Genomic DNA, 56,378 nt, shown 5'->3' on the forward strand with positions numbered 1-56,378 from the left:
TATTCTCCATTGTTTAGTTGCTAAACTTATTGGTCAAAAAAAGGGAGACTCAGCCTCGGTCTTGCTCTCCGGCATAATCGCGAACGAACCCTTCCAGAACCGCCTCCAGCTCCGCCAGAACGTCGATGGCCCGGTTTGCCTTCGCTGTCAGCTCGGCACCGTACTGGGTCCGGAAACAGTCGAGGAAAGCCCGGTGGAAGTCTTCATGCGCCTGGTATCCGCGCCATCCGGTTTCGGTCAGCGCGAGAACGATCTCCTTCTTGTTGGCCCCGGGGCGCCGCTCGACTAGCCCCTTGGCTTCCAGTTTCGCCGCCATCTGCGACACCGCGCCCCGTGTGACACCCAGCGCCTCGGCGACATCCTTCATGATCATGCCATCGCCCCGGCCGATCGCCTGTATCGTGTGGATTTCCGCACGATGCAGGACATGCCCGGTGCCGAATGTCCGAGGCTCGGCATCGATCGCGTGAGCGCGCATCATCAGCCGGTGAAAGACGTCGATCAGACGATCGACTGTCTCGGCATCCCCCGCACTCCCGCCGAACGGCTCCGCCTCGGTCATCCGCTCATCATTTAGCAACTAAACAATATTCATTCAAGCGTTAGCGGACAAGTTCGCCCGCCAGCGCCTTCTCGATCAGCGCGATGGTCTCGCCGACGCCGTAGATCGCCACGAAGGAGCCGAAGCGCGGGCCCTGGGACTGGCCGAGCAGGACTTCGTAGAGTGCCTTGAACCAGTCGCGCAGGTTCTCGAAGTCCTGGGTCTTTCCGCTCGCATAGACCTCGTCCTGGATCTTCGCCCCGTCGCGTTCGCCCGGGTCCATCGCCTTGAGCCGTGCCAGAAGGTCTTCCATGGCGGCGCGTTCCGGACCGGTGGGCGCGCGGAAGGCCTTCGTCGGTTCGACGAAGTCCGTGAAATACTGCACGGCGAAGCCGGCCAGATGGTCCAGCAGGGGATGGGTTTGCGGCGTCGCACCGTCGACATAGCGGCCGATGAAGCCCCACATCACATCGCTGGAATGAGCGCTGGCGGCCGAGGCCAGGTTCAGCAGCAGGGCGAAGGAGATCGGCGAGGTCTCCGCCGGCGGATGGCCGGTATGGATGTGCCAGGCCGGGTTTTCCAGCTGCTTGGCCGGGTCCTGGCCGGGATAGGCCGCCAGATGCTGGAGATATTCGTCCACCGCCCTGGGGATGACGTCGAAATAGAGGCGCTTGGCCGTCTTCGGCTTGACGAAATTATAATAGGCCAGGCTCTCCTGAGGGGCGTATTTCAGCCAGTCCTCCACCGACAGCCCGTTGCCCTTGGACTTGGAGATCTTCTCGCCCTTCTGGTCGAGGAAAAGCTCGTAGACAAATTGCGTCGGCGGTTCGGCGCCCAGGATGCGGCAGATCTTCGAATAGACCGGCGCATTGGTCTGATGGTCCTTGCCGAACATCTCGAAGTCGACGCCCAGCGCGGCCCAGCGCATGCCGAAATCCGGCTTCCACTGCAGTTTCACATGACCGCCGGTGACCGGCAGCGTGGTCTCGGTGCCGTCCTCGTCGTCGAAGGTGACAGTGCCGGCGGCGGCGTCGACCGCTTTCATGGGCACGTAGAGCACGCGCCCGGTCTTCGGCGAGATCGGCAGGAAGGGCGAATAGGTCGCCTGGCGCTCCGCCCCCAGTGTTGGCAGCATCACGTCCATGATGGCGTCATACTTCTCTGCCGCCCTGCGCAGCATGTCGTCATAGACGCCCGACTTGTAGAGCGTGGTCGCCGACTTGAACTCGTAGGTGAAGCCGAAACTGTCGAGGAAGCCGCGCAGGCGCGCATTCATGTGTGCGCCATAGCTCTCGTGCGTGCCGAAGGGATCGGGCACCTCGGTGAGCGGCTCCTGCAGATGCTGCGCCAGCATCTCCTGATCGGGCAAATTGTCCGGCACCTTGCGCATGCCGTCCATATCGTCGGACACGCAGATCAGTTTCGGCTCGTAGGCACCGCCGGTCAGCACGTCGAAGGCATGCAGCACCATGGTCGTGCGCACCACCTCGCCGAACGTGCCCATGTGCGGCAGACCGGAAGGACCGTAGCCGGTCTCGAACACGACCGGTCCCGATTTTCGCCCGAGCTTGTCCAGACGCTTCTTCAGCAGCCGCGCCTGTTCGAACGGCCAGGCTTTCGCGTTTCGGGCGAGATCGGACAGATCGGGGGCGGACATGGGCGTGCTTTCTGTTGCAGTGCAGGAAGACGAGCGAGGTAGAGGGGATGGGGGGGATGGTCAAGCGGGCCGGCCCGCCCGAGTGTAGCGCCAATGCCACACTCCACCCCAATCCCGTACCGGCGAGTCGTTTTCGCCTTGAACGCGAAAGCATGCGAGGCGATAAGCCGCCTCCCGATCAGCATCGATACCCCTTGCGGGTGCGCAACACGAGACGACGAGCGTACAGGATGAACCCAGTACAGCGTACATATCGCCTCACCGGTACGGCCAATTGGCCGGCCGCGATTGCGCGCGCGGAGGGTTTCGCAATCACCCGGTAGACTGTCCCCAACAGTCCCGGTGACCGGCCCTCCCGAGCGTAGCTCGCGGAGGGTTTTTTCGTTCCGGCAGCCTTGCCCCTCCCCCCGCCAGGCAAGCCGGAACGACACGCCCGGGAGGATGCGCGCACCCCCAACGCGCATCCTCCCAACCGGGCGGGCCGATGCTAGGCGGAGCCCCGCCCCGTCAGCCGGCTCCAGAGGCGTTTGCGATTGGCAAAGACGGTCCAGCCGCCGGCGATCGCCAGCACCCAGATCAGCACCTCAGTGGCCAGCGCGGCGATGGTGACCGCAACGGTGAAGGCGCCGATACCCTCGGTGCTGAGCCAGGTGATCGCCACGCCCATCCAGGCGCCTGCGAAGGCGGCAACGGCCAGTGAGATCATGAGTTTGCGAAGCGTGGTGCCCACGTCCCCTTCCTTTTGTAAAGCTTGCTGGCGATATTATACTTTGCGTACCCAGAGGGCTAAGCTATGAGGAATAATCTAGCCGAGCCCAAGCTCTTGGCATCGCGCTTCGAGAGTCTCTGCGGCCAAGCTGGCCTTTTCCGAAAAGCCTTTGAGCGCGGCAATAGCGTTCACAGGCTCAGGAAGCCGGGTATCGCGAAGGGCTACGTCGAAGCTAAACTCGTAATCGCCGTTCACTTCAACGTCCCCGCGCCACCTTATAAGTTCTGCTTCGTTTTTTTGCGGGTTCCACCGGGGCACAAGAACGTCCATGGACTGAACGACACGCCCATGGATCGACGGGTATCGTGTCGAAGTGATGTGGCCGATGACTGTCAGGCCAACGGTGTGTTTGTCGTTCGCCATCTTGGCAAGGGTGCGGATTACGTCGTCACCTCCGGGGTGGCTGTCGCCTCGCGGGTATGGCTCATGGTCGGCGAAAACATCCCAGAGCCGTTGATCAATTCCACGTGCCTTGAGGAGGCGGTTCAGGTCGGCGGGGCCTCGAGCCCACGGGTAGTAAATGCTTCTATTAGACCGCCCGGTGGCAAGGTTTCTTGCCGCAAAGGTTGCTTTATCGAAAGCGTACCGAGCCTGAGTCAGTGCCTCGGTAGCTTTTCGCCGGAACGCTTTAGGCAAGGGTTTTGTGAGGCGGACTTTTTGGACGTTCTCACTAGTTGCCGCATCGAACTCGGTAACAACTTCTGTCACGCCACTTTGGAAAAACCCCTTAAAAGCAGTGTGAAGCTCGTCGATTGCCTCATTTGCCCATTCGACAGACTCGTGCGCTGGCGCAAACTCTCGCTTGACCGCCTCACTCACCATCGGGACGCCGTCGAATCTTAGGGGGGCAGAATAACTTTTCCATACGCTCTTCAGCGTCGGTGGGGCTTAGTTCGCCAGCGTCGATTAGCTCTTGAACGGCCCTTTTGAACCGCTGGCTTTGCTGCTTCGGCGTGTCCGGCTTTTTCTTTTGCGGCATGGCGCTTAGGCCCTTGAACCAGTCGTTTCATAGGTGAGCGGCTTGCCGGTCGCGCCGGAAAGGATCGCGTCGGCGCGGCGCTCGTCATCAACGCCGTTAGCCTGACGGTTGCTGTAGCGGAAATCAAATTCCGCAAGGTAGCGGTGCAAGTGCTTCTTGGCGCAGTGCTGATACACGCCGCGCATCCCACGCTTGAAAATGCTGAAGCAGCCCTCGACGGTGTTAGTGTACACGTCGCCGCGCACGTACTCATCGCGAGCGTGGGCGACGATGCCGTGCTCTGCGAAGGCCTTACCCAGAGGCAAATAGAACCGCGCCTCATCGGTCATAAGGCGTGCTTCCTTGGAAATGTTTTCGGCAAGGATCGGACCAATTTCGGCGGCGCTTAGGCGATCAACAACCATGCTGCGGACTTGGCCAGTTCCGCGGTCCACTAGGCTGAGCACTTTGTTCATCTGGTTATAGTTCGCGCGCTTGCCGGGCGCGGGCGCGTCAGGATCCTGACCAATGAAGGTTTCATCGACTTCCACGGCGCCGCCTCCCGCGCCAAAGGGCGACAGGTCGCCAGTGCGCATTGCCTCACGGATGCGATGAGACATGAACCAAGCGGTTTTCAAGGTCACGCCAAGAATGCGATGCAGCTGGTTGGAGCTGATGCCCTTCTTGCTTCCTGCGATCAGGAAGATCGCCTGAAGCCAAAGATGCATTTTGACGTGGCTGTTTTCGAAGATGGTGCCGACCTTCACGGTGAAGGGCTTGCGGCACTTGTAGCACTTATAGGCGCCGATCCGGGTGGATTTGCCGCCCATTTTGGACACGCGCTCTTGCTCGCCGCACTTGGGGCAAGTCGGCCCATTCGGCCACACACGCGCCTCGATATAGTCGTAAGCGGCTTGCTCGTCGTGAAACTCGGGGCGGGCGAAAATCGACATGGCCTTATCTCCTTATGAGGCAAGGCATCTCAGCCGAATGGGTACGTCAAGTACAATATCACCAGCTTGCTTGTCAGTCATAATGTCAATGAACCTTGTCGTCAAGCATGCTTGACAAACAATCTCGTTGCAACTGACTGACCGGTCAGTTATAAAAGCCGGCATGAACACGCACTCCCGACGCCGGCGCCCCGAAGCCCGGCCCGACGAAATCCTGGATGCCGCGCTGGCCGTGTTTTCCGAACAGGGCTTTGCCGCCGCACGCGTGGAAGACATCGCCAGGCGGGCGGGCCTCTCCAAGGGCGCGGTCTATCTCTATTTCCCCTCCAAGGAGGCGATGCTGAACGCGCTGGTGGAACAATCCGCCGGGCAATTGGCCAAGGCCGCCGAACGGCTCGTGGCCATCGGCGCGCCGAAGGACCCCGAGGCCGCGCTGCGCAGCCTGGTCTTCATGCTGGTCACGGCGATGTCGGACGCCGATATCTCGGCCGCCCCCCGCCTGGTCCTTACCGAGGCACAACGCTTTCCCGACATCGCCCAATTCTATCGCAGCCAGGTGCTGGACGTGGCCCGCCGCGCGCTCGGCGCCCTGCTGGAGACCGGCGTGACGGCCGGCCGCTTCCGCCACGTGGATACCGACATCTTCATGCGCATGCTGGCCGGCCCGGCGCTGGCGCACATGGTGCTGGCCACGGTCTTCGAGCTGAAGCCCGCCGCGATCGAGGAGCCGGCGGATATCGCCGATGCGCTGTGCGACCTCCTGCTTCACGGACTGCTGCCCCGCACGGAGACGAGCTGATGCGCGCCCTGCCCCTTTCCGCACTGGCCCTCGCTGCACTGGCCCTTTTGCTGACCGCCTGCTCCGGCGGCGAAGAGGCCGGCCTGCACGGCTATGCCGAAGGCGATTTCATCGCCATCGCGCCGGACACTCCCGGCCCGATCGTCGAAACGCTGGCACGCGAGGGCGAGCGCGTGGAGGCCGGCGCGCCGCTCTTCCGTCTCCACGCTGCGCAGGAAACCGCCGCGCTGGCCGCGGCCGGAGCCCGGATCGAGGCTGCCCGGGCGCGGTTCGACGACGCCGCGGCCGGTGCGCGCACACCCGAGATTGAAGCCGTGCGCGACCAGCTGGACCAGGCCCGCGCCGCCGAGCGGGAGGCCCGCGATGCGCGGGCGCGTGCGCGCGAGCTGTTCGACAACGGGCATGTCAGCCGGGCCCGGCTCGACCAGGCCGAGGCCGCCGCCGAGACCGCCTCTGCCCGGGTTGCGGAAATGCGCCAGCGCCTGAGCGCGATCCAGCTGCCCGGCCGGGAGAACCGGTTGCGCGCGCTGGAAGCGGAAATTGCCGCGGCCATGGCCGAGCGCGACCGCGCCGCCGATGCGCTGGCCCGGCGTGAGGTGCGCGCGCCGACGGCGGGCCGCATCCACCGCCAGATCCGTTTCGGGGGCGAGCAGGCCGGTCCGGCCCGGCCGGTCTACGAGCTGTTGCCGCAAGGCGCTGTATACGCCCTCCTCTTCATCCCCGAACCCCGGCTGGCCGCCCATCCAGTAGGCACGCGGCTGGATGTCGCCTGCGACAGCTGTCCGGCCGGGCTGACGGCCCGGATCGTCACCATCGCCGAGGATGCCGAATTCACCCCGCCGGTGATCTACTCGGACAATGAGCGCGCCCGCCTGGTCTATCGTGCCGAGGCCCGGTTCGAGGGCACGCCGCCGCCGCCCGGCACGCCGCTGCGTTTCGAGCCGCGCTCATGAGCGGTGAGCTGGCCATCGATGTGACGGGTCTCACCAAGCGCTTCGGCGAGAAGACAGTCGTCGACGATTTCGCCATGCAGGTGCCCAAGGGCGCGATCTACGGCTTTCTGGGGCCGAACGGATCGGGCAAGACGACAACGATCCGGATGATGTGCGGCCTGCTGAAGCCCGATGGCGGCGGCGGTACGGCGCTGGGCTACGACATTGTCCGGGAAAGCCGCACGATCAAGTCGCGCGTGGGCTATATGACCCAGAAATTCTCGCTCTATGGCGATCTCACAGTGCGCGAGAACCTCACCTTCATGGCGCGCCTGCATGCGCTGGACAATCCCGGACAGCACGTCGCCGCAGCGCTGGAGGAATACGAGCTGGCCCCACGCGCCAACCAGCTCGCCGACACCTTGTCGGGCGGCTGGAAGCAGCGTCTTGCGCTGGCAGCGGCCTCGATGCATTCGCCCGGCCTCCTGCTTCTGGACGAACCCACGGCGGGCGTCGACCCCAAGGCCCGGCGGGACTTCTGGGACCGTATTCGCGGCCTGGCCCGCAAGGGCGTCACCGTCCTGGTCTCGACCCACTACATGGACGAGGCCGTCCAGTGCGATTTCATCGCCTTCATTGCCTATGGCAGAAAACTGATCGATGCGCCCTCCGGCGAGATTCCCGAACGCGTCGGCCTGATCACCTGGCGGATCGAGGGCCGTAATCTGCAGCCGGTCTATGACGCCCTCTACCATGCGCCCGGAGTCGATCAGATTGCGCGCTTCGGCTCGGCCCTGCACGTTTCCGGCCGCGATGCGGATGCGCTGGAGCGCGCCATCGCCCCCTATCGCGAGCGCGAAGGTCTGACCGTGGAACCGGCCAAGACCGGGCTGGAAGAGGCCTTTATCTGGCTGATGACCGGATCGGAGGACAATTTCCAATGACCGGTTTCAGCCGCATCCTCGCCATGATCGGCAAGGAATTCATCCAGATGCTGCGCGACCGGCTGACCTTCGGCATGATGGTCGGCATTCCGGTGATGCAGCTCCTCCTGTTCGGCTATGCCATCAACACCGATCCGCGCCACCTGCCCACACTGGTGGAGATGGGCGATAGCGGCCCGGCCAGCCGCGCCATCCTGCAGGCGATGGAAACTTCCAACTATTTCGACCTGGCCGGCATCACCACCTCCCGCGCGCAGACCGAAGCGGCCATGCAGCAGGGCGATATCCTGTTCGTGGTGACCATCCCGCCCGATTTCGAACGCGACCTCCTGCGCGGCGCCCGGCCGCAAATCCTGCTCGACACGGATGCCTCGGACCCGGTCGCCGCCGGGGCCGGCACCGGTGCGTTTCCCACACTCGTCCAGAGGGCGCTGGAACCCATGCTCGGCGAGATGACCCCGCCGGTCGAGACGGTGATCCAGCGCCGCTACAACCCCGCCGGCCGGACCGCACTCAATATCGTGCCGGGCCTGCTGGGCGTCATCCTGACCATGACCATGGCGATGATGACCTCGATGGCGCTGACCCGCGAAGCCGAACGCGGCACGCTGGAAACCCTGCTGGCAACGCCCACGCGGCCCTATGAAGTCATGATCGGCAAGATCACGCCCTATATCCTCGTCGGCTTCATCCAGGTGGTGATCATGCTGGCCGGGGCGCGCTACCTGTTCGGCGTGCCCTTTCTCGGCTCGCCCCTGGCCTTCCTCGTCAGCGTCTCGCTCTTCATCCTGGTAAACCTGTCGCTGGGCTTTCTGTTCTCCACCATCGCCCGCACGCAGATGCAGGCCATGCAGATGACCTTCTTCGTCTTTCTGCCCTCGATCCTGTTGTCCGGCTTCATGTTCCCCTTTGCGGGCATGCCCGCCTGGGCCCAGATGCTGGGCCAGGCCCTGCCGACCACGCATTTCATCCATGCCGTCCGCGCGATCATGCTGAAAGGGGCCCGGCTGGGCGATGTGGCCCCGGACATCTGGCCGCTCGCCGCGATCTTCGCCGCCATCGCGACGGTGGCGATGCTGCGCTACCGGCGCACGCTGGATTGAGGTGGCGGACGATATGGTGCGGCGGCGGAGCACCCGGCCATCCCCTTTGATGGGGACGGATGACGCGCCCCTAGCCCTCCGCCTCATCGTCGAAGATCGCCTCGATCGGCTGGCCGAACAGGCGGGCGAGCTTGAAGGCCAGCGGCAGGGACGGGTCGTACTTGCCGGTTTCCAGCGCGTTGACGGTCTGGCGCGAGACCTCGAGCCGGTCGGCCAGGGCCTGCTGGCTCCAGCCGTGCTCGCCGCGCAATTCCCGGAGACGGTTCTTCATCGCACCCGCACCTGCTGGACCATGGAGGCCACGGAATGGGCCACAGCGGCGACCGGCAGCATCATGGTCATGTTGATCGGCTCCATCGCGCCATAGATCTCCGCCACGCCCAGTATGGCGGCCGCCAGCAGCATGGCCAGCATCGCCACGGCCGCGGCACGAACCTGGAACCGGGCGAGCATTTCGTCGATCGAGCGCACATAGTGCACGACCTCCCAGCCATACAGCACAAGCGGCAGGCAGGTCAGCAGGACCAGCGGCCAGACTGTTACCGCATCCCAACCGTTGCGAGAGGGATCCCAGATCTTGTCGATGGCCACCAGGATGCCGGTGAAGGCCAGCATCAGGACCAGGGTGCGCCAGGAATAGCGTTTGAGGATACCGGCCTGTTTCGCGTCGTGGCTCATGACCGGCCTCCCCCGGTCCGGCCACCGGTCAGCAGCACGCCGATCCGCACCACGGCCATGACACCGAGGATGAAAACGGCCAGCGCGCCGGCCTTGATGCTGCGGGGCAGGTCGGCCAGGGCGGCCTTGACCGGCTCGATCAGGCCCGCCCCGAACTCGACCGCGGCAATGGCCGACACGAAGACGATGGCGAACAGCGCCAGCGAGACCAGCGACGGCACCGCCCCCTCCCCGTCTGTCCAATCGTGATCCTGCATGATGATCTCCTTGAAATTTGTAAAGCGTGCTTTACCAAATAATGTCAAGGACACTATACGTCAAGGTTGCTTGACTGCTTGTGCCGCAAAAAAGGGGCGCCTCGCAAGGAGCGCCCCTTTTAGAAAGCCCTGGAAAGCGCCCTATTCGGCCGGTTCGTCGACCTTGTTGGGCTGTTTGGTGATGCGCAGATAGGGCTTGATCTTGTTGTAGCCCGCCGGGAAGAGCTTGTCGGCTTCCTCGTCGGAGAGCGAGGGCACAACGATCACATCCTGGCCGTCTTCCCAGTTGACCGGGGTGGCGACCTTGTATCCGTCGGTCAGCTGCAGGCTGTCGATCAGACGCAGCACTTCATTGAAGTTCCGGCCGGCGCTGGGCGGATAGGTGAAGGTGGCGCGGATCTTCTTGTTCGGATCGATGACATAGACCGAGCGCACGGTGACCTTCGGATCGGCGTTCGGATGGATCATCGAGTAGAGTCCGGACACTTTCTTGTCGACGTCGGCGATGATCGGGAAATTCATCGTCACGCTCTGGGTTTCCTCGATATCCTTGATCCAGCCCTTGTGATCCTCGACGCTGTCCACGGACAGGGCGATCGCCTTGGCATTGCGCTTGGCAAACTCGTCCTTCAGCCTCGCGGTGAAGCCAAGCTCGGTGGTGCAGACCGGGGTATAGTCGGCCGGGTGCGAGAAGAAGACGACCCAGTTGTCGCCGATCCACTCGTGGAAATTGATCGGACCCGTGCTGGTCTCGGCATCGAAGTTCGGGGCGGTATCGCCTAGCAGAAGACCCATGGTTCTCTCCTCGGTTCAAATGGGGGATAAATCGCTCTAGGACTAGGTGCGCTCTAGGCGGCACGATTGCAAGACCCCGTTTCGCCGCAACCAGACTCCGAACCCGCCCGGAAACGACCTGCCGATATCCATGACCACAACCCTTATCCTCATGCGCCACGCCAAGGCCGTCGACCGGCTCGAAGCGGAAGACGATTTCCAGCGCGGCCTGACGCCGCGCGGCCGGGCCGACAGCGCGGCCGCTGCCGATGCGCTGGCCGACCACGGGCTGCGGGTCGATCTGGCCCTCGTCTCGCCCTCCTGGCGCACGCGGCAGACCTATGACCAGCTGGTGCCGCAACTGGGCGAGCCTGAGCTGGACGATCCCATGGCGCTCTATCACGCCTCCACGGACATGCTGGAACGCGCCACAAACAACGCCATCGACCGGGCCGGGACCATCCTTCTGGTCGGACACAATCCGGGGATTGGCGGGTTTGCGCACAAGCTGGCCCAGGCCTGCGGGGCGATGAGAGCGATGCCGCTGGGCTATCCCACGGCGACAGCGGCTGTCTTCACCCTGGAGGAAGGCGATCTGGCCCGCCCGCAATTCCTGACCATATTCAATCCCAAGGCGGCATAGCCCGGATATCCGCGTTCCAGCCGGCCCGCGCCGGGTTTCCCGCCGGGCCCGGTCCCGATTCTGAAAACGCTCACAGGCCGGCGGCGATCGGCGACGCCAGTCCTGCAGCGAACCGGTTCCGAGTGTGGATGGCGCGGGAGAGGTTGTCGAGGATCATGGGGACGCCTCGCAGGGTTGACCCGTTTCTCTGGCGATTTCGCGGCATACGCTTTGGAGCTGGTCCAAATATCTCACCAGATAAGACGAGAAAATTGCATGCATCCGCGTGGCTTCAACGACCGCGCTCGCGGCTTGCGGGTCACTTGCAAGCCCGTCCAGATCAACGCGCACCGCCGTTCGGACCGGGACAGATGTGGGGGTGTGAAACACGTAAGGCCGCCAATAGTCCGCCATTGACGACAGCCCGCTCCGGAAGCTGGCTTGCTGGCTTTGCACCCACAAGAGATCCGACCGCAGCTCGTTCAGCTGCGTCATCAGGCGATCACTGCGGATCAGCGCCAGATCGCCAGATTGTTCGAGTGCGTCATATGATGGCTGACTGAGCGGTGGGCGGCTGAAATACAGGATGCGGGCCATGCCATCCTCGAATGCCGCGCGGTCTTCATCACGCACCGACCCGGCGGTGACGGCGTCCGCGAGAATGCGGAAATTCTCGTCCTGCTCTGCGTTGCGATCGATTCGTTCGGACAGTTCGGCGATGTTTTGCTCGATATCCTGCTGAATTCGAGCGAGCGCCATCGATTCCGCCACGCGATCCTGCCGGTCCGCATTCCACGCCGTAATCTGGAAACCGATCACAACACCCGCGATGACGATGACGAATTCCAGCGCCACGGCGAACCAGTTCTGTTCGCGGATGGCGCGGCTGATGCGGGCGAGGATCATTCGGATGTATCCTCCGGCGGGTTGCAGGGGCGACCGGTCCGTTCCGCTATTGCTGTGCACATGTCCTGTGCCAATCCCAGTGTACGGCGAGTCCACTCCGTGACCGCGCGCTGACTGTTATTGCCGAGAAGAAGGCGCTGAAGAAACGCATCGTCCCGGCTCAGGACATCGAAGTCGAATTCCCAGCGCCGCTCTCGGACCGTATCCGGAGCATAAACCAGCCGGGCACCGGCCTGACCCACGAATAGCGGGTCCTCAATGCGCAGCCGGATATAATCGATCTGCGCCTGCAGGAACGTCAGCTGGGCATGATAGTCGCCGATAGCGGCGCGTAGTTCCGGAGACCCGATCTCCGAAAATTCTCCGGCATTGATCAACTCGTCATAGACCGAGCGCGGCGGAAAGGCGGCCGGCAGGATCCCGACGGAATTGAGCCCCTGGGCCATCTCGCGCGGGTTGGCGTCCGACCAGTCATTGGCCTGCAACCGCTCGATTGCCTCGGTCCGCAAGGCATTCATCCGTTCGTGGAGTTGGACGTGTCCCCGGTGATAGGCAACGATCTGTTCCGCCTCGTCATGCAGCCGCTCCAGCGCCGCATTCCGCCGCATCTCTGCCGCGCGCTCATCCGCCCAGGCCGAAATCTGGAAACCGATCACCACGCCGGCGATGACGATCACGAATTCCAAGACTACCGCGAACCAGTTCTGTGTCCGGATCGCCCTGGAGATGTTCTGCAGGATCATGGCCTGCCCCCCGAATACCGGCACTAACCATCGGGTGACTTTCAGGAGATCGCAAACGGAAATTGACCGGTGCTTCGCGGCGATGCCCGGAGCCACCGCCTTCGTGGACCCGGGGCCGGTCAGGCACCGACAGCCGGGCCCAACGATGCGCGCTCCCGGGTTCGGATGACTCGCGTTATGAGTGTATATATGCTTTTGTGCCCGTTATGAGAGCTTTCTAGGGGAATGGCTGTATGGACGGGACCAGTGTGATCGAGCGCCAGGCCGGGCGGCCGGCCGAGACCGGACACCCCGCGCCGGACCGCAACCCGCAACGCCGGGACGGAACGCCGCGCATCCTGGCCCGGCTCTGGGCCGACGAAGCCGCCAACGGCCTCGTGCGGCGATCGCCGGAGCACAGCGCCCGCGAGCGCGGCTTTTCCCACCTGATCGCCCTCGCCGGGTTTCTGGTCCCGGCCGCGCTCACCGGGCTCGCCCTGAAAGGACCCGGCATACTGGGGCTGCTCGCCTTGACGCTTTCACCGGTTTTCGCTGCGCAGACCCTGCTGCGTCTGGCCGCTGCCCTCCTGGCGCCGCGCTGGGCGCCGAAGCGCGACCTGCCCGTGCGCGCACTGCCGGCCGCCAGCCTCATCGTCGCGCTTTACAGGGAAGCGGCCGTTCTGGACCAGCTGATCGCCGCCCTCAAGGCGATCGATTATCCCCGCGACCGGCTGGAGATCAAACTCGCGCTGGAAACGGGCGACACCCGGACCCGCGAGGCGCTCGCCTCCATCGCCCTGGACGAGCGGTTCGAAGTGGTTCTCGTGCCGCCCGGCCGGCCGCAGACCAAGCCGCGCGCGCTCAATCACGCCCTGCGATTCTGCACCGGCGAGATCGTCGGTGTGCTGGATGCCGAAGACCGCCCGCATCCGCGTCAGCTGCGCTGTGCCGCCGAGAGCTTCTCCCTCGCCCCGGCCGAGCTTGTATGCCTGCAGGCGCCGCTGAACTGGTTCAATCGCGCCGAAAGCTGGCTGACCCGCCAGTTCGCGCTGGAGTATGCCGCGCATTTTCACGGCCTGCTGCCGCTCTACAACCGCCTGGGCTGGCCCCTGCCGCTGGGCGGAACCAGCAATTATTTCCGGACCGCCGCGCTTCGCCGCGCCGGCGCCTGGGATGCGTGGAACGTCACCGAAGATGCCGATCTCGGCGTTCGCCTTCACCGCATGGGTCTTCGCTGCGGCCTGATCGCACCGATGACGCTGGAGGAGGCACCGGTCGGGCTGGCAGCCTGGATCCCCCAGCGCACGCGCTGGCTGAAAGGGTATCTGCAGACCCTGGCGGTGCATGCCGCGGCCGGCCGAAAGCCGGGCCGGCGCCTGCTGTCGCTGGGTCTCACCCTGGGTGGCGCTATCCTGTCGGCGCTCGCCTGCGGGCCATCGGTCGTGATCGTCCTGGCGGCCATCCTGCTGACCGGCGGCACCGCGGGCCTGCCGGTTCTGGCGGGCCTGACGGGCACGGGATGGCTGGCCGCCGCGCTGTGCGCCTGGCGCGCCGCATGCCGGGCCGGTGTACCCGTGCGCACGGGCGACCTGCTCACACTGCCGGTCTATGAAGCGATCAAATTCTGGCCAGCAGTACGGGCCCTGTATCAGCTGGTGACAAATCCCTATCATTGGGAAAAGACCGAACACGGCGTGAGCGCCCTATCCAAGCCGAGCCCATGTATCTCTCCCTCACCGCCACGCTCGTCGCGCTCGGCATCGTCATCGCGATCTTCATCCTCGCCCGCTGGCGCGCCGGCCAGCCGGTCCGTCCGGAACGCGGCCCGCGAATGATCCCCTGGACCCTGATCGCCATCGCCATGGGCGGCTTCGCCGTGATCCTGATCGCCCACCTGGCCGAGCTGGGCGGCCTGGATCTCAGCCAGCGGCCGCCACGGCCCTAGCCGAGCGGAGGCCAAGTCAGCTGGCTGAGTTGAACACGGAATGGCTGGAGCGGGTGAAGGGAATCGAACCCTCGTCGTAAGCTTGGGAAGCTTCTGCTCTACCATTGAGCTACACCCGCGCGAGAGGGTGACTATACGCACACCGCGACGGCTCGCAAGCGGCCGCCGCGGTACTGTCTGCGCTAGTCGGCAGGCAAGTGCCGCTGCAGGAAGTCCCGGCTCTCGCTGAGCAGGGTGTGGCGGGCATTATAGGTGCCCAGGTAATGGTCCTCGCCACTCATTTCCACATAGCGGAAGCCCTCGCGCCCCTCCATCGCGCTTGCCATAAGCCGGCTCTGTTCGACCTCGACCGTGGTGTCGTCATCGCCATGCACCAGCAGGACGGGGACATCGTATTCGTCGACCCGGTCAAGCGGCGTGATCTCGTGCTGGCGGGCCTCATCGTCGAAAATCGTGCCGATATAATCGTGCCAGTAGCGCAACTCGTCCGACTCGCTGCCGCCGCGCAAACGCATATTGCCGAGCATTCGGAACGGGTCGGTCACCGCCGATACGCCGACCACGCAGCGCACCTCGTCCGGTGCCCGCAACGCCGTCATCAAGGCGGCATAGCCGCCATAGCTGGCGCCGACAGTGCAAAATCCGCCCTCGCGGGCAATGCCCTCCGCCTGAAGATAGCGGGCACCGTCGAGCATGTCCTCGATCATGCGCCCGCCGAACTCGCCAAAACCGGCATCCCGGAAATCGTCGCCATAGCCCGACGAACCGCGGAAATTCGGCTTCAGCACGACATAGCCCAGAGAGGCGTAGTACTGGGCCCACCAGTCGTATGTTGCATGATCGCGCGCTTCCGGTCCGCCGTGCGGCATCAGGACCAGCGGGAAGGGACCGTCGCCGCGCCGCTGCCCCGGAGGCAGAACCATATAGGCGTTGATGCCCAGCCCGTCCGACGCCTCGTAGTGCACACTCTCGACGGCCGACAATTCCGTCTCGGCGATTGCGGGTGCCTCATTGCCGATCGACTGCAGACCGCCGCTGGGCACATCGAACAGGAAGAAACCGGTCGGCTCGCCGCGATTGTCGATTGCGAATGTGAACAGGCTGCGATCGTCGGTCCAGGAGAGGAGACGGACATGGCCGTAGAGCGCGTCTTCCAGGGCGCGCTGCACGGCGGCCAGTTCCGGATCGGTATAGCGATGTCCCGGAATGTCGCCGCCATGGCGGAAACCCGCCAGCTCGCCCCGCCGGCGGTCGATCAGCACGCCCAGACGGTGGACCTCCTCCCCGTCGAGCGTAAAGGGCGCCAGCTCCCCGCTGGCCAGATCGAGACGGCGCAAGCCGTCATTCGGCCCGGCCGGAAAGCTCACGGCCAGTTCACGGCCACCCGAGATCACGCCGTGAACCTGCGGGATGCGCAGGCCGTAATTGCCGGAAAACAAGACGGCATTGGTGTCGGTTCCGCGAACGATCCGGTAGTCGCCGGTCTCGGGGTCGTGGAAGACCCGCGCCACGATCGCGCCATCGGCGTCGACGATATTGTCGTGCACGCCCTGCCCGCTGCGCACGGAGCGGACCGGTTCCGACCGGCCGCTGTCCAGGTCGACCTCGAACAGCGTGGTCTCCAGGTCGCGGTTCTCCGGGCCGCGCAGATTGGTATTGGCCCGTTCGGAGCGCCAGAGATAGCCCATTTGCATCATGACAAGGCTGTCGTCGCCATTCATCAGCGAAACGACATTGGTCAGGCTGGGATGGTGGTCCTCGTCGCGCATCAGCTGGACATTCCCGCGCGTCTCGATGTCGAAGGCATAGGTGCGGTAGAGCGGCACCGTCATCGGTCCGTGGCGGGTGCGGATCTCGTCGGTATAGGTGACGATATAGGCCAGGTAACGGTTGTTGATCCAATAGAAGGACAGGATCCGGATGCCTTCCGGCGAGGCGATTTTCCCGGTAACGCCGCCACCAGCCATGTCGAAGAAACAGATTTCCTGCTTGCCGATATCGGCGATGGTGCAACCCATGGCCAGCATCGACCCGTCCGGCGATATCTCCGCCCACCAGATCGTCGGCGGCGTGGCGAAATCGTCCAAACTCGGCTGGGCGTGCGCGATCGAAAGCGTCAGCGCCGCCAAAAGCCCTCCCAAAAAACGCATGTCTCCCCCCGGATTTCAGCGCGGCCTACAGACTAGATGCGCCGGCAATCCGCGTGCAAGTTCCGATTGAAAATCAGGCGAAGAACTTGGAGAGTTTCAGGCTCTGGGCCTGATAGTTCGATGCGATCTTGCCGTAGGCGTTTTCCGGCGCCTCGCGCATCGGCTCGTAGACCAGGCGGGCGATGGGCTGGCCATGCTCCAGGATGAAGGGCACATCCCGGCCCCGCACTTCCAGCACCGCCCGGGATCCGGTTCCCCCGGCCTCTGCAATACCGAAACCGGGATCGAAGAAACCCGCATAGTGCGCGCGAAACTCGCCGATTTCGGTAGCGATCGGCGCCATCTCCGCAGCTTCTCCCGGACCGATCGAGACGGCTTCGCGGGAGGCCAGGATGTAGAATTCGCCCGGATCGAGGATCAGCCGGTGATCGGGCGCAAAGAGCGGTTCCCAGAAGCGCGACCGGTCATGGCCGCCGATCCTTGACAGGTCCACAAGACCGGCATGCCGGCGCGCGCGATAGCCGACAATACCGTCTTCGAACCCGGCCAGGTCGACGCTGACCGTAATGTCGCGCAGAGGCACATGCGCCCCTTCGCGAAAACGCACCTGGCTCAGGCGGTCGCCTTCGCGGGCCAGGATGGAGAAGGTGCAGGGGCTGATCTCGGCATACAGCGGACCGTCATACTCCGGCGGGGCCCGGTCGAAGGCTTCGCCGCTATCTGTGATGACCCGGGTGAAAACGTCGATCCGCCCGGTGGAGCTTTTCGGATTCATCGCGGCCGTCAGCCCCGGCGGCAGTTTCAGCCTTTCCTGAAGCGGCGCCAGATACACACAGCCTGTTTCCAGAACGGCCCCGCCGGTGAGGTCCACCGTGTGCATGCGAATATCGCTGTCCAGGCATTGCGTGACGGTGCGGCCGCGCCCCGGCAGAAAGCTGGCACGCAACCGCCAGGCCTGCGCGCCCAGGCGCAGATCCACGCTGGCCGGCTGGATCTGCCCGTCTGCCGGCGGGGTTTCGGCCACAATGACGCCGGTCTCGAACAGGGTTTTCAGCCGATGGTCTGGGAGAATGCCGGAAGCGGTCATGATCGGATCGGTTGCTGTCAGAACGGCACCCAGATGTCCTCCATCTCCCGCGCCCTGTCCAGCCGTGCTGACCGTAGGGGTTGAGCCGGGCCCGAGGCGGGACGATGATATGCTGCGACAGGGCGTGTTCCGGGGACACGCCGGAACGGGCGGATGCGCATCATGTACCAGCACGAGAGCGGCGGTGTAAAAATCAGCGTGGTGCCGGACTATCTCGAGGACGAATCCGAGCCGGAAAGCGGCCACTATGTCTGGGCCTACACGGTGGAGATCGAGAATACCGGCCACGAGCCGGTGCAGCTCATCGCGCGCAAATGGGTGATCACCGATGCCATGGGCCGGACCGAACACGTGCAGGGGCTGGGCGTGATCGGCGAACAGCCCGTGATCGAACCGGGCGAACGCTTCCGCTACACCTCCGGTGCGCCCCTGACCACGCCCTCCGGCTTCATGCACGGCAGTTATGAAATGCAGCGCGGGGACGGGGAAAGTTTCGCCGCCACGATTCCCGGCTTTTCGCTCGACCGCCCCGGCGATCGCGTGCGCCTGCATTGACGATGGCCCGGCGATAGGCCGCGGGGGACACGCGCGTGACCACATCCCTGCGACAGGTCCTTTTCATGGTCGGCATCATGGTCGCCGTCCTGGCGGCCGCCATGATGTTCCCCGCCATGCTGGACGCGGCCCATGGCGCCCAGGAAAGCGCGACCGCCTTCTTCCTGTCCTCCATCCTGGGCATGTTCGTCGGCAGCGCCACGGCCCTGGCCAATCGCGGCCCGGTGGATTCAATCACGCCGCGCACCGCCTTCGTGCTGACCGTGGGCGCCTGGCTCGGTCTGGCCGTCTGCGCCGCCCTGCCCATGCGCTTGTCGGGCGAGGGGCTGGACTGGACCGATGCGATATTCGAATCGATTTCCGGCCTGACCACGACCGGCGCCACGGTGATCACGGGTCTCGACGGCCGCCCCGACGGGTTGCTGCTCTGGCGGGCGCTGCTGCAATGGATCGGCGGGATCGGCATCATTGTCACTGCCATGGCCTTCTGGCCCATGCTGGGCATTGGCGGCATGCAGCTCTTCCAGCTGGAAAGCGGCGACAAGTCGGACAAGGTGCTGCCGCGGGCAACGCAGATCGCGGCCTCCATCTCGCTCATCTACGCCCTTCTCACCATCGCCTGCTTCTTCGCCTACATGGCCATCGGCATGGACTGGTTCGCGGCGCTGGCGCACGCCATGACGACGCTGTCCACGGGCGGTTTCTCCACCTCCGACAATTCCATGGGTGCCTTTCTGCCGCTGGGCGGCGACATCGTGGCAACGGCCTTCATCATCCTGGCCTCGCTGCCGTTCGGCCTGTTCATCCTGGCCGCCCGCGGCAAGCCGGTCTCGCTGTTCCGGGATGCCCAGGTGCGCGGCTTTGCAGCCGTCATCGTGACGGCCAGCTTGCTGCTGACGCTGATGCTGATGGCATCCGGCACGCTGGAGGGCGGCACGGCGCTGCGGCAGGCGAGTTTCAACGCCGTGTCCATCATCACCGGCACGGGGTTCGCCTCGGCCGACTACGGGGCCTGGGGACCGGCTTTCGAGGCGGCCTTCTTCATCTTCATGTTCATCGGGGGCTGCGCCGGGTCGACGACCTGTTCGGTGAAAATCTTCCGCTACCAGATCGCCGGCACCGCCATGCGGCGCTACCTGGCCAAGCTGATGCGGCCTAATGCGGTGATCCCGATGCGCTACAACGGCCGGATCGTGGAGGAGACGGCGCTGCACTCGGTGATGGGTTTCTTCTTCGTCTTCTTCGCCGTCTACGCGATCAGCGCCGCCGTGCTGTCGGCGCTGGGCCTGGACACGGTCACGGCCCTGTCCGGCGCGGCGACCAGCCTGACCAATACCGGCCCCGGCCTGGGCCCTGTCATCGGGCCGGCAGGCACGTTCCAGCCCCTGTCGGACCCGGCAAAATGGGTGCTGACCTTCAACATGTTCATCGGCCGGCTGGAAGTGCTGGCGGTGCTGGTCTTCCTCAGCCCGCGCTTCTGGCGCGGCTAGCCGGCGGCCCGGGACACTTCGGCGGGATCGAAGCGCCAGTCCCTGTTGCAATACTCGCAGGTCATCACGATTTCGCCGCCGGTTTCCATCTCCGCCCGGTCCTCCGCCGGAAAGGAAGCGATGATGCCCAGCAGGCGCTCGCGCTCGCAGGAACAGCGGCGGGCGACATGGCGCGGCTCCAGAAGGCGGACCCCGTCTTCGTTGAACAGGCGGAAGAGCAGGCCGCCGGCCGAAAGGTCCGGATCCAGAAGTTCTGCATCCTCGACGGTTTCGAACAGGGCGCGGGCATGATCCCAATCGGCCTCGGCCGAGCCGCGGGTCTCGTCGCCGGCTACCGCCTGGAGCATCAGGCCACCGCCGCGCCAGGCCCTGTCCTCGCCCTCCTTCCAGCTCTCGCCAACGGCGATCCGGAGCCGGGTCGGGGTCTGTTCGGACTGGGTGAAATAGGCTTCCGCCGCCGCCGAGAGGCTGGGGCCTTCCAGGCCCACGACACCCTGGTACTGGTCCTTGTCGGGCCCGTAGTCGATCGTCATCGCAAAGGCGCCCTTGCCCATGAGCCGCGTCATCAGCATGTCCGGACCGGGGCGTTCGGCCAGCGCCGCGTCCACCGCGTCGCGGTCGATCTTGGCAAAGCCGCGCACCCCCTCGCCGGCAACATATTCGGCGACGATAAACTGGATCGGGCCCGACCCGTTCGCCTGGACGATCAGACGCCCGTCGAATTTCAGCGCATCGCCGACCAGGGCGGCGATGATCACGGCCTCGCCGAGCAGCCGGGCGACCTGGTCGGGATAGGCGTGGGCCGACAGGATCGCGTCCAGCGTCGAACCCAGGCGGCAGGCACGCCCGCGCACCGCCCGGTCCTCGACCTGGTATGCGGCAACGATGTTGTCGTGTTCGCCCAGCGGATCGCTCACGCCTCTACTCCGGTTGCATCCGTGTTGCGCCGATGTCGCGCCACTGTGCGGCTCTAGCTCGCTTCAAGTGCGCCCAGGGCCTCGTCGAGGATGGACACCGCCTCGCTGGCATCCTCCTTGGTGATGACCAGCGGCGGCGCCAGGCGCGAGACATTGTCCCCCGCCGCTCCCACCAGCAGATGCCGGTCGCGGGCCAGGCCGGCCAGCTTCTTCGGATCGTACCCGTCCTTCAGCTTGACACCGACCAGGAGACCCTTGCCGCGCACTTCCGCGACCTTGTCGGCATGCCGGTCCATCAGACCGTGCAGCTGCTGGCGCAGATAGTTCGACACTTCCACGACATGGTCCATGAAGCCGTCGGCCGTCAGCTCGTCGAACACCACATTGCCCACCGCCATGGCCAGCGGTCCGCCGCCATAGGTCGAACCGTGGGTGCCCACGACCATGCCCTTGGCCGCCGCTTCGGTGGCCAGGCAGGCGCCCATCGGGAAGCCGCCGCCAATGCCCTTCGCCGCCGCCATGATGTCCGGCTCGGCGCCGTCTACCCATTGATGGGCAAAGAGTTTTCCGGTCCGGCCTGCGCCCGACTGGACCTCGTCATAGACCAGCATCAGCCCGTGCTCGTCGCACAGCTGGCGCAGGCCGCGCAGGAAGCTGTCCTCCGGCGCGCGCACACCGCCCTCGCCCTGTACGGGCTCCACGCAGATCGCCGCGGTTTCCTCGGTGATCGCCGCCTTCACCGCTTCCAGATCGCCGAACTCGACCTGGTCGAAGCCTTCCATCGCCGGACCGAAACCTTCGAGATATTTCGGATTGCCGCCGGCGTTGATGGCGCCATAGGTGCGGCCGTGGAAGGCGCCGGTGAAGGTGATGATGCGATAGCGCTGCGGATTGCCGTTCACATAGTGATAACGCCGCGCCGTCTTCAGGGCGCACTCCATCGCCTCGGCGCCGGAATTGGTGAAGAAGACCCGGTCGGCAAAGGTCGCCGCACACAGCTTGTCGGCCAGTTCGATCCCCTTGGGCACCTTGTACATGTTGGACAGGTGCCAGAGCTTGCCGGCCTGTTCCGTCAACGCCTTGACGGCCTTGGGATGGGCGTGGCCGAGACAGTTCACCGCGATACCCGAGATGAAATCGAGATAGCTCTCGCCGCCGTCTGTATAGAGGCGGGGTCCCTTGCCGTGATCGAAAACGAGATCCGGCGGGGCATAGGTGTCCATCATCGGGGCGGGCATTGCGGGGTCCTCCAAAGTGTCGCGGCGCCCCTTGCATGGGACGCCCTTGTCCTTCGTCTAGGCCTCCCCGCTCAGCTCTTCAAGCGCCAGCCTGCACGCAACAGCAGGTAACACGCCACGGCCAGAAGCATGTTGATCGCTAACACCGCGACAATGCCCGCAGCGAGCGATCCGTCGGCCTGGCCGATGAAGCCGTAGCGGAAGCCGTCGATCATGTAGAAGAAGGGGTTGAAATGGCTGATCGTGGCGATCGGCTCGGGCAGCGCATTGACCGAGTAGAATGTGCCGGACAGGAAGGTCAGCGGTGTGATGACAAAGGTCGTGACCGCCGCCATGTGGTCGAATTTCTCGGCCCACAGCCCGCCGATCACGCCGACCATGCCCAGCATCGCGGACGCGGAAATCCCGAAATACAGCACCGCCCACCAGTGCTGCGGCATGATGTCGATGAAGGGGATCAGGGTGACCGCCGTCACCGCGGCCACCAGAATGCCCCGCGTCATCGCCCCGGCAATGAAACCGATAGCCAGTTCCGCAGCCGATAGCGGCGGCATCAGGAAATCCACCGCATTGCCCTGTACTTTCGAGACCAGGATCGAGGAGCCCGAATTGGCAAAGGCATTGTTCAGGAGCCCCATCAGGATCAGTCCCGGCGCCAGGAATTCGACGAAGGGCACACCGCCGACATCACCCCGCCGCGCACCGATGGCAACGGCAAAGACGGTCATGTAAAGCAGTGTGGTCGCGACCGGTGCTGCAACGGTCTGGGTGCCGACCTTGAGAAAACGCCGGACTTCCTTCTTGTACAGGGTCCACAGACCCAGCCAGTTGATAAGTCCGAATTTTCTCGGCCCGTTTACGGAGCTTAAGCTGGCGTTACTCATATCGAATTACCCTTAATTTCCCGGTAACCATCTGCGTTAACGATTGGGGGTGCAAGGGAGCTTTCCACAGGAATGGTCATAACCCGATCTTGTGGCGTCAGCTCATGCGGATACAATATCTAGTGTAATTAAACATGAACTGACATATGCGCCGTTTACCGACATTCAAGGTGGCAAGCGCATCACAGCTCGGAGATGAGTGCGATGGCCTGGACTGACGAACGCGTCGAGCAACTCAAGAAGCTCTGGTCGGAAGGCCTGAGCGCCAGCCAGATTGCCAAACAATTGGGGGGTGTGACCCGCAATGCCGTGATTGGCAAGGTCCACCGTCTGGGTTTGTCAGGCCGCGCGACACCGTCACGTCCCGCCCGCCGCACCGTGAAACCCTCCCGCCCGCGCACAACCACGGCCTCCACCGCGCCAGCCGCACGCCCGGTCTCGCGTCCGTCCCCCTCAACGGCACCGGCGGCGTCCGCACCGGCGCCGGTGGAGCCTGCCGTACTGCCTTCCGGCGAATTCGCCACCGTTCTCACCCTGCGGGACTCGATGTGCAAATGGCCGATCGGCGATCCGGCCCAGGCCGAATTCCGCTTCTGCGGCCGCAAGACCTGTGGCGGCAACGCCTATTGCGAGGCGCACTCCTCGATGGCCTACCAGCCCGGCAACAAGCGCCGCCGCAAGGCGACGGCCGATGCCGGCGCCGCCCTCGACGCCATCGCGGCAACCCGCCGGTACAATTTCTAGATCCACGCCCTGGCGTACGGACATTCCCTCACCCAGAATGTCCGAAAGTAGCGGCCGCCCTTCCCGGGGCGGCCGTTTTTTTTTGAACAGCCAGACCTGCGCTACCAGCGCAGGGCCCAGCGGCCGGCGGCGGCGCCGGTCAGCCCCGTCGCGGCGATCCCCAGCCCGTACCAGATCACCAGAAAGACCGGAGATGCCTCGCCGCAACCCAGCGAATAGACGGAGGCAGCCAGCCCCCCCGCGGCCAGGCCGCAGGCCCAGCCTGCGCGGCCCAGCCGGGTCGGCGCCGCGCGCCGCATGACCGCCAGCATCAGGGCCAGCAGGGGGACGGACAGAAGCAGGATATAGCCGACACAGCGCCGGGCGGTTTCCCCCATGACAAGCGCCTGCCAGTCCGCGGGCGGCGTTGCCGCAAGCACGGCGAGGGCGATGGCGGCGAAGCCCGACCAGACGATCGCCGCGAACACCGGCCCGCCGGGGTCACGGGCCGCCGGCCGGGACAGGGCCGCCATGGCCCAGGCGCCGATAGCCGCCAGCGCGCCCGTAAACGCCAGTTTCAACCAGAATGACACGCCGTGCAGTGCGGCGACCAGGTCGGCCCGGAAGGCCAGGTCGGGCAGGACGAGGAATGCCAGCAGGCCGGCCCCGGCCGCGACCCCCACAGCCAGCAGTAGACGCCGCAGCGGGCGGCGCGGACTGACCGGTTCCAGGTCCTCCGCCAGACGCTCGATCAGATCGTCGGTCACGACGATGCCTCCCGGCCCGCGAACCGGTCGCGAAGCGCTTTCAGGCCGCGATGGACATTGACCTTGATCGCCGAAACGCCGCGGCCGCTGCGCGCCGCAGCCTCTTCCACCGACAGGCCTTCGACCTTGGTCAGGCGCAGGGCTTCGGCCTGGGGCGCGGAGAGCTCCGCCATTGCCCGGTCCAGATCGAGCCGCGCCATGGCGGCACCCTGTGCCGGATCGGCGGCGGCGAGGAATTGTGCCTCATCGTCCAGGGGCAGGCTCGCCCGCCGCCGGTGGGCACGGTAGAAATCCACCAGCTTGTAGCGCGCAATGGCATAGATCCAGGCCGTCAGCGGTTGGCCGGGGTCGTAGGTGTCGCGCTTGACATGGATCGCCATCAGCGTCTCCTGGACCAGATCCTCCACAGCCGACGGATCGCCGGCCCGCTGACGGAAATAGCCCGTCAGCCTTTGCTGCACGTCGCGCAGCAAGGTCCGGTAAGCCGCTGCATCGCCTGCCTGGCTCGCGACCATCAGGCTGCGCAGCTGTGCTTCGTATCGCTCCGTCACGACAGTCATAGGTTCGTGTCCCGCGCCGTGAAAGTTACAGCCGGAAAAAATTTTCAGCTCCACTGTAACCAATCTCTCATCCGCGGCGAACTGCATCACGTGACCGGCGCTTCGGCAACGGTCGCAGAACCAAGTTCAAGCAAAGGTGATGCATGAAACCGCAATCCAGAAACACAGCTTTTACCGCGTCCGCGCTCGCCCTCTCCCTCGCCGCCGCCGCTGCGGCCGGCGCCCAGGGCAATGACAACATGCCGGGCGACGAGGAAATGGAACGCTGCTACGGCATCGCCCTGGCGGGCGAGAACGACTGTGCCGCAGGTCCGGGCACATCCTGCGCCGGCACCTCGACCGTCGACTATCAGGGCAATGCCTGGACCTACGTGCCTGAAGGTACCTGCGAATCCATCGAAACGCCCTACGGCCCGGGTTCCCTGGAGCCGATCGAGCGTCCGTAACAGGTTTTTCGAGCCCGCGCCCCGTCGCCCCCGCCGGGCGCAAAGGAGGTCATCGGTTCCGTGTCTGCCGTCCAGCCCTGTCCCCTCTATGCTGGCATGAGCCTCAAGCCCGAACATTATCGTTCCGCGCTTGATGCGCGGGCCGATGGCCTCTGGTTCGAAGTCCATCCAGAAAACTATATGGGCGATGGCGGACCGCGCCTCGCCTGGCTCGACGCGATCCGCGCGAACCACCCCGTCTCCTTTCACGGGGTCGGATTGTCGCTCGGCGGTCCCGATCCGCTGGATCGGGACCATCTCGACCGGTGGAAACGGCTGGCCGGCCGGTTCGAGCCCGCCCGGGTGTCCGAACACCTGGCCTGGTCGAGCCTGGGAGGCCGGTATTTCAACGATCTCCTCCCCACGCCCATGACGCAGACGGCCCTGGACCGGTTCTGCGAACATGTCGACGAGATGCAGAGCGCGCTCCAGCGGCAGGTCCTGGTAGAAAATCCGTCGCGCTACCTGCCGATGCGAGACGACATTCCGGAGCCGGAATTTCTCGCCGAGACGGTCCGGCGAACCGGGTGCGGCCTGCTGCTCGACATCAACAATATCCATGTCAGTGCGCACAATCTGGGCTTCGATGCCCGCGCCTATCTCGATGCCGTTCCCGCCGGCGCCGTCGGCGAGATTCATCTGGCCGGTCACGATAGCGATGCCGGGCTCGGCGAAGCACTGCTGATCGACACGCATGGCCGCCCGGTCTCCGAAAGTGTCTGGTCGCTCTACGAGGCTGCGATCAGGCGGACCGGGCCGCAGCCGACGCTGATCGAGCGCGATACCGACATCCCCGCCTTCGAGACGCTCTTGCAGGAGCGCGCCCGGGCCCAGCTCATCCTGGACGCCGCCCGCAGCCGCGAGCCGGCCCATGCCTGACGATTTCCACACCGCCTTCGCCGACGCGCTGCGCACGGGCCGGACCGATCCGCTCCAGCCCTATCTGGCAGAAGCCGGCGCCGCCGGGCGGCTTTCCGTCTACCGGAACAATGTCGTGCGCGGTGCCATCGAGGCGCTGCGCGCCGCCTTTCCCGCCATCGACCGGTTGATCGGATCCAGGCTGTTCGACGCGCTGGCCCGGGCCTATTGGCACACTCACCCGCCGGAACGGCCCACGCTGATCCTTTATGGCGATGCGTTTGCGGACTATCTGGCCGGTGCCGAGCCTGTCGCCGGCCTGCCCTGGCTGGCCGATGTGGCGCGCCACGACCGCGCCTGGCTGGAAGCCCATCACGCGCCCGGGGGCCGCCCGCTTGGCGCAGCCGATGCCGCCGGACTGGCCCCGGAAACCCTGCCCGCCCTGGTGCCGGGACTGCAGCCCTCGGTCCGGCTTCTGACCTCTCCCTGGCCCGCCTACGACATCTGGCACCGCAACCGGGTCGAGCCGGACGACGCGCCGATGCGGGCCGACCCCGGGCAGTATTTCTCGCTGCTCTGGCGTAAGGACGGCACGGTATGCAGCCGCATGCTGCACGCGGGCGAGCACGCCTTTCTGGACGCGCTGGGCGGCGGCGCTCCGCTGGAGACGGCCGCACAGGCAGGCCTGGCGGCCGAACCCGGTTTCGATCCGGCGGCGGCTTTTGCCGCCGCGCTCAATGATTCCCTGCTGAAAGGTCCCCTGACATGACCCCTTCGCCGCTGGCGCGCACGACCGCGCTGCACGACCGTCTCGTCCGCCTGTTGTCGGGCATCCGGGTCCGCGACGCCCTCGCCCTGCTGGCCCGGCTGAGCCTGGCCGGCGTGTTCTGGCGTTCGCTCCTGACGAAGGTCGAGACCGTCCGGCTGCTGCCCTACATCGAAACGATCAACGCACATGACGTGACGCGGCATCATTTGCGCGTGCCCGATTTCCCGCTGGACATGAAGGCGTCGACACTGACGCTGTTTGCCACGGAATACGACCTTCCGCTCATTCCCCCATCCCTGGCCGCATGGATGGCGACGCTGGCGGAATTCCTCCTGCCGATCGCCCTGCTCCTGGGCCTGTTCACACGCTTGTCCGCGCTGGCACTGATCGGCATGACGCTGGTGATCCAGGTCTTCGTCTATCCGGAAGCCTGGTGGGGCACGCACGCCCTCTGGATCTCCATGGCGGGTCTCGTGGCCGTCTACGGGCCGGGCCGGATCAGCCTCGACACCGCCCTGGGACACCTCTCGCCATCCGGCCGGGCCGGGCGGCCGGCCTCATCCTGACCCTGTCCTAATTCCCGGGAGTCCCGGTCAGCGCGGTCAGCATTTCGGGGATCCAGGCATCGACCTGCTGGTCATAGGCCCGCATCGTGGTGGCAAAACCCCAATGGCACCAGCCCAGGCCGCGGGCCTCCGCTGCACCCCGGACCGCGCGGACCCAGCGCGCGCGCAGATGGACGGGCACGTCGTAATAGACGCCGAATTCACCCAGCAGCACCGGCACGTTCCGGGTCCGGGCATACTGCGCCACAATGTCGAAATCCCGTGCCAGCTCCGCCTCGTCGGCCGGACCGCCCCACTGCACACCCGTACGCGGCCGGTTGGCCCAGGGGGCACCCTGATGGGTGAAATCGAACGGCGAGTAATAGTGCACCGTCGTCATGACACGGGGGTCGCCCGCAGGCACCTCGGTCTGGACCAGACCTTCGATATTGTTCCAGCGGGCCGATGCCAGGATCACCCAGCGCTCCGGCGAAACCGCGCGTACGGTTTCCAGCAGGCGGGCATTGATCCGGTTGACCTGTTCGGCAGAGATCCGGTCGGTCGGCTCGTTCAGCAGTTCGAAGACCAGATTGGCCGGATAGTCCTCGTAGTGCGCGGCCAATTGCTGCCAGATCGCCAGCAATTGCGGCATCCGGCCATCCGGGTCCGCCATGAAGGCCTCGAAATGGTGCACGTCGAGAATAACCCGCAGATCGCGCGACAACGCATAGTCGACAATGGCATCCGCGCGCGCCAGAAAGGCCGGATCGATGCGATTGTCCGCGTCCAGATGCGCCGACCAGCGCACCGGCAGGCGAAGCGTGTCGAACCCGGCCGCAGCGATCGCGTCGATATGGCGGAACTCGACCGTGTAGCCCCACTGCCCTTCGAACTCGGCCTCGAGCGCGCCGGACAGGTTCATGCAGCGTTCGATGCCCGGTGCGGATACGGCAAGCCCATCACGATGACCGCTCCCGGACGGACCCGGCGCCTGGCCGCCCGCATCGCAGGCCGCGAGGAGGCCGGAAAGGACGGCGAAGGCAAGACGGGAACGGAGCATGTCAGGCAGCCTCCAGCGGATACAGGGCCGACGATAGGCGGCCGGGCCGGGCAAATCCACCGCCCCTCAGGCGTTCACGTCAAACGCATAACCTGCCGAACGCACGGTGCGGATCGGATCGCGCTCTTCCTTCTTGTTGAGGGCCTTGCGCAGCCGGCCGACATGGACGTCGACCGTGCGTGCCTCGACATAGACGTCGGACCCCCAGACCGCATCCAGCAGCTGCTCGCGCGAAAACACCCGTCCGGGGTGCTGCATGAGATAGTCCAGCAGGCGGAACTCCGTCGGGCCAAGATGGATTTCACGGTCCGCGCGTTTCACGCGGTGAGCCACCCGGTCCATCGTGATGTCACCGGCGGCGATAGTATCCTCGGCGAGGCCCGGGCGGATGCGGCGCAGCACGGCACGGATGCGCGCGAAGAGCTCAGTCATCGAGAAGGGTTTGACCACATAATCGTCCGCGCCCGTGTCCAGCCCGCGCACCCGGTCGGTCTCTTCGCCGCGGGCGGTGAGCATGATGATCGGGACGTTGGCCGTTTCCTGGCGTCCACGCAGACGTCGGCAGACCTCGATGCCGGAGACTTTCGGCAGCATCCAGTCCACCAGGACCAGATCCGGCGTTGTCTCTTCGGCCTGGATGAGGGCATCCTCCCCGTCGCCGGCGACGGAGACGGCATATCCCTCCTTTTCCAGATTGTATTGCAGGAGGGTCGCGAGAGCGTCTTCGTCTTCGACCACGAGAACTTGAGGCTTCATCGTTATCTCTCCACGATCAGGGTCTTCAAGCCGGCGGCGGCGAGTCCGCTTCCAGCGGCGTAGCGGTCACCATGAAGTGCAGAGCCTCGGCTATATTGGTGGCGTGGTCGCCGATACGTTCGAGGTTCTTAGCCACAAACAGGATGTGGACACCCGGCTCGACCAGGCCCGAATTCTCGCCCATCGACACCAGCATCTCGCGCACCAGCGCGTTGTAGCGCTCGTCGACTTCGTCGTCGGTCCGCCAAACCCGGATGGCAGGCTCGATCTCGAACGACGACAGGGCGTCGAGAACCTCGTGCAATTGCTTGATCACGATCGCGCCAAGGCGCTCGACACGGTCGATCAGGGCCAGCGCGGGGTATTCCGACAAGTCCTTGGCGCGATAGGCGATATTCTTGGCCAGATCGCCAACGCGTTCCAGATCTGTGGAGATCTTCAAGGCGGAAATCGTCATGCGCAGATCGGTGGCAAGCGGCTGGCGCAGCGCGAACAGGCGCAGCACCCGCTTCTCCACATCGACCTGCATCTGGTTGACCTGCTTCTCGCGGTCACGCACGGCCTGAACCAGCGTAGAATCGCGGCGCACAATCGCCGCGATCGCCGTTTCCAGCTGGGTCTCGACCAGTCCGCCCATGCGGGCCAGCTCGTCGGCCAGCTGGTCCAGTTCCTCGCCGTATGCCGTGACGATATGTGCCGTTTTCGACAGCGCCATGGCGCCTACTCCTCAGTTGGTGTCCGGCCTAACCGAACCTCCCGGTGATGTAATCCTGCGTCCGCGGATCGCGCGGATTGGTGAAAATGTCTTCGGTCGGCCCGAACTCGACCAGATTGCCCATATGGAAAAAAGCGGTTTTCTGGGACACCCGGGCAGCCTGCTGCATCGAGTGGGTGACAATGATGATGCAGTAGTTTTCCCGCAATTCGTCGATCAGTTCCTCGATCTTCGCGGTGGCGATCGGGTCCAGCGCCGAGCACGGTTCGTCCATCAGGATGACTTCCGGGTTGATGGCAATGGCGCGCGCGATGACCAGACGCTGCTGCTGACCGCCGGACAGGCTCGTGCCCGGATCGGCCAGGCGATCGGACACTTCCTCCCACAGGCCCGCCTTGCGCAACGCGGTCTCGACAATGCCGTCGAGCGCGTTCTTGGACAGGGCCAGGCCGTGAATGCGCGGCCCGTATGCAACATTGTCGTAGATCGACTTCGGGAACGGGTTGGGCTTCTGGAACACCATGCCGACGCTCGCACGCAGCACAACCGGATCCACCGCCCTGTCGTTCACTTCCCGGCCGTCAATTTTCAGCGAACCGGTGACGCGCGCTCCTTCGATCGTGTCATTCATGCGATTGAGGCAGCGCAGGAAGGTCGACTTTCCGCATCCGGACGGACCAATGAAGGCGGTGACCGACCGGTCGGGAATATCGATCGAGACGTGATTCAGCGCCTGTTTGCCATTGTATTCCACACAGACATCGCGTGCCGCGACCTTTATGGGCCGCTCGCCGCCGGAATGGCTGTCGTAGATCTGGGCTTGGGGATGATTGTCGGGCATGGGGCTACCATCTCCGCTCGAAACGGCGGCGCAGATAGATGGCCAGGCCATTGAACCCGATCATCAGCGCCAGAAGGACAAGAATGGCCGCGGCCGTGCGCGCCTCGAAGGCGCGTTCGGCACCGTCTGACCAGAGGAAGATCTGGACCGGCATGACCGTCGCGGGCTGGGTCAGGCCTTCCAGGCCCAGCGTAGGCGCGTCGGCAATGAAGGCCACCATGCCGATCATCAGCAGCGGCGCGGTCTCGCCGAGGGCCTGGGCGAGACCGATGATCGATCCGGTCAGTATCCCCGGCGCCGCCAGCGGCAGGACGTGGTGGAACACGGTCTGGGTCTTCGACGCACCGACTGCCAGTGCGGCCTGCCGGATCGAGGCGGGTACCGCCTTCAGCGCGGCGCGGGTGGCGATGATCACCGTCGGCAATGTCATCAGCGACAGCACGAGACCGCCGACCAGCGGCGCCGAGCGGGGCAGGCCGAATGCATTGATGAAGACCGCCAGTCCCAGAAGACCGAAAACGATGGAGGGCACGGCGGCGAGATTGTTGATATTCACCTCGATAAGGTCGGTGAACCGGTTCTTCGGAGCATATTCTTCCAGATAGAGCGCCGTGAACACGCCGACCGGCACCGACAGGGCGACCGTGATCAGCATGGTCAGGATGGAGCCGTACAGAGCGCCCTTTACACCAGCCAGTTCCGGTTCCCGGCTGTCGGCGTTGGCGAAGAGATAGGTATTGAAATCGTGCGAGATGCGGCCGCGATCGGACAGGGCGCGCGTCCAGACGATGGCCTGGTCAGACACCCGCCGGCGGCTTTCCGGCGTGTCGACAACGTAGAGCGTCCAGTCCTCGCGCGCATCGATTTCCGCCTCGCCCAGGAGCGTCTCGGCCCGGGCCCGGCGCCCATCCGATGACAATTCGGTGAGACGCAGCGTGGTGCCGTTCGCCTCGACGAGAATCGACGGCAGGTCGGCATTCAGCACGAGCCAGCCATCCTGCGTCGCCGCCCGCGCCCGCATGTCCGCTGCATCGGCCGCCAGCCGCCCGGCCTCGAAGAGCGCATCCTCGCGCTCGGTTCCTGTCAGGTCCTCGCTGCGCAGACGGGCCTGTTCGGCGCGGGTTTCAAGCAACCGGGCCTCGGCATTGACGAGATCCGTGATGTCCGCCGAAAGTCCGGCGAAATCCGGCTCGCTGGACTGGACAAGGACCCCGTCCTCGCCTGCTTGCGCCGTCAGCGCGCCAGCCGTGTCCAGGGTCCTGTCCTCGACCAGGCGACCCTTGAGATAGAGGTCCAGATCGTCGGCGATCGGCATGCGGAAGGTGTGCGTCGTGCCAACCAGCTCCGGACGGGCCAGGACTTCGTCCATCAGGCGGGTCGAATTGAGCGGCGTATAGAGCCCGAACAGATTGCGCAGATCGCGACGGGCGCTCACATCGGGAAATTCGGCCCGGATCGCCTCCTGCAGAACGCGGCTGTAGGAGCCCCGGCGCAGCGAAGCCTCTGATCCGTCGCCTTCCCGATCGACCAGTTCGGCATTGAGCTGAACCGGCAGGACGAGCTGGTGGACGGTGAAGGCGGGCAGGCCCTGGGCAATGATCGATCCCAGCAGAACAGCCAGAATGCCAACCGCTGCAGCAACGGCGGAAAGGCCGGCCAGCTGGAATCGGGTCTCGGCCCTGTAGCGCCGGGCAAGATGCTGGTTGACCGCGTCGCGGATGGAGGTGGTGTCAGGGGTATCAGTCATACTTTTCCCGATATCGCTGCACGACACGCAGTGCGATCACGTTCATAACCAGCGTGATGGCGAATAGGACCAGGCCCAGGGCAAAGGCCGACAGTGTCTTGGGACTGTCGAACTCCTGATCGCCGGTCAGCAGCATGACAATCTGCACGGTGATCGTGGTCACGGATTCCAGCGGATTGGCCGTCAGGTTGGCGCCCTGACCGGCCGCCATGACCACAATCATGGTTTCCCCCACGGCGCGGGATACGGCGAGCAGGATCGCGCCGACAATACCCGGCAAGGCCGCCGGCATGACGACGCGTGTGATCGTCTCCGACCGCGTCGCCCCCATCGCGTACGATCCGTCGCGCAGGGTCTGCGGAACGGAATTGATGACGTCGTCGGACAGCGAAGAGATGAAGGGGATGATCATGATCCCCATGACGAGACCGGCAGAAAGCGCGCTCTGGGTCACCACATCGTCGAAGCCGAGAAGGGTGAACAGGGAGCGGATCGCCGGCCCGACGGTAAGCAGGGCGAAAAAGCCGTAGACCACGGTGGGAATGCCCGCGAGGATTTCCAGCATGGGCTTGGCCGTGGCACGAAAGCGCGGGCCGGCATATTCCGACAGGTAGATCGCCGACAGGAGGCCGATCGGCACGGCAACGGCCATGGCGATCAGAGTGATCAGCGCCGTGCCGGCGAACAGGGGCACGGCCCCGAACGCCCCCGACTGGCCGACCTGGTCCGCGCGCAAGGCGATCTGCGGTGACCATTGCAGACCGAACAGGAATTCGCTCACCGGGACCGTGGAAAAGAAGCGGATGCTCTCGAACAGGAGCGAGAACACGATGCCGACCGTTGTCAGAATGGCGATGACCGAGGAGAGCAGCAAAAGCGCGGTGACCAGGTTTTCCACGTGATTGCGGGCGCGGAATTCCGGGGCAACCTGGTCGCGGGTCCGCATCAGGCCGGCAGCTGCCATGATCACCGCGATCACGCTGACGAGATACCGGATCTGTGTCTGGTGCCGGACAACAATCTCGGATGCGGCGGCGAGCTCCTCGCTTTCCCGGCTTGGCAGCTCGCCATTGGCGATCTGGATGGCGTCGGAGAGGAAGAGCTGCCGGCGTTCGCGCGGAGCCTGCACCAGTTCGAACCCGGCCAGTTCGTGCAGGCTTGCACCGCTCGCGCGGGCCTCTAGGGCCACGCCGTCCACCAGTTCGGCGCGGCGGCGGATGACCGCTTCCTCGGCGGACGTCACCGCGTTCAGAACGTCCAGCTGCTCGGCCCGCAATTGCTCCAGCAGCTCGGGTTGCCGGTCGTCGCCACGGGCGCTGCGCAGACGCTCCATGTCTTCGTTGAGCGCGGATACCCGGCCACGCAATTGCACGGCCTCACCCCGAAGGGCCTGGTATCGGGCGTCATCGTCGAGGCGCTGTTCCAGCTGCGCACCCAGAGCAGCCGCGTCGCGGCGCAATTCGGCAAAGGTCAGCCGCTCGACCGCTTCGCTGCCGAACAGGCCGAAGGCTGCGAGCAGGAGAAACGCCGGCAGGCCGGTCCAGATCGCCACGTAATAGCCGTGAAAATTGGGCAGGGAGTGCAGGCCGACCGTATTGCCCGACACCGCCGCGATGGCTCGCGAACGGCCGGCATAGAAACCGCCCGCCAGCATGACGAGGATCGCGAGCGCGACGATGGCGATGACAGACATGCGGCTATTCGGTCCTTCGGCTGGCCGGGGCTGGCGACCGGGGATGACAGGTGCGGGGCGTCGCGGCCCCCTTTATGACAGAGTCGCTACAGTTTTATGACAACGCCTTCCGGGTCTGCAGCCACCGCGAAAAATTCTCGCTAAGGCGCTGCCTCGCCGACGGCTTTTTGAGTCCGGCCGCGAACAGGAAGAAAGACCGAGAAGACCGAGCCCTCGCCCAGCGCGCTTTCGACCGTGAAACCGCCGCGATGCCGGTTGACGATATGCTTTACGATGGCCAGGCCCAGCCCCGTTCCCTCCTTCGGGCCGCTTTTCTGACCGTCCACGCGGTAGAAGCGCTCGGACAGGCGGGGAAGGTTGCGCCGCTCGATACCCTTGCCGCCATCCTGAACGCGTACCGCGATATAGCGGTCGCTGGGCTCCGAGGACGGCGCGGCCAGGGTCAGACGGCTGGCGGTTTCGCCCAGCGTCATGCGAGGCCGCTCGGCCTCGTCTCTCGACAGGGGTTCGCTGACCGAAATGCGGATGGCGGATCCGTCCGGTGAATACTTGATGGCATTCTCGACGAGATTCAGCACGACTTCGGTCAACTGGTCCCGGTCGCCCACGGCCCGTGCTTCGTCGGGCATGTCGACGACCAGATCTATGGCTTTTTCCTGCAACTGCGGCCGCAGGAAAGCCGTGACGTCCTCGACAAGGCTGACAAGGTCGGCTTCGCCGGAGGGCGCCACGTGTTCGTCCATTTCAACCCGCGAAAGCGACAGGAGGTCGTTGATCAGCCGCTGCATCCGCTCGGTCTGGTCGAACATGATGTTCAGGAAGCGTTCGCGGGCCTCGGCATCGTCGCGCGCATGGCCGCGCAGCGTCTCGATAAAGCCGGCGAGCGAGGCCAGCGGAGTGCGCAATTCATGACTGGCATTGGCCAGAAAATCGGCCCGCATCCGGTCGGCGCGCTTGATCGAGGTCTCGTCCGACAGGACCAGCATGGCCCGCCAGGGTATCGTCGCATCGCCCGCGGCCGCGAGCGGGGCCACGTAGGCGCGCACATGGCTCTCCACGGGCGCCATCAGGGAGTACTCGACCGGGTCGACCGCATTGCCGCGCAGGGCCGCGCTGACCGCTTCAAGCACTTGCGGCTGCCTTAGCACCGCAGAGAGGTGACCGGTCGCCGATCCCAGACCCAGGAATTCGCGGGCCGCCGGATTGGCCATCTCGATCCGCCCGCCCGGACCGATCAGCAGGACCGGGATGGGAAGGCCCTCGAGCATACGCTGGGCACTGACCTCGCCGTTCGGTTGAGCATAGGGCATTGCGGCCCGATCCGGCCTGGGTGCGGGGTTCAGGGTGGTGGAGACGGTCAGATAATAAAAGGTCGACAGGGCCGCGATCGTGGTGATCGCCACGACCGTCTCGACAAAGCCGAGCTCGCCGAACATCCAGAACAGCAACAGCACAAAACTGCCCAGAGCCGCCACCGCGGCGGTATCGCGGCGGCGAATGCGGATGGAGGGCTGATCGTCGGTCCTGTCAGGCCTCATCTGCATTCCGCTCTCATCTGCATGTCACGTGCATCCATCCGGGATTTTCGGGGCATCTAACAAAAAAATAAGTGCCCACATGGCTTCTCGCGTTCTATCGCATATTCCCAGCGAGGCGCGAAGCCGTCGCACCACTTGCGGACAGGGACGCGCCAGGCGCATCTCGAAAATCGAGAGAGTTTTCATGCCATTCGCTAATGTTTTAGTGTTTTTCGATAAATATCTGTTGACTTTCGAGATGCCCATTCTAGGATGCCCGAACATTCGAGATCGTGACGTGCGGGGACAACGCATGCGTAAAAGTTTGTTAGTAGCAGCCACGGCACTGGCCACCGCCTCCTGTGCCAGCCTCCCGGCCCATGATGCGGGCGAGCGCTTGCCGCAGCCCCCTGCCGGCTGGGCGTCCGCGCCTGCAGGAACCGGCGCCGAAGAGGCACATGACTGGGTCGCCACGCTGGGCGATCCGCGCCTGTCCGGGCTGATCGACGAGGCCTTTGCCGCCAATCCCGGCCTGAACCAGTCCTTTGCCCGCTACCGGGCGGCACGGGCTGCAGCGCGCGTGGCCGGGTCAGACCGGCTCCCCTCGCTCAATGCCGGGCTGGACTACACCCGCACCGAACCGCATGTCGGCTCGGGCAGCGACAGCTTCTCCCTGGGCCTCTCGGCGTCATGGGAAGCCGATCTGTGGGGCCGCGTCGCCGATGGAGCCCATGCCGGCGCCCTGGACGCCGAAGCGGCAGCGAATGATGTGCGCGCCGCGCAATTGTCGGTCGCCGGCCTGGTGGCCAAGGGCTGGTTCGCCCTGATCGAAGCCCATCTGCAGACCGACCTCGCCGAGCGCGATGTGGCCACGCGCGAATCCTCGCTGGCGCTGACCGAACGGCGCTTCGCCCGCGGACTGGTGCGCAGTTCCGACGTGCGTACGGCCCGCAGTGCCCTGGCATCTTCTCAAGCGGCCCTGGCGTCGCGCCGGCGTTCCGAGGCGGCCGCCGCCCGAAGCCTGGAGACACTGCTCGGCCGCTACCCCGCCGCCACACTGACACCGGAAGCCGATTTCCCGGCCTTCGATGCAGTGGGCGCCATCGGCACGCCGGAAACCCTTTTGTCGCGGCGCCCGGACGTGCGCGCCGAAGAACGCCGCCTGCAGGCGGCGGGCTTGCGCGCCGAGGCCGCCCGCAAGGCTCTCTATCCGAGCCTGTCGCTGTCCGCGGGGTCCGGGACCGGCGGTCCCGACGTGGCGGACCTGACCGATATGGACAATCTTGTCTCCAGCTTGACGGCCTCCCTGTTCGGACCGATTTTCAACGCAGGAGAACTGCGCGGCCGCCGGGATCAGGCCCGGGCCAATGCAGAAGCCCAGCTCTATTCCTACGTCTCGACCGTGCTGACGGCCTGGCAGGAGGCGGAGGACGCCATCCACGCAGACGCCATCCTCGCGCAGCGCGTGGAGAATCTGCGTCAGGCCTATGAAGAGGCGGCCGAGGCCGAAAACCTGGTGATCCGGCAGTACGCCAGCGGCGTAGCGACCATTTTCGACCTCCTGAACGCTCAGTCCCGGCGCATCAGCGCCGAAAGCCAGTACATCTCGGCGCGCCGCGACCGCGCGGCCAATCGCGTCGATCTCTATCTCGCCATCGCCGGCGATTTCTCCGCGGCCCAGACCGCAGACCCGGCCGCCCTGACAGGAGAATAGTTATGGGTAAGCTCATCGGACGTTTCATCATCATCGGTGCGGTGGTCGCAGTCGCCGCCTTCGTCGTGATCAGCCTGTTCATGACCCAGCCCGAGCCCCAGCGCGCCAATGCCGCACCGCGGCCGGTGGCGGTGTTCGTGGAAGAGGCCGAGCTGGGCAGTGTCTCCCTGACGGTACAGTCCCAGGGCGAGGCCCGGCCGCGGACCCAGATCAACCTGGTCCCGCAGGTCGCCGGCCGCATCACCTATGTGAACCCGGACTTCATCGAAGGCGGCTTCTTCGAGGCAGGCGAAACCCTCATCCAGATCGAGGATGCCGACTATCGTCTCGCCGTGACCCGTGCCTCCGCCCAGGTCGCCCAGGCCCAGCAGGCACTGGCCCGCGAGCAGGCGGAATCCGAACTGGCCGCACGTGAATGGGAAGAGCTGGGCGAAGGCGAAGCCTCGGCCCTGACCCTGCGCGAACCGCAGCTGGCCGAGGCGCGGGCCCAGCTCGCGGCCGCCGAGGCAGCGCTGCAGTCAGCCCGCCTGGACCTGCAACGGACGCGTATTTCCGCCCCCTTTGCCGGCCGCGTACGGACCAAGAACGCGGATCTCGGCCAGTATGTCTCGCCGGGCACCAATCTGGGTCAGGTTTTCTCCACCGATACGGTGATGGTCCGCCTGCCGCTGACCGACCACGATCTCAACCTGCTGGGCATCCCCGTCGCCTACAATGCGGCCGAGGACGAGCAGGGTGGCGTGCCCGTGACCCTGTCCGCAACCATTGCCGGCCAGCACCTTGAATGGAGCGGACGCATTACGCGCACTGACAGTGCCATCGATCCGCAGACCCGCGTGCTCTACGCCATCGCCGAAGTGGACGATCCCTACGGCGCGGCGGCCGAGGGCGGCTCGCCGCTGGCCATCGGCCTGTTCCTCAATGCCGAAATCGAGGGCCGGTCCCTGGACGGCGCGCACATCATCCCGCGCAACGCGCTGCGGGGCGAGAACAGCGTCTATGTCGTCGAGGAAGGCGGCACCCTGTCGGTGCGCTCGGTCGAGATCATCGACTCCAATCCGGAGCGGGTGATCGTCTCCAGCGGCGTACGTGGCGGCGATCTGGTCGTCATCTCCCCGATCCGGGGCGCCAGCGACGGCATGCGGGTGCAGACCTATGCCGAAGACGGCGAAATGCTGGCGGCCTTCTCGGCCACCTATGACGATAGCCCGGACGCCACCGAGGCGGCCGAGAACGGTGAAGACAGCGCGAGCGGCGAAGACGCCGTGGCGAGCGCCGGCTAGACCCGCCGGCTTAGGAGGAAGCGGTTATGACCGATCCCAACAAGACTCACGAAGAAGCGCCGGGCGGCGGCATCATCGGCTGGTGGGCGCGCAATTCGGTTGCAGCGAACCTGCTTATGATCGTGGCCGTGCTCGGTGGTTTCCTGGGCTATCAGGCCCTCAACCGGGAGGTCTTCCCGACCGCCAGCTTCAACGGGGCCACCGTTTCCGTGTCCTGGCCCGGCGCCTCGCCGCAGGAAGTCGAGGAGCAGATCATCGTCCGGATCGAGGAAGCGCTTTCGGACATGATCGGCATCGAGACGATCACCTCCACCGCCCGCGAGGGCAGCGGCTGGGTGAATATCGAGGGCAAGCGCAATGTCGATGTCGGAGAGTTCATCGACAACATCAAGCTCGAGGTGGACTCGGTCAACAATCTGCCGCCCTCGGCCTTCCGCCCCATCGTCACACAGTGGCGCAACCAGGAACAGGTCGTCGGCTTCGCCATTCACGGCGATATCGACCGGCGCGACCTGCAGGCCATCGGCCGTGAGGTGCGCGACGAGGTGGCCCAGCTGCCCGGCGCCTCCATCGTCAACCTGTGGGCCAATCGCGGCGAGGAAGTGTCGATCGAGGTCTCCGAGGAGAATCTGCGCCGCTACAATCTGACCTTCGACGAGATCGTCCGCGCAGTGCGCGCCTCCTCGCTCAATGCCTCCGCCGGCACCGTGCGTACCGAGCTGGGCGAATTCGGGCTTACCGCCCGCCAGCTCGCCGACACGGCGCCGGAATTCGAGAACATCATCATCCGCCAGACCGAGGCCGGCGGCACGCTGCGCGTGCGCGATGTGGCCCAGGTCACCGACGGCTTCGTCGATTTCAACCTGGAGGCCACCTACAACGGCGAGCCCATGGTCCTGGTCGTGGTCGAACAGTCACCGAATATCGACGTGGTCGAGACCGCCCAGGCCGTGCGCGACTATATCGACAACGCCTCCGCCGACCTGCCCCCGGGCGTGCACATGTCGCTGTGGTGGGATAATTCGGAAATGTACACGGCGCGGATGGAGACCATCTCCAATTCCGCTCTGATCGGCGGCATTCTGGTCCTGATCGTGCTGTTCCTGTTCCTGCGCCCCGCCGTGGCCTTGTGGGTCACAGTGGGGATTTTCGTCGCCTTCGGGGGTGCCTTCCTGCTCCTGCCCATGATGGGCGTGACCCTGAACATGCTGTCCCTGTTCGCCTTCCTTCTGGTGATCGGGATCGTGGTCGACGATGCCATCGTCGTCGGGGAGAATATTCACGACCGGGTCGAGCGTGGCGAACCGGGGCTGACGGCCGCGATCGTCGGCACACAAATGGTCGCCAAGCCCGTTATCTTCGCGGTCATCACGACGATCATGATGTTCTCGCCGTGGATGCTTCTGACCGGTCCGGAGGTGCAGTTCACACGCCAGATCTCGCTGGTCGTGATCGCCGCTCTGGCCTTCTCGCTGATCGAGTCGCTGCTGATCCTGCCGGCGCACCTGTCGCATCTGAAGCCGCAGTCGAATGCCGGCCTGTTCGGCCCGCTGATCGCGGTCCAGCGGGGCATCGCCAACACGCTGGTCTTCTTCGCCCGGAATATCTACCGGCCCCTCGCCAAGGTGGCGATCCGCAACCGCTATGCCACCTTCCTCGCCTTCTTCGGCATTTTCATCGTCTCCATTGCCCTGATGATGACCAACCGGGTCGGTTCGGTCTTCATGCCGCAGATCGAGAACGAGACCATCCAGGTGAATATCCAGCTGGCCGAGGGCACGCCCTGGAACCGGACCGAACAGGTCCGCCAGCAGCTGGACCAGGCCCAGGTGGACGCACTGGAGCACTACCGCGCCGAATATCCCGGCGAAGTGGACATGATCGAAAGCCGCTCCACGCTGGCAACCGACGGCCGGATTCGCGCCTGGATCACCTTGCCCGAACCGGGCGAGCGGCCCGGTGCCCTGCCCACGCGTGAAGTGGCACAGACCATCCGCGAATATCTGGGCCCGATCCCCGATGCCGAGGAAGTTCGCCTCGACTCCACCATCAATGACGGCGGCAGCCGGATGACCTTTGCCCTGTCACACCAGGACCTGGGCACACTGCGAGCCGCGGCGGACGAGCTGAAGGCCCAGCTGCGCTCCTACGACACGCTGTACGACGTGGTCGACAGCCTGCAGACCTCCACCGAAGAGCTGCAATTCTCGCTGCGCCCGAACGCCCAGACGCTGGGCCTGACCCTGCAGGACGTCACCCGCCAGGTGCGCCAGTCCTTCTATGGTGAGGAAGCCCAGCGCCTGCCGCGCGACGGCCAGGATGTGCGCGTCATGATCCGGATGGATGAGGAAAGCCGGCGCTCGCTCGACACGCTGCGCGAAATCCGCATCCGCACGGGCGACGGACGGGAGGTGCCGCTGGAAGCCGTGGCCGAAGCGCACTTCGCCCCCGGTCTCAACCGGATCAACCGGCGCAACGGCATGCGCACGGTCACCGTGTCGGCGGAACTCTCCGACCCGGCGGCGCGCGGCGATATCAACCAGAGCCTGAATGACGACTTCTTCCCGGGTTTCGACAGCCGCTTCCCCGGCCTGTCGCGGGACGAAATCGGCCAGGCCGAGGGCGAACGCCAATTCATGTCCGAGGTTGTCAACCTGCTGATCCTGGCCCTGGTGTCGATGTACTTCCTGCTGGCAGTGGCCTTTAAGTCCTACTTCCAGCCGCTCGCCATCATGGTCGCCATCCCGTTTGCGCTGACCGGTGCCATTTTCGGGCATCTGTTCTTCGGCATGCCGATCGCACTCTTCTCCTATTTCGGGGTCGGTGCGGCCGCGGGCGTGGTGATCAACGACAATCTGGTCCTTCTGGACTTCGTCAACCGGCTGCGGGCGAATGGCGTCGGGGCCTTCCAGGCGCTGGTCGATGCCGGCGTGCAGCGCTTCCGTCCGATCCTGCTGACGTCGGTGACCACCTTCCTCGGCATTTTCCCGATGATGGCGGAAACCTCGACCCAGGCTGAATTCCTCAAGCCGATGGTCGTGGCGCTGGGCTTTGCGGTCGTCTTCGCCCTGTTCCTGACCCTGCTCCTGGTGCCTGCCATGTACGCCATCGGTGTCGATATCGCCCGCTTCTTCCGGATGATGTGGACGGGCCAGAAGCAGCCAGCCTTGGGCGAACACTACAGCGACACGGACTTCGCCCACGGCGAACTGCCCGGTCATCTCGGCGAAAGCCCCGCCGAATAGCCAAGACGCGTCCCGCATTGTATGCACCATGCGGGGCGCGTTCCTTTGCGCATCACGACAATTGGGGAAATATCGATGAAAAAGCTGCTGCTGAGCACGGCCGTTCTGGCGCTCGTCGCCGCCTGCGGCCCGACCGGGACCGAGGATACGCAGACCGACACGACGGCACAGGCCCAGACCGGCCAGGCCGAAATCGGCGAGTGGGGATTCGATCTTGCGGGCATGAACCGGGACGTCGTTCCCGGGAATGATTTCTACCAGTACGCCAACGGTACCTGGCTGGAGACGACGGAAATCCCGGCCGACCGGTCCAATTTCGGCATGTTCACCGAACTGGCGCTGGAAGCCGAAGTGCACGTTCAGGAAATTATCACCGAACTGGCCGCCCGTGATGCCGAACCCGGCACGATCGAGCAGCAGGTCGGCGATCTCTACGGCAGCTGGATGGATACGGCGACGATCGAGGAACGCGGCCTGGCACCGGCCCAATCCTATCTCGACGGGATTGCTGCCGCCGAGACCCACGCCGATATCAACGCCCTGTTCGCCACGATCCATCACCAGTCGCCCTTCGGCGTGGGCATCATCCCCGACCCGGCGGACACCACCCGCTACACGGTCTTTGTCGGCCAGGGCGGGCTGGGCCTGCCCGACCGCGACTACTATCTCGAAGAGGACAATGCGCGCTATCGCGATGCCTATCGCGACTATATCGCGGAAATCTTCTCCCTGGCGGGCATCGAGGGCGGCGAGGAGAAAGCCGCTGTCATTCTCGCGCTGGAAACGCGCCTGGCCGAGGTCCACTGGACCCAGGCCGATAGCCGCGACATCCAGAAGATCTACAATCCCATGCCGCTGGACCAGCTCGACACGCTGGCACCGCAATTCGATTTCCCCACGGGCATGGCCGAGCTGGGCCTGGACGGTGTAGCCACCTATCTCGTGGCCCAGCCGAGCGCGATCGAGGGCTCCGGTGCGATCTTCGAGGAAACCCCGGTCGCAGCCTGGAAGGACTACATGACCTTCCATTTCCTGCGCTCCAATGCGGGCCAGTTGCCGGCTGCTTTCGATCAGGCCACGTTCAACATGTACGGCCGCACGCTCAACGGCACCGAGGAACAGCGCCCGCGCGACCGCCGCGGCGTCAATCTTGTCGGCGGACAATTGGGTGAGGCCGTGGGCCAGGTCTATGTCGACCGGCATTTCCCGCCGTCGCACAAACAGGCCATGGAAGACCTTGTCGCCAACCTGACCGCAGCCTTTGAAGGCCGGCTGCAGTCGCTGGAGTGGATGGACGAGGAAACCCGTGCCAACGCCCTGACCAAATTGTCGACTTTCGAACCGCGCATCGGCTATCCCGACGAGTGGCAGGACTATTCCGACCTGGAAATCCGGCCGGACGACATTTTTGGCAATGTGATGCGGATCAACGCGTTCAACTGGAACGAACAGGTCGAGGATCTGGCCGGTCCGGTCGACCGGGGCGAATGGCCCTATCCGCCGCAGACGGTCAATGCATCCTACAATCCGCTGATGAACCAGATCACCTTCCCGGCCGGCATCCTGCAGCCGCCCTTCTTCGACCCCAATGCCGACGCGGCCGTGAACTATGGCGGTATCGGCGCGGTGATCGGTCATGAAATCGGTCACGGTTTCGACGATCAGGGCCGCCGTTTCGACGAGAACGGGGCGATCCGCGACTGGTGGACCGCCGAGACCAATGCCCGGTTCGAGGAACGCGCCGACCGGCTGGGCGCCCAGTACGACACCTATTCACCCGTCGAGGGCCGTTTCGTGAACGGCGATTTCACCATGGGCGAGAATATCGGCGATCTGGGCGGCGTGCAGATGGCCTATACCGCCTATCACCGCCATCTTGACGCCTGCTGTGATGGCGAGGCCCCCGTGATCGACGGGCTGACCGGCGATCAGCGCTTCTTCCTGGCCTGGGCCCAGGTCTGGCGGCGCCTGTACCGCGAGGACAATCTGATCGCCCGTCTGACCACCGATCCGCACAGCCCGTCGCAATACCGCACAAACGGCGTGGTCCGGAATCTGGACGCCTGGTACGAGGCTTTCGGGGTGAGCGAGGAGCACGACCTCTACCTGCCGCCGGAAGAGCGCGTTTCCATCTGGTAGACGTGCTGGAAACGAAGGTGATACGGCCCGGCCCCAGTGCCGGGCCGTTTTCGTTTGGGCCCGGCCGCACTGCATTGTGACAAGACCGTCAGTTGCCTTGGCCGAATCGGGCCCTAGTGTTTCAGCGATTTAATTTTCCGGAACGACGGGGGAGAGACAATGAAGAGATTTCTGCTTGGCACGGCCGCCCTGGCCCTGCTTACGGCGTGCCAGCCGGCCAGTGAGGCACCCGAAGACCAGGCCGCTCCGGCGGCCGAAACCGGATCCGCGCCAGCCAGCACGGCCGACACTGAGGCGGCCGGCACGCCGGACCTGGGCGATTGGGGCATCGAGACCCAGCACATTTCCGATGACGTGCATCCGGGCGACGACTTCTTCCGTTACGTCAACGAAGGCTGGCTCGACACCACCGAACTCCCGGCCGGATTCTCGAGCTTCGGCGCCTTCACAGAACTCTATCTGCGCTCGGAAGAACGCATTGAGGGCATCATCCTGGAGGCGGCGGAGAGCGATGCCGGGGACGGTTCGCTGTCGCAACAGGTGGGCGATCTCTATGCCTCCTTCATGAATGTGGATCGCCTCGAGACGCTTGGCCTCGACCCGGCCCGCCCGGGCCTGGAGCGCATCGCCGCTGCGCAATCGCATGACGACATCGCCGCCCTGTTCGGTGCGCCCGGCACGGATTCGATCTTCGGGGCCGGCGTCGGCCGCGACCCGGGCAATCCCCAGCGCTATATCGTGTCCATCGGACAGAGCGGACTGGGCCTGCCCGACCGCGACTACTATCTGCGCGAAGACGAACGTTTCGTGGAATATCGCGACGCCTATATCGCCTATATCAGCGATGTCTTCGGCATGATCGGCATGGACAACGGCGCCGAGCGCGCCCAGGCCATCCTGGACCTGGAAACCGCGATCGCCGAGATCCACTGGACCCGCGCTGAAAGCCGCGACCGCGTGGCCACCTATAATCTGATGTCTACCGACGAGCTGAACGGCTATGCCGCCGGCTTCCCGTGGGACGCCTTCCTGACGGCCCTGGATTTTGCCGACCAGGAGGAGGTCGTGGTGCGTCAGAACACGGCGATCCAGTCGCTGGCACAGCTGTTTACGGAAATCCCTGTGGAGACCTGGCGCGACTATCTGGCCTTCCACTGGATGGAAAGCCACCGCAACCAGCTCACTCCCGCCTTCTACGAACGCTCCTTCGACTTCTACAATCGCACGCTTTCCGGCACGGAAGAGCCGCGTCCGCGTGACCGCCGGGCGATCCAGTATGTCAACGGCTCGCTGGGCCAGGCCATCGGCCAGATCTATGTCGATCGCTATTTCCCGCCCGAATACAAGGCGCAGATGGAAGAGCTGGTGGGCTATCTCCGCGAGGCGCTCCGCGAGCGGATCGAGACACTGGAGTGGATGGACGATGCCACCCGCGTCGAAGCCTTCGACAAGCTGGACAAGTTCCTGCCCAAGATCGGCTATCCGGACATCTGGCCGGACTATTCGGAAATCGAGATCCGTCCCGACGACCTGTGGGGCAATGCCGAACGCATTTCCGAATGGTTCCGCAATGACAGCCGCGAACGTCTGGGCGGTCCCATTCGCGAATGGGAATGGTTCATGTCGCCGCAGACGGTGAACGCCTACTATTCCTCCACGGCCAACGAGATCGTCTTCCCGGCCGCCATCCTGCAGGGTCCCTTCTTCGACCCCTATGCCGACCCGGCCGTGAATTTCGGCGGCATCGGTGCGGTGATCGGGCATGAGATGGGCCATGGTTTCGACGACCAGGGCAGCCAGTCCGACGGCGACGGAGTGCTACGCAACTGGTGGACCGACACGTCGCGCGAACAGTTCGATGCGCGCACCGACCGGATCGTGGCGCAATACGAGCAATTCTCCCCGGTCGAGGGCATGAATGTCGACGGCCGGCTGACGCTGGGCGAGAATATCGGTGATATCGGCGGGCTTTCGATGGCCTGGCGCGCCTATCAGATGTACGCCGCCGAGCATGATGTGCCGGAGGAGATCGACGGTTTCACACCCGACCAGCGCTTCTTCCTCGCGTGGGCCCAGGTCTGGCGCAATGTGCGCACCGAAGACAGCTTGCGCGCCCAGCTGCTGGGCGATCCGCACAGCCCGGCGCAGTACCGGGTCAACGGCGTGGTTCGCAATATGGACGCCTGGTACGAGGCGTTCGGCGTGAGCGAAGAGAACGCGCTCTACCTGCCGCCGGAAGATCGCGTCTCCATCTGGTAAGCTGTTGCGCTGCAACAAGAAACGGCCCGGCTGAAAAGCCGGGCCGTTTTGCATTGCGCCCTTGCCCCACGGGTCCAAACCCGGTCTTATCCGCATCGGCAGACGTCATAGAGGGGAGATCATGGAAGCCGAGACCGCACCGCTTGTGAGCAATGATGCCATCGTGATGGGCCTTTTGGCCGTGCTGCTGGGCGCTGTATTCTGGACGTCGAACTCACAGATCCGCTTCTTCAAGATCTTCTACCGGATCTTTCCGCCGCTCCTGCTTTGCTATTTTTTGCCCTCGATGCTGAATACGTTCGGCGTCGTCGATCCCGATCAGTCGCAACTCTACTTCGTTTCCTCGCGTTACCTGCTTCCTGCGGCACTGGTGCTGCTGACCATGTCGGCGGACCTGCCCGCCACATTCAAACTGGGCCCCAAAGCCCTGATCATGTTTTTGACCGGTACGATCGGCGTTGTCATAGGCGGGCCGGCCGCACTCCTGATCGCCAGCGCAGTTGTTCCGGATCTCATCGGTGTGGACGGACCGGAAGCCGTCTGGCGCGGCATGACGACCGTGGCCGGCAGCTGGATCGGCGGCGGTGCCAATCAGGCGGCCATGTATGAAGTGTTCGAGGTCGGCGATGAAATCTTCTCGGCCTGGGTGGCGGTCGATGTCATCGTGGCCAATGTCTGGATGGCCTTTCTGCTACTTGCAGCGAGTAATTCAGCCGCAATCGACAAGCGTGTCGGATCCGACACCCGCGCCGTCGACCATCTGCGCGTGAAGGCCGAAGCCTATGAAAGCGAGCATGCTCGCATTCCCGAGCTGAAGGACATGATGTTCATCCTTGCGATCGGGTTCGGCGCCGTGGCGGCATCCCATCTCCTGGCGGACCAGCTGGCTCCCTATTTCGGCCAGTTCGAGGCGCTGTCGGATATGAGCCTGTCCTCGGGCTTCTTCTGGCTGGTGCTTACGGCGACCGCGATCGGCGTCGTGTTGTCCTTTAGCCCCGCCCGCAAACTGGTCGCCGTCGGCTCGATGAAAACCGGTTCGGTCTTTATCTACATCCTGGTCGCCTCGATCGGGATGAACATGGATGTTACGGCCATTGCGCGAAATCCGGAGTTCTTTGCGATCGGCTTCATCTGGATCGCATTCCATGCCGGACTTATGATCGTCATGGCGCTGATCATCAAAGCGCCGACCTTCTTCCTCGCCGTGGGCAGCCAGGCCAATATCGGCGGAGCCGCCTCGGCCCCTGTCGTGGCATCGGCATTCCACCCCTCTCTGGCCCCCGTAGGCGTACTACTCGCAGTTGTCGGGTACATCCTCGGCACGGCTGCAGCGACGCTTACGGGTGAAATCCTGCGGGTCATCGCCGGTGCATAACCACCTGAAAGCCAATCCTTAAGGGAAATTCAAAATCCGAATTCCCTTAAGGGTTGTTTTTTCATCGCGATGGTTAATATTCCTTAACGGTCCACCCTGATTTGAGATAGCATCTCGTTCGGTTGCGGAACCGGCCGGTGTCGATTCCGCCATTTCGATGAGGGGGAAACGCATGATCCGTAAACAACTCCTGTGCGGCTCGGCCGTCGCGCTGATGACGACTGCCTCGGCCTTTGCCGGCGACACCGAATGGTTCCCGCCGGATCCGCCCACCAGCGCGATGGCGGGCGAATGCTATGCCCGGGTGCGCATCGAGCCGGAATACGACGTCTACACCGAACAGGTGACGACGCAGGACAGCTATGAGCGGTATGACGTCACGCCGCCTCGCCTGCGGCCGGAAGTGCGCGAATACATCTCGCGCGAGGCCGGTGTGCGCTACATCGTGCACGAACCCGTCTACGAGACGGTCACCGAAACCGTGCAGGTCCGTCCGGCCTATGTGGAATACCACGTCGAACCGGCCGTCCACGACACGGTCACCGAGACCATCCTGGTGCGCGAGCCGCGCATGGTCTGGCGCCGCGGCTATGTGCCCGGGGCCCAGATGACCCGCTTCGATGCGGAAACCGGCGAAGTCTGGTGCCTGGTCGAGGAAGAGGGCGAATACCGCACCGTCACGCGCAATATCGTGGTGGAGCCGGCCCAGATCCGCGAGATCGAGCATCCGGCCGAATACGCCCAGATCACGCGCGATGTGCTGGTTCAGGAAGCCCGCGTGGAAGAAGTCCCGATCGAGGAATTGCGCGATACCTATAGCGTCGAGGTTCTCGACCAGCACGCCTCCGTGGACAGCCGTGTGATCCCGATGGAGACGGATACCGTCACCCGCTATTCGCTGCGCCGCGAAGAGCGCTGGGAATGGCGCCTGGTGGATTGCCAGGACATCGACCTGCCCGGCTACAATCCGCCGAACCAGGCCGACATCCCGCCGGTGGCCCAGAACAGGCCGGCTCCGTCCACACAGGGCAACACCTATCTCTACGGCACTGACATGCCGGCAGCAGACCAGTCCTATTCCGAGGAAGTGCCTGTGGCCCAGGCCTCCTACTCGACCCGCACACGCCGGTCGCAGTAAGGGGACTGGACGTAGCGGTCACGGGACCCAAGATGAACGGCGCGGAGCGATCCGCGCCGTTCAGCATTGTGGGGGCCACATGACCCAGCCGGACTTCATCGTCGGATATGGCAGTCTTCTGAGCGCCTACAGCCGCTCCACCTATTCCGGCCTGACCGACCCGGCCCTGCCGGTTGTCGCCCATGGCTGGAAACGCGGCTGGACGGTGCGCTATCGCGACGAGGCGGCCACCTATGCCGGCGTACGGCCGGCTCCCGGCCACAGCCTGCATGCCGCACTCGTTCCCGCACAGATCACCGACGCGCTTCGCCACCGGGAGCGCGGCTATGTCTTCACACAGCTGGACCGGGATACCGTCAGACCCGCTGCCAACGCCGCCTCAGACCTGCCCGAAGGCCGGTTCTGGATCGTGGTCAACCGCGAACAGGTTCGCGCCGACACGGATCATCCCATCCCCCAGACCTATATCGACACCTGCCTGGCCGGGTGCCTGGAGACGGGCGGCGAAGCCCGTGCCCGTGCCTTTGTCCGCAATACGGAATTGTGGGACTCGCTCTGGATCGATGATCGCAACGCCGACAAGCCGCTCTATCCGCGCCACACCCCGCTGACCGCCGGCCAGCGTCGCGAGATCGACCGTATTCTCGAGGCCGAAGGCGTGCTCAGATACCGCCAGCCGGCTGGGTGAAATGACGTATCACGTCGAACGCCGCCTCGAACGCGCCGGCGCGTAATTCTCCGGGCCGTTCGGCACATCGCGGCGTGACCCGGTCCGGGATTGCGGTACAGACCCCCAGAACGGTCTGCGGAAAGACGGGCGTCTCCGCCTCGCCGCCGCCCCAGGTCCAGGCGCCGGTCCGGACATCGCAATCGTAAAAGCGTGCGAACTCCTCGGCATGATCGGCCAGGAAGGCCACTGCAGCGATGAGATGGTCGATCTCGTCATCGCTCATCACCCAGTGCAGGCTGACCCGGCACCAGCCCGGCCGCGCGCCGGTCTCCCCCGCCAGAACACGCGCGCGGATGGCCCGCGTCTCGGCCTCGCCCAGCCCCAGCAGGTGGTGGCCATAGGGACCGGCACAGGAACACCCCGCCCGGGACTGGATGCCGAACAGGTCGTTCAGCAGCACGGTCACCAGACGCGGCGGAACGATGCGATTCTCGCTGTCACGAAGGTTGAAGGAGACGATGCCCAGCCGCCGGTCCGGGTCGGCCGGGCCGAGAATGTCGATACGGGAGTGGCCGCCCCAGCGCTCGAAGGCGCGGCCGAGGGCCCGGTGTTCCCGGTCGGCGATGACGTCATGGCCGATTTCCGCCTGCAGCTTCATCGCCAGCGCGGCGCGCAGGAATTGCGGCAGGCCTGGCGTGCCGGCCCGTTCGCGCGCCTCGATATCGTCAATGAAATCATGACCATCCGGCCAGACATAGCGCACGGTGCCGCCCGCACTCTGGGTCGGCGGCAGGTCACGCCTGTAGAGCGCGCCGTCGAAGAGGAGTATGCCGCAACTGCCGGGCCCGCCGATGAATTTATGGGGCGAGAAATAGACCGCATCGATCCGCGCTTCGGGATCGCCGTCCGGGTGCATGTCGATGGGCAGATAGGGTGCACTGGCGGCGCAGTCCAGGCAAATTATGGCACCATTGGCGTGCAACAGCCGCGCCAAGGCCGCCACATCGGTCTTTACACCGGTGACATTGGAAGCCGCCGAAAAGGCGCCGATCTTGCGCTTGCCGTGATGACGCGGATCGGCCAGCGCCCGCTCCAGTGCATCAAGGTCGAGACCGCCGGCCGGACACAACGGGATCGAGACCGTCTCCGCCAGGCTCTCGCGCCAGCTCAGCTCGTTTGAGTGGTGTTCGTAGGGGCCGACGAAGACGACCGTGTCCGGCTGGTGCCCGGCCAGCCCTCCCAGCGCCTGCCGCGTCGCCGGGGGGATCGCCAGGCCGAGGATTTCCTGGAGTTTGTGGATCGCGCCCGTGGCGCCGGCCGCACATGGCAGAAGGCAGTCGCCCGGTCCTGCATTCACGGCCTGCTTGATGATGCGTTCGGCCTCGCGCATCCAGGCATTGCTGGCCCGGCCCGTGGCGCTGTCCTCGCTGTGCGGGTTGGCGTAGTCGGCGGCCAGATCGGCGACGATGCGTTCGATAGCCCCGAAGGCGCGGCCGGATGCCGTGTAGTCGGCATAGAGGAGCGGGCGCGAGCCGAAGGGCGTGTCCAGCAGGGCATCGGCACCCGCCAGTCCCTCGCGGACGGTCTGGATCCGGGTTTGCGTGAGGCTGTCGTCGAGCATGATCTGTCCTGTCGGCTTTCCGGCAACAGAAAACCACGTCCCGCGCAGCGATTGTCACCAAGTTTCGGCCGGATTTGCGCTGGACGATAGTGATTTTCACCACTATTTCTCCCCGTTATGCATCTCGACGACTACGACAAACGCCTTCTGAAGGCGATTCAGAGCGACTCGGACCGCACCGTGCAGGAGCTGGCCGACCTGATCGGCCTCAGCGCCACGCCGACCGCGCGCCGGCTCAAACGCCTCGCCGAGGCGGGGATCGTGCGCAAGCATGTCGCCCTGCTCGATCCGGAGGCGCTGGGTCTGCAGGCGACCCTGTTCATCGCCGTGCGCACCAGTCATCACGACGCCGAGTGGCTGGCCCGTTTCGCCGACGGGGTCAGACGGATGCCCGAAGTGGTCGAGTTCTACCGCCTGAGCGGGGATATCGACTATCTGATCAAGCTCTGCCTGCCCGATGTGCGCGCCTATGACGAGGTCTACAAGAAGCTGATCGCCATCGCGCCGCTGTCGGACGTCTCGGCCAGTTTCGCAATGGAGGCCATCAAGAACACCACGGAATTACCGGTCTGACCGGTTGAAAGCCGCCCGCCGATACGTGAAGGTGCGGGCTTGGGAAACGCCAGCCCACGATCAGGTTCAATGACCGATTTTTCCGAAAATTCAACACGATCGCGCCGTGAACGGACGGTTGAAAGCTATCGCGACGTCGCCGCCATCGTGCTTGCGCTGACGGTGCTGCAGGCGGCCATTGGCGGCCTTTCCGTGGTCGGCCCGCTGACCCTCCTGTCCCAGGGCGCCTCGACGCTGAAGATCGGTACGATCGTCACCGGTTATGCGCTGGGCTTCATGCTGGGCGCCCATCTGGCGCCACGGGAAATCCTGCGTATCGGGCACATTCGGGCCGTTGCCGCCTTTGCAGCCGCGGCCTCGATCGCGGCTGCCCTGCTCTATGCCAATGACGCCCTGGCCTGGTGGCTGGTGATGCAATTCATCATGGGGTTGTGCGTGGCCGGCTTTCTGGCCTCCGGGGAAAGCTGGATTGCCGATGCGGCACCGCACGACAATCGCGGGGCCATTCTCGGCTTCTACCTGGTGACCTCCAAGCTGGGCTTCATCGCCGGGCCATTCCTCGTCTCCTCGGTGCCGCCGGGCAGCGCCGCCGGCTTCCTGATCGTCGCCGCCCTGTTCACTGCCAGCCTGATCCCGGTCTCTGCCACCAATCGCGGCCAGCCGGCCCCGCCTTCGGTCGAGCCCTTCGGCGCCCTCAAAGTGTGGCGCACGGCGCCTTCGGCCATCATCGCCGCCTTCATTGCCGGCCTGGTCAACGGAGCAGTCCTTCAGCTCTATTCGGTTTTTGTCGGCGGTTTCGACGCGGGGTCGGTCGCGCGCACGGCGGCCCTGTTCAACGCCTTCATGATCGGCGGTTCGGTCATCGCCCAATGGCCCGCCGGCATGATTTCCGACCGGATCGACCGGCGCATCGTGATCGCCGGACTGGCGCTCGTCAGTGGCGCAGCAGCTCTGACACTCGCCTTCTTCTCCGGAGTGATGCCACGCACGGCAGTCTTCATTCTGGCCGCCGTCTGGGGCGCAGGCGCCCTGTCCTATTACGGCGTCGCGGTGGCGCACGCGGCCGACCGCGCCGCGGAGGGCGAAGCGACCAGCATGATGTCGGGCATTCTGATGATCTGGGCGCTGGGCTCGATGATCGGTCCGCTGTCCGCCGGTGCCGTTATGAATGTGGCCGGCGCGTCCGGCCTCTTCCTGTTTGCCGCGGTGGCCCTCATCGCCCTGGCAGCCATCATGCTGTTCCGGCGCACCGGCAAGGCGCCCGTGCTTGAAAACCAGAAGGGCGATTTCGAGCCCACCTCGGCGACCAGTGTCGCGGTCTATGAACTCACGGAGATCGGCAGCGAGGAGGCCGAAAATCTCGACGGTGAAGACCCCTATGAGGACGACCGCGACGAGGCCGGCATGGCCGCAGCACCTCCGGAGGACGACGAGGAAACGGACGAGCGCTACTGGGAACGCTAGTCGACCAGACCCGTATCCGCCGGTTCGGTCGGCTGTTCGGTAAAGCCCTCCAGATCACCCGACGGCGCCGCATCGCGCACGATCTCGACCTCGCTCAGGGCATAGGCCTTCAGCAGTTTCGCCACCGAGATCAACGCGTTTTCGTGCACGCGCTCATAGCCGTGCGAGGCATCGATGCCGAAAGTGACCAGCGCCGTGCGCACATCCGCCCCGCCCTCGATCGCCGAAGCGGCGTCGGAGCGGTAGTAGCGGAACACATCGCGCTGGAAGGGGATGTGATTGTCCTTGGCGAGATGGATCAGCTTGGTGGTCAGGTGATAGTCGAACGGCCCGGTCATGTCCGCCATGCCGATTGTCACCCCGGTCTCCTTGGAATTCTGACCGGGCGCCACCGCACCATTGTCGACCGCCACCATGGACGCCACGTCGTGGGTGAGGATGGAGGATGCACCGACACCGACTTCCTCGGATATCGAGAACAGAAAGAGCGTGTCGACGGGCAGTTCGGCGCCGGTATCGTGCAACGCCTTGAGTACGGCGAACATGGCGGCGACACCGCCCTTGTCATCCAGGTGGCGCGAGACGATGAACCCGTTGTCCAGGTATTCGGTACAAGGATCGATCGCGACGAAATCGCCAACGGCGATGCCCAGTGACTCCATGCTGATCGAGGCGACGCCCAGTGCTGCCGCATCGATATCGTTGTGGACCGGTGCATCGATGCGCAGCTCGACCTGCGACCAGGCCACGGGCTGGGTATCGATCTCCTTGTTGTAGACATGGCCGGACGCCTTCAGCGGCAGGATCGATCCGCGATAGCTGCCGTGCTCGGTAAACACCGTACAGCGTGCACCTTCGGCAAAGCGGGCCGACCAGTGCCCGATCGGGACCAGCGAGAGACGGCCGTTTTCCTTGATATAGGAGACCTGCGCACCCAGCGTGTCGACGTGTGAAATGATGGCCCGGGCCGGCTGTTCCTTGCGCCCGGGCAGGCGCGAACGGATGGCGCCGCGGCGGGTGAGCTCGTACTCGATACCCAGCCGTTCCAGCTCCTCGCAGCACCAGCGCGCGATCTTGTCGGTGTATCCGCTGGGCGAGGGAATGGAGAGCAGTCTGGTCAGGGTTTCGCGCAGATAGGTCTGGTCGATCTCAAGCGTGGACACGATCGGCTCCTTGGCGTGGCACATCGACACGGATGGTGTGCGGGAACAGCAGGTCGAGGAAACGCTCGACCACGGGTTGGGGTTCGTGATTGGCCAGGCCCGGGCGTTCATTGGCCTCGATGAAGACGAATTCGTCGAGCACCGGAGCCTTGACAATGAAGTCCAGCCCCACGACCGGCGTGTCGAGCGCCTTGGCTGCCGAGATCGAGGCTTCAACGATGCGCGGGTGCAGGAGATCGGTCACATCGTGCAACGTGCCGCCGGTATGCAGATTGGCGGTGCGGCGAACCTCCAGCGTCTCGCCGGACGGCAGGACATCGTCCCAGCCGTATCCGCCGGCACGAATGCAGCGTTCGGTCTCCGCATCGACGGGGATTTCCGACTCTCCGCCGGTCGCCGCCGCCCGGCGGCGGCTGAGCCCCTCGACCAGCTGTTTCACGGTCGCGCTGCCGTCGCCCGCGATTGCGGGCCGCTTGCGCAAGGCGCCCGCAACCACCGCATTGTCGATGACGATCACACGCAGGTCATCGCCAGGCACACAGGTTTCCACCAGAACATCCGGACAATAGCTGCGCGCGGTCTCGATCGCCGTTTTCAGGCTCTCGACATCGCGGACATCCACTGTCACGCCGCGTCCCTGTTCGCCGCGCGCGGGCTTGACGACAACTGAGCCTTCGCGCGCGAGCAGCTCGGCTGCCGCGTCCAGGTCGTTGCCGTCGGCCGCCTCGGCCACGTCCAGCCCGATCTCGCTCATCAGGCGGCGCGTGACCGCCTTGTCGTCGCATCGGCTCATGGCGATGGCCGAGGTCAGTTCGGTCAGGGATTCCCGGCACACGATGGAGCGCCCGCCAAAGGTCAGGCGGAAAAAGCCGCCCTCGGCGTCCAGCACGTCGACCGCGACACCGCGCCGGCGCGCCTCCTCGACGATGATCGCGGCATAGGGATTGAGCCCGTCTTCAAGCGACATACCGGTAAAGAGCTTTTCGTTGATGGGGTTCTTGCGCTTGACCGTGAAGAATGGCGTCCGCTCGAACCCCAGCCGTTCATAGAGCTTGATGGCGGACTCGTTGTCGTGGATCACCGACAGGTCGACATAGCGGCATCCGCGCGCCGCGAAATGGGCGATGAGATGCCGCGTCAGGGCCTCGCCCACCTTGGCGTGATTGGCGCGCGGATCGACGGCCAGACACCACAGCGAGGCGCCGTTCTCCGGATCGTTGTAGACGCGGCCATGATCCACGCCGGTGACCGAGCCGATGATCTCGCCCGAGGCTTCGTCGGCCGCGACGAAATAGACCAGTTCCCGGCTATCGCGGTGCTGCCAGAAGAATTCGGGGTCCACCGCGACCATGCCGCAGGCATTGTAGATCCGGTTGACGGCATCGGCGTCGCTCCGGGTTCCCATCCGGCGCACATCGAAACCGCGCGGCGGATCGCCGGCATGGCGATAGGTCGACAATTCCAGCCGGTAGGTATGCGAGGGATCGAGGAAGATTTCCTGCGGCGCGAGGGCCAGCAGCACATGCGGGTCGCGGACATAGAAGGCGATGTCACGCCGGTCCGGCTTTTCCGCCAGCAGCCTGTCTATGAGCTGTTCCTGGTCGTGGAAAGTGTGCGCAAAGAGGAGTTGTCCCCAGCCGCAATCCAGACCGGCATTCTCGGCCATACGTTCGGCATCGGGATCGCCTCCGGCCATGCTGTCCTCGGCCGGCAGCAGGGACTGTTCCCGCTTGCGCCGCAGCCGGTGCGACATGGCCCCGGCCGGCTGTTTCTGCCCGGTCTTGCTCATGCCGCCACCTCCACCCGGGCGGGGGTGA

Annotated in this window: 52 protein-coding genes and 1 tRNA gene (1 of these 53 only partly in view); 23 read left to right on the plus strand and 30 right to left on the minus strand. The window is 64.9% G+C overall.

Annotation, left to right across the window (positions count from 1 at the left end; genetic code table 11):
- Positions 1-49: 49 nt before the first annotated feature.
- The 5 genes from Q1U94_RS11045 to Q1U94_RS11065 form a co-directional block, all read right to left on the minus strand.
- Positions 50-562 carry a MarR family transcriptional regulator gene (locus Q1U94_RS11045; RefSeq protein WP_300544488.1) on the minus strand — a complete coding sequence of 171 codons (513 nt, stop codon included), beginning with the start codon at positions 560-562 and terminating at the stop codon, positions 50-52.
- Positions 563-602: 40 nt separating this feature from the next.
- Positions 603-2,198, minus strand: coding sequence for a lysine--tRNA ligase (locus tag Q1U94_RS11050; RefSeq protein WP_300544490.1), 1,596 nt, complete (start codon positions 2,196-2,198; stop codon positions 603-605).
- Positions 2,199-2,685: 487 nt separating this feature from the next.
- Positions 2,686-2,928 carry a hypothetical protein gene (locus Q1U94_RS11055; protein ID WP_300544493.1) on the minus strand — a complete coding sequence of 81 codons (243 nt, stop codon included), beginning with the start codon at positions 2,926-2,928 and terminating at the stop codon, positions 2,686-2,688.
- 75 nt (positions 2,929-3,003) lie between these two features.
- On the minus strand, positions 3,004-3,789 hold the full coding sequence (locus tag Q1U94_RS11060) for a hypothetical protein (RefSeq protein WP_300544495.1): 786 nt from the start codon (positions 3,787-3,789) through the stop codon (positions 3,004-3,006).
- Positions 3,790-3,951: 162 nt separating this feature from the next.
- Complete coding sequence (locus tag Q1U94_RS11065; protein WP_300544497.1) at positions 3,952-4,878, minus strand: IS1595 family transposase; 927 nt, start codon at positions 4,876-4,878, stop codon at positions 3,952-3,954.
- A 163-nt stretch (positions 4,879-5,041) separates the two neighbouring features.
- On the opposite strand from Q1U94_RS11065, the gene Q1U94_RS11070 reads away from it, so the two are divergent.
- From Q1U94_RS11070 to Q1U94_RS11085, 4 genes are read left to right on the plus strand one after another with little or no spacing between them, the layout of a single operon-like run.
- Positions 5,042-5,677, plus strand: a complete 636-nt coding sequence (locus Q1U94_RS11070; protein ID WP_300544500.1) for a TetR/AcrR family transcriptional regulator — start codon at positions 5,042-5,044, stop codon at positions 5,675-5,677.
- Positions 5,677-6,630 carry an HlyD family efflux transporter periplasmic adaptor subunit gene (locus Q1U94_RS11075; protein WP_300544503.1) on the plus strand — a complete coding sequence of 318 codons (954 nt, stop codon included), beginning with the start codon at positions 5,677-5,679 and terminating at the stop codon, positions 6,628-6,630. The genes Q1U94_RS11070 and Q1U94_RS11075 overlap by 1 nt, the downstream gene beginning before the upstream one ends.
- Positions 6,627-7,553 carry an ABC transporter ATP-binding protein gene (locus Q1U94_RS11080; protein ID WP_300544506.1) on the plus strand — a complete coding sequence of 309 codons (927 nt, stop codon included), beginning with the start codon at positions 6,627-6,629 and terminating at the stop codon, positions 7,551-7,553. The genes Q1U94_RS11075 and Q1U94_RS11080 overlap by 4 nt, the downstream gene beginning before the upstream one ends.
- Positions 7,550-8,656 carry an ABC transporter permease gene (locus Q1U94_RS11085; RefSeq protein WP_300544509.1) on the plus strand — a complete coding sequence of 369 codons (1,107 nt, stop codon included), beginning with the start codon at positions 7,550-7,552 and terminating at the stop codon, positions 8,654-8,656. Before Q1U94_RS11080 ends, Q1U94_RS11085 begins: the two co-directional genes overlap by 4 nt.
- Positions 8,657-8,726: 70 nt before the next feature.
- Here Q1U94_RS11085 and Q1U94_RS11090 read toward each other — a convergent pair whose 3' ends face one another.
- From Q1U94_RS11090 to Q1U94_RS11105, 4 genes are all read right to left on the minus strand, one after another.
- The gene (locus Q1U94_RS11090) at positions 8,727-8,927 is read right to left on the minus strand and encodes a helix-turn-helix transcriptional regulator (protein ID WP_300544511.1); all 201 of its coding nucleotides are present in this window, start codon (positions 8,925-8,927) and stop codon (positions 8,727-8,729) included.
- Positions 8,924-9,334 (minus strand): hypothetical protein, encoded by a 411-nt coding sequence (locus tag Q1U94_RS11095; protein WP_300544514.1) that lies wholly within the window; start codon positions 9,332-9,334, stop codon positions 8,924-8,926. The genes Q1U94_RS11090 and Q1U94_RS11095 overlap by 4 nt, the downstream gene beginning before the upstream one ends.
- Positions 9,331-9,591 (minus strand): hypothetical protein, encoded by a 261-nt coding sequence (locus Q1U94_RS11100; RefSeq protein ID WP_300544516.1) that lies wholly within the window; start codon positions 9,589-9,591, stop codon positions 9,331-9,333. Before Q1U94_RS11100 ends, Q1U94_RS11095 begins: the two co-directional genes overlap by 4 nt.
- A gap of 141 nt (positions 9,592-9,732) precedes the next feature.
- Entirely contained in the window at positions 9,733-10,386 is a 654-nt protein-coding gene (locus Q1U94_RS11105) for a peroxiredoxin (RefSeq protein WP_300544519.1), read from the minus strand.
- Between the two features lie 130 nt (positions 10,387-10,516).
- Between Q1U94_RS11105 and Q1U94_RS11110 the strand changes: the two genes are divergently transcribed.
- Positions 10,517-11,008 (plus strand): histidine phosphatase family protein, encoded by a 492-nt coding sequence (locus Q1U94_RS11110; RefSeq protein WP_300544522.1) that lies wholly within the window; start codon positions 10,517-10,519, stop codon positions 11,006-11,008.
- Positions 11,009-11,161: 153 nt separating this feature from the next.
- On the opposite strand, the gene Q1U94_RS11115 is transcribed toward Q1U94_RS11110, so the two are convergent.
- Both Q1U94_RS11115 and Q1U94_RS11120 read right to left on the minus strand, forming a co-directional pair.
- Entirely contained in the window at positions 11,162-11,893 is a 732-nt protein-coding gene (locus Q1U94_RS11115) for a hypothetical protein (RefSeq protein WP_300544525.1), read from the minus strand.
- Positions 11,890-12,636, minus strand: a complete 747-nt coding sequence (locus Q1U94_RS11120) for a hypothetical protein (RefSeq protein ID WP_300544527.1) — start codon at positions 12,634-12,636, stop codon at positions 11,890-11,892. The genes Q1U94_RS11115 and Q1U94_RS11120 overlap by 4 nt, the downstream gene beginning before the upstream one ends.
- 233 nt (positions 12,637-12,869) lie before the next feature.
- On the opposite strand from Q1U94_RS11120, the gene Q1U94_RS11125 reads away from it, so the two are divergent.
- Positions 12,870-14,450: a glycosyltransferase gene (locus Q1U94_RS11125; protein ID WP_300544528.1), complete on the plus strand. Its 1,581-nt coding sequence runs from the start codon at positions 12,870-12,872 to the stop codon at positions 14,448-14,450.
- A 155-nt stretch (positions 14,451-14,605) separates the two neighbouring features.
- Here the strand turns inward: Q1U94_RS11125 and Q1U94_RS11130 are convergent.
- The 3 genes from Q1U94_RS11130 to Q1U94_RS11140 all read right to left on the minus strand — a co-directional run bounded on the left by Q1U94_RS11130 (position 14,606) and on the right by Q1U94_RS11140 (position 17,797).
- Positions 14,606-14,679 (minus strand) — tRNA-Gly (locus Q1U94_RS11130).
- Positions 14,680-14,742: 63 nt separating this feature from the next.
- Positions 14,743-16,710 (minus strand): prolyl oligopeptidase family serine peptidase, encoded by a 1,968-nt coding sequence (locus Q1U94_RS11135; RefSeq protein WP_300544529.1) that lies wholly within the window; start codon positions 16,708-16,710, stop codon positions 14,743-14,745.
- 73 nt (positions 16,711-16,783) lie between these two features.
- On the minus strand, positions 16,784-17,797 hold the full coding sequence (locus tag Q1U94_RS11140) for a 2'-deoxycytidine 5'-triphosphate deaminase (protein ID WP_300544531.1): 1,014 nt from the start codon (positions 17,795-17,797) through the stop codon (positions 16,784-16,786).
- 162 nt (positions 17,798-17,959) lie between these two features.
- Between Q1U94_RS11140 and apaG the strand changes: the two genes are divergently transcribed.
- Together apaG and Q1U94_RS11150 are read left to right on the plus strand one after the other, a co-directional pair.
- Positions 17,960-18,352, plus strand: a complete 393-nt coding sequence (apaG, locus tag Q1U94_RS11145) for a Co2+/Mg2+ efflux protein ApaG (RefSeq protein WP_300544533.1) — start codon at positions 17,960-17,962, stop codon at positions 18,350-18,352.
- Positions 18,353-18,387: 35 nt separating this feature from the next.
- Positions 18,388-19,842 carry a TrkH family potassium uptake protein gene (locus Q1U94_RS11150; protein ID WP_300544535.1) on the plus strand — a complete coding sequence of 485 codons (1,455 nt, stop codon included), beginning with the start codon at positions 18,388-18,390 and terminating at the stop codon, positions 19,840-19,842.
- Here Q1U94_RS11150 and Q1U94_RS11155 read toward each other — a convergent pair.
- The 3 genes from Q1U94_RS11155 to Q1U94_RS11165 all read right to left on the minus strand — a co-directional run bounded on the left by Q1U94_RS11155 (position 19,839) and on the right by Q1U94_RS11165 (position 22,881).
- Positions 19,839-20,759: an Hsp33 family molecular chaperone gene (locus Q1U94_RS11155; RefSeq protein WP_300544537.1), complete on the minus strand. Its 921-nt coding sequence runs from the start codon at positions 20,757-20,759 to the stop codon at positions 19,839-19,841. The genes Q1U94_RS11150 and Q1U94_RS11155 overlap by 4 nt on opposite strands.
- A 53-nt stretch (positions 20,760-20,812) precedes the next feature.
- Entirely contained in the window at positions 20,813-21,997 is a 1,185-nt protein-coding gene (locus tag Q1U94_RS11160) for an aspartate aminotransferase family protein (RefSeq protein ID WP_300544539.1), read from the minus strand.
- A gap of 71 nt (positions 21,998-22,068) precedes the next feature.
- The gene (locus Q1U94_RS11165; RefSeq protein ID WP_300544541.1) at positions 22,069-22,881 is read right to left on the minus strand and encodes an ABC transporter permease; all 813 of its coding nucleotides are present in this window, start codon (positions 22,879-22,881) and stop codon (positions 22,069-22,071) included.
- Between the two features lie 204 nt (positions 22,882-23,085).
- On the opposite strand from Q1U94_RS11165, the gene Q1U94_RS11170 reads away from it, so the two are divergent.
- A complete protein-coding gene (locus Q1U94_RS11170; RefSeq protein WP_300544543.1) occupies positions 23,086-23,625 on the plus strand; it encodes a GcrA family cell cycle regulator in 540 nt (179 codons plus the stop codon).
- 101 nt (positions 23,626-23,726) lie between these two features.
- Here the strand turns inward: Q1U94_RS11170 and Q1U94_RS11175 are convergent, their stop codons facing one another.
- Both Q1U94_RS11175 and Q1U94_RS11180 read right to left on the minus strand, forming a co-directional pair.
- Positions 23,727-24,371, minus strand: coding sequence for a DUF1109 domain-containing protein (locus tag Q1U94_RS11175; protein WP_300544546.1), 645 nt, complete (start codon positions 24,369-24,371; stop codon positions 23,727-23,729).
- Complete coding sequence (locus Q1U94_RS11180) at positions 24,368-24,931, minus strand: sigma-70 family RNA polymerase sigma factor (RefSeq protein WP_300544548.1); 564 nt, start codon at positions 24,929-24,931, stop codon at positions 24,368-24,370. Before Q1U94_RS11180 ends, Q1U94_RS11175 begins: the two co-directional genes overlap by 4 nt.
- A gap of 143 nt (positions 24,932-25,074) precedes the next feature.
- Here Q1U94_RS11180 and Q1U94_RS11185 point away from each other — a divergent pair, with 143 nt between their 5' ends.
- The 4 genes from Q1U94_RS11185 to Q1U94_RS11200 all read left to right on the plus strand — a co-directional run bounded on the left by Q1U94_RS11185 (position 25,075) and on the right by Q1U94_RS11200 (position 27,609).
- The gene (locus tag Q1U94_RS11185) at positions 25,075-25,377 is read left to right on the plus strand and encodes a DUF2282 domain-containing protein (RefSeq protein ID WP_300544550.1); all 303 of its coding nucleotides are present in this window, start codon (positions 25,075-25,077) and stop codon (positions 25,375-25,377) included.
- A 96-nt stretch (positions 25,378-25,473) separates the two neighbouring features.
- Positions 25,474-26,295, plus strand: coding sequence for a DUF692 domain-containing protein (locus Q1U94_RS11190; protein ID WP_300544553.1), 822 nt, complete (start codon positions 25,474-25,476; stop codon positions 26,293-26,295).
- On the plus strand, positions 26,288-27,043 hold the full coding sequence (locus Q1U94_RS11195; RefSeq protein ID WP_300544555.1) for a DNA-binding domain-containing protein: 756 nt from the start codon (positions 26,288-26,290) through the stop codon (positions 27,041-27,043). The genes Q1U94_RS11190 and Q1U94_RS11195 overlap by 8 nt, the downstream gene beginning before the upstream one ends.
- A complete protein-coding gene (locus Q1U94_RS11200; protein ID WP_300544558.1) occupies positions 27,040-27,609 on the plus strand; it encodes a DoxX family protein in 570 nt (189 codons plus the stop codon). The genes Q1U94_RS11195 and Q1U94_RS11200 overlap by 4 nt, the downstream gene beginning before the upstream one ends.
- 7 nt (positions 27,610-27,616) lie before the next feature.
- On the opposite strand, the gene Q1U94_RS11205 is transcribed toward Q1U94_RS11200, so the two are convergent.
- From Q1U94_RS11205 to Q1U94_RS11235, 7 genes are all read right to left on the minus strand, one after another.
- On the minus strand, positions 27,617-28,648 hold the full coding sequence (locus Q1U94_RS11205) for a glycoside hydrolase family 5 protein (RefSeq protein WP_300544560.1): 1,032 nt from the start codon (positions 28,646-28,648) through the stop codon (positions 27,617-27,619).
- A gap of 66 nt (positions 28,649-28,714) precedes the next feature.
- Positions 28,715-29,404, minus strand: a complete 690-nt coding sequence (phoB, locus tag Q1U94_RS11210) for a phosphate regulon transcriptional regulator PhoB (protein ID WP_300544562.1) — start codon at positions 29,402-29,404, stop codon at positions 28,715-28,717.
- Positions 29,405-29,429: 25 nt separating this feature from the next.
- Complete coding sequence (gene phoU / locus Q1U94_RS11215) at positions 29,430-30,119, minus strand: phosphate signaling complex protein PhoU (protein WP_300544565.1); 690 nt, start codon at positions 30,117-30,119, stop codon at positions 29,430-29,432.
- 28 nt (positions 30,120-30,147) lie between these two features.
- Positions 30,148-30,960 carry a phosphate ABC transporter ATP-binding protein PstB gene (pstB, locus tag Q1U94_RS11220; RefSeq protein WP_300544567.1) on the minus strand — a complete coding sequence of 271 codons (813 nt, stop codon included), beginning with the start codon at positions 30,958-30,960 and terminating at the stop codon, positions 30,148-30,150.
- Positions 30,961-30,964: 4 nt separating this feature from the next.
- Positions 30,965-32,707: a phosphate ABC transporter permease PstA gene (gene pstA / locus Q1U94_RS11225; RefSeq protein ID WP_300544569.1), complete on the minus strand. Its 1,743-nt coding sequence runs from the start codon at positions 32,705-32,707 to the stop codon at positions 30,965-30,967.
- Complete coding sequence (pstC, locus tag Q1U94_RS11230; protein ID WP_300544571.1) at positions 32,700-34,400, minus strand: phosphate ABC transporter permease subunit PstC; 1,701 nt, start codon at positions 34,398-34,400, stop codon at positions 32,700-32,702. Before pstC ends, pstA begins: the two co-directional genes overlap by 8 nt.
- A gap of 140 nt (positions 34,401-34,540) precedes the next feature.
- The gene (locus Q1U94_RS11235; protein WP_300544574.1) at positions 34,541-35,944 is read right to left on the minus strand and encodes an ATP-binding protein; all 1,404 of its coding nucleotides are present in this window, start codon (positions 35,942-35,944) and stop codon (positions 34,541-34,543) included.
- A gap of 286 nt (positions 35,945-36,230) precedes the next feature.
- On the opposite strand from Q1U94_RS11235, the gene Q1U94_RS11240 reads away from it, so the two are divergent.
- From Q1U94_RS11240 to Q1U94_RS11275, 8 genes are all read left to right on the plus strand, one after another.
- Positions 36,231-37,631, plus strand: coding sequence for an efflux transporter outer membrane subunit (locus Q1U94_RS11240; protein WP_300544577.1), 1,401 nt, complete (start codon positions 36,231-36,233; stop codon positions 37,629-37,631).
- A gap of 2 nt (positions 37,632-37,633) precedes the next feature.
- Positions 37,634-38,914, plus strand: coding sequence for an efflux RND transporter periplasmic adaptor subunit (locus tag Q1U94_RS11245; protein ID WP_300544579.1), 1,281 nt, complete (start codon positions 37,634-37,636; stop codon positions 38,912-38,914).
- Positions 38,915-38,940: 26 nt separating this feature from the next.
- On the plus strand, positions 38,941-42,159 hold the full coding sequence (locus Q1U94_RS11250; RefSeq protein ID WP_300544581.1) for an efflux RND transporter permease subunit: 3,219 nt from the start codon (positions 38,941-38,943) through the stop codon (positions 42,157-42,159).
- Positions 42,160-42,234: 75 nt separating this feature from the next.
- A complete protein-coding gene (locus Q1U94_RS11255) occupies positions 42,235-44,298 on the plus strand; it encodes a M13 family metallopeptidase (RefSeq protein WP_300544584.1) in 2,064 nt (687 codons plus the stop codon).
- A gap of 159 nt (positions 44,299-44,457) precedes the next feature.
- Positions 44,458-46,557 (plus strand): M13 family metallopeptidase, encoded by a 2,100-nt coding sequence (locus Q1U94_RS11260; protein WP_300544587.1) that lies wholly within the window; start codon positions 44,458-44,460, stop codon positions 46,555-46,557.
- 121 nt (positions 46,558-46,678) lie between these two features.
- Complete coding sequence (locus Q1U94_RS11265) at positions 46,679-47,932, plus strand: DUF819 family protein (RefSeq protein WP_300544590.1); 1,254 nt, start codon at positions 46,679-46,681, stop codon at positions 47,930-47,932.
- A 172-nt stretch (positions 47,933-48,104) separates the two neighbouring features.
- The gene (locus Q1U94_RS11270) at positions 48,105-49,070 is read left to right on the plus strand and encodes a hypothetical protein (RefSeq protein ID WP_300544593.1); all 966 of its coding nucleotides are present in this window, start codon (positions 48,105-48,107) and stop codon (positions 49,068-49,070) included.
- Between the two features lie 79 nt (positions 49,071-49,149).
- Positions 49,150-49,758 carry a hypothetical protein gene (locus Q1U94_RS11275; RefSeq protein WP_300544595.1) on the plus strand — a complete coding sequence of 203 codons (609 nt, stop codon included), beginning with the start codon at positions 49,150-49,152 and terminating at the stop codon, positions 49,756-49,758.
- Here the strand turns inward: Q1U94_RS11275 and Q1U94_RS11280 are convergent.
- Entirely contained in the window at positions 49,733-51,361 is a 1,629-nt protein-coding gene (locus Q1U94_RS11280) for an aminotransferase class V-fold PLP-dependent enzyme (protein WP_300544598.1), read from the minus strand. The genes Q1U94_RS11275 and Q1U94_RS11280 overlap by 26 nt on opposite strands.
- A gap of 117 nt (positions 51,362-51,478) precedes the next feature.
- Between Q1U94_RS11280 and Q1U94_RS11285 the strand changes: the two genes are divergently transcribed.
- Positions 51,479-51,934, plus strand: a complete 456-nt coding sequence (locus Q1U94_RS11285) for an Lrp/AsnC family transcriptional regulator (protein ID WP_300544600.1) — start codon at positions 51,479-51,481, stop codon at positions 51,932-51,934.
- Between the two features lie 69 nt (positions 51,935-52,003).
- Entirely contained in the window at positions 52,004-53,398 is a 1,395-nt protein-coding gene (locus tag Q1U94_RS11290) for an MFS transporter (RefSeq protein ID WP_300544602.1), read from the plus strand.
- On the opposite strand, the gene Q1U94_RS11295 is transcribed toward Q1U94_RS11290, so the two are convergent.
- The 3 genes in view from Q1U94_RS11295 to Q1U94_RS11305 are tightly spaced (each overlapping or abutting the next) and all read right to left on the minus strand, a layout consistent with a single transcriptional unit that may run on beyond the window.
- The gene (locus Q1U94_RS11295) at positions 53,395-54,561 is read right to left on the minus strand and encodes an osmoprotectant NAGGN system M42 family peptidase (protein WP_300544604.1); all 1,167 of its coding nucleotides are present in this window, start codon (positions 54,559-54,561) and stop codon (positions 53,395-53,397) included. The two genes, Q1U94_RS11290 and Q1U94_RS11295, sit on opposite strands and share 4 nt — an antisense overlap.
- The gene (gene ngg / locus Q1U94_RS11300; RefSeq protein ID WP_300544606.1) at positions 54,548-56,350 is read right to left on the minus strand and encodes an N-acetylglutaminylglutamine synthetase; all 1,803 of its coding nucleotides are present in this window, start codon (positions 56,348-56,350) and stop codon (positions 54,548-54,550) included. Before ngg ends, Q1U94_RS11295 begins: the two co-directional genes overlap by 14 nt.
- Positions 56,347-56,378, minus strand: partial view of an N-acetylglutaminylglutamine amidotransferase gene (locus Q1U94_RS11305; RefSeq protein WP_300544609.1) — the 3' end only. Its footprint extends 1,774 nt past the window's final position; only the last 32 of its 1,806 coding nucleotides appear in the window; its start codon lies beyond the right edge, outside the window — the gene reads right to left on this strand; its stop codon occupies positions 56,347-56,349. The genes ngg and Q1U94_RS11305 overlap by 4 nt, the downstream gene beginning before the upstream one ends.

Source organism: Maricaulis sp. (assembly GCF_030149515.1).
GTDB lineage: Bacteria > Pseudomonadota > Alphaproteobacteria > Caulobacterales > Maricaulaceae > Maricaulis.

Bases quoted from the DNA above. Each gene is read 5' to 3' on its own strand.
- Q1U94_RS11045 (WP_300544488.1), bottom strand. From the start codon at position 562: ATGACCGAGGCGGAGCCGTTCGGCGGGAGTGCGGGGGATGCCGAGACA.
- Q1U94_RS11050 (WP_300544490.1), bottom strand. From the start codon at position 2,198: ATGTCCGCCCCCGATCTGTCCGATCTCGCCCGAAACGCGAAAGCCTGG.
- Q1U94_RS11060 (WP_300544495.1), bottom strand. From the start codon at position 3,789: ATGGTGAGTGAGGCGGTCAAGCGAGAGTTTGCGCCAGCGCACGAGTCT.
- Q1U94_RS11065 (WP_300544497.1), bottom strand. From the start codon at position 4,878: ATGTCGATTTTCGCCCGCCCCGAGTTTCACGACGAGCAAGCCGCTTAC.
- Q1U94_RS11070 (WP_300544500.1), top strand. From the start codon at position 5,042: ATGAACACGCACTCCCGACGCCGGCGCCCCGAAGCCCGGCCCGACGAA.
- Q1U94_RS11075 (WP_300544503.1), top strand. From the start codon at position 5,677: ATGCGCGCCCTGCCCCTTTCCGCACTGGCCCTCGCTGCACTGGCCCTT.
- Q1U94_RS11080 (WP_300544506.1), top strand. From the start codon at position 6,627: ATGAGCGGTGAGCTGGCCATCGATGTGACGGGTCTCACCAAGCGCTTC.
- Q1U94_RS11085 (WP_300544509.1), top strand. From the start codon at position 7,550: ATGACCGGTTTCAGCCGCATCCTCGCCATGATCGGCAAGGAATTCATC.
- Q1U94_RS11090 (WP_300544511.1), bottom strand. From the start codon at position 8,927: ATGAAGAACCGTCTCCGGGAATTGCGCGGCGAGCACGGCTGGAGCCAG.
- Q1U94_RS11095 (WP_300544514.1), bottom strand. From the start codon at position 9,334: ATGAGCCACGACGCGAAACAGGCCGGTATCCTCAAACGCTATTCCTGG.
- Q1U94_RS11100 (WP_300544516.1), bottom strand. From the start codon at position 9,591: ATGCAGGATCACGATTGGACAGACGGGGAGGGGGCGGTGCCGTCGCTG.
- Q1U94_RS11105 (WP_300544519.1), bottom strand. From the start codon at position 10,386: ATGGGTCTTCTGCTAGGCGATACCGCCCCGAACTTCGATGCCGAGACC.
- Q1U94_RS11110 (WP_300544522.1), top strand. From the start codon at position 10,517: ATGACCACAACCCTTATCCTCATGCGCCACGCCAAGGCCGTCGACCGG.
- Q1U94_RS11115 (WP_300544525.1), bottom strand. From the start codon at position 11,893: ATGATCCTCGCCCGCATCAGCCGCGCCATCCGCGAACAGAACTGGTTC.
- Q1U94_RS11120 (WP_300544527.1), bottom strand. From the start codon at position 12,636: ATGATCCTGCAGAACATCTCCAGGGCGATCCGGACACAGAACTGGTTC.
- Q1U94_RS11125 (WP_300544528.1), top strand. From the start codon at position 12,870: ATGGACGGGACCAGTGTGATCGAGCGCCAGGCCGGGCGGCCGGCCGAG.
- Q1U94_RS11135 (WP_300544529.1), bottom strand. From the start codon at position 16,710: ATGCGTTTTTTGGGAGGGCTTTTGGCGGCGCTGACGCTTTCGATCGCG.
- Q1U94_RS11140 (WP_300544531.1), bottom strand. From the start codon at position 17,797: ATGACCGCTTCCGGCATTCTCCCAGACCATCGGCTGAAAACCCTGTTC.
- apaG (WP_300544533.1), top strand. From the start codon at position 17,960: ATGTACCAGCACGAGAGCGGCGGTGTAAAAATCAGCGTGGTGCCGGAC.
- Q1U94_RS11160 (WP_300544539.1), bottom strand. From the start codon at position 21,997: ATGCCCGCCCCGATGATGGACACCTATGCCCCGCCGGATCTCGTTTTC.
- Q1U94_RS11165 (WP_300544541.1), bottom strand. From the start codon at position 22,881: ATGAGTAACGCCAGCTTAAGCTCCGTAAACGGGCCGAGAAAATTCGGA.
- Q1U94_RS11170 (WP_300544543.1), top strand. From the start codon at position 23,086: ATGGCCTGGACTGACGAACGCGTCGAGCAACTCAAGAAGCTCTGGTCG.
- Q1U94_RS11180 (WP_300544548.1), bottom strand. From the start codon at position 24,931: ATGACTGTCGTGACGGAGCGATACGAAGCACAGCTGCGCAGCCTGATG.
- Q1U94_RS11185 (WP_300544550.1), top strand. From the start codon at position 25,075: ATGAAACCGCAATCCAGAAACACAGCTTTTACCGCGTCCGCGCTCGCC.
- Q1U94_RS11190 (WP_300544553.1), top strand. From the start codon at position 25,474: ATGAGCCTCAAGCCCGAACATTATCGTTCCGCGCTTGATGCGCGGGCC.
- Q1U94_RS11195 (WP_300544555.1), top strand. From the start codon at position 26,288: ATGCCTGACGATTTCCACACCGCCTTCGCCGACGCGCTGCGCACGGGC.
- Q1U94_RS11200 (WP_300544558.1), top strand. From the start codon at position 27,040: ATGACCCCTTCGCCGCTGGCGCGCACGACCGCGCTGCACGACCGTCTC.
- Q1U94_RS11205 (WP_300544560.1), bottom strand. From the start codon at position 28,648: ATGCTCCGTTCCCGTCTTGCCTTCGCCGTCCTTTCCGGCCTCCTCGCG.
- phoB (WP_300544562.1), bottom strand. From the start codon at position 29,404: ATGAAGCCTCAAGTTCTCGTGGTCGAAGACGAAGACGCTCTCGCGACC.
- phoU (WP_300544565.1), bottom strand. From the start codon at position 30,119: ATGGCGCTGTCGAAAACGGCACATATCGTCACGGCATACGGCGAGGAA.
- pstB (WP_300544567.1), bottom strand. From the start codon at position 30,960: ATGCCCGACAATCATCCCCAAGCCCAGATCTACGACAGCCATTCCGGC.
- pstA (WP_300544569.1), bottom strand. From the start codon at position 32,707: ATGACTGATACCCCTGACACCACCTCCATCCGCGACGCGGTCAACCAG.
- pstC (WP_300544571.1), bottom strand. From the start codon at position 34,400: ATGTCTGTCATCGCCATCGTCGCGCTCGCGATCCTCGTCATGCTGGCG.
- Q1U94_RS11235 (WP_300544574.1), bottom strand. From the start codon at position 35,944: ATGCAGATGAGGCCTGACAGGACCGACGATCAGCCCTCCATCCGCATT.
- Q1U94_RS11240 (WP_300544577.1), top strand. From the start codon at position 36,231: ATGCGTAAAAGTTTGTTAGTAGCAGCCACGGCACTGGCCACCGCCTCC.
- Q1U94_RS11245 (WP_300544579.1), top strand. From the start codon at position 37,634: ATGGGTAAGCTCATCGGACGTTTCATCATCATCGGTGCGGTGGTCGCA.
- Q1U94_RS11250 (WP_300544581.1), top strand. From the start codon at position 38,941: ATGACCGATCCCAACAAGACTCACGAAGAAGCGCCGGGCGGCGGCATC.
- Q1U94_RS11255 (WP_300544584.1), top strand. From the start codon at position 42,235: ATGAAAAAGCTGCTGCTGAGCACGGCCGTTCTGGCGCTCGTCGCCGCC.
- Q1U94_RS11260 (WP_300544587.1), top strand. From the start codon at position 44,458: ATGAAGAGATTTCTGCTTGGCACGGCCGCCCTGGCCCTGCTTACGGCG.
- Q1U94_RS11265 (WP_300544590.1), top strand. From the start codon at position 46,679: ATGGAAGCCGAGACCGCACCGCTTGTGAGCAATGATGCCATCGTGATG.
- Q1U94_RS11270 (WP_300544593.1), top strand. From the start codon at position 48,105: ATGATCCGTAAACAACTCCTGTGCGGCTCGGCCGTCGCGCTGATGACG.
- Q1U94_RS11275 (WP_300544595.1), top strand. From the start codon at position 49,150: ATGACCCAGCCGGACTTCATCGTCGGATATGGCAGTCTTCTGAGCGCC.
- Q1U94_RS11280 (WP_300544598.1), bottom strand. From the start codon at position 51,361: ATGCTCGACGACAGCCTCACGCAAACCCGGATCCAGACCGTCCGCGAG.
- Q1U94_RS11285 (WP_300544600.1), top strand. From the start codon at position 51,479: ATGCATCTCGACGACTACGACAAACGCCTTCTGAAGGCGATTCAGAGC.
- Q1U94_RS11290 (WP_300544602.1), top strand. From the start codon at position 52,004: ATGACCGATTTTTCCGAAAATTCAACACGATCGCGCCGTGAACGGACG.
- ngg (WP_300544606.1), bottom strand. From the start codon at position 56,350: ATGAGCAAGACCGGGCAGAAACAGCCGGCCGGGGCCATGTCGCACCGG.